This window comes from Micromonospora sp. C28SCA-DRY-2, from assembly GCF_030519475.1.
In the GTDB taxonomy this organism is placed as follows: Bacteria; Actinomycetota; Actinomycetes; order Mycobacteriales; family Micromonosporaceae; genus Micromonospora.
This window is the reverse complement of the sequence record NZ_JAUMKD010000002.1, coordinates 648,880-704,967: the sequence shown is the minus strand read 5'-3', so window position 1 is coordinate 704,967 and position 56,088 is coordinate 648,880. Positions and strand designations below refer to the sequence as shown.

Below are 56,088 nucleotides of genomic sequence, written 5' to 3'. Positions count from 1 at the left end.
CGGCGATCCGGTCGGTCTCGTGGCCGCGGATGTGGGCCACCCCGGTGAACCGGGACGGCGAGTCGGCCAGCATGGCCAGCGCGGCCAGCGCCGGGGTCAGCTCGCTGACGTCGGAGAGGTCGGCGTCCAGGCCGTGCACGACGCCGGTGCCGCGCACCGTCAGCCCGGCGGTGGAGAGCGTCACCTCGCCCCCCATCAGCTGGAGCAGCTCGCGCAGCCGCTCCACCGGCTGGGCGCTGCTGCGCGGCCAGCCCTGCAGCGTCACCTCACCGCCGGTGACCAGGGCGGCGGCGAAGAACGGCACAGCGCCGGAGAGATCCGGCTCGATCGTCCAGCCGCGCCCGGTGAGCGGGCCCGGCTCGACCGTCCAGACGTCGGGGGTGGTGTCGTCGACCGCCGCGCCGGCGGCGCGCAGCATCTGCACGGTCATCCGCAGGTGCGGCGCGGAGGGCACCGGCGGGCCGACGTGCCGGACCACCACGCCCCGGTCGAAGCGCGGCGCGGCCAGCAGCAGCCCGGAGACCAGCTGGCTGGAGGCGGAGGCGTCGATGACCACCTCGCCGCCGGCGACCCGGCCGGCGCCGAGCACGGTCAGCGGCAGGCTGCCGGTGGCCGGGGTGTCGATCCGTACGCCGAGCGAGCGCAGGGCGCCGATCAGCGGCCCGAGCGGGCGGATCCGGGCCTGCGGGTCGCCGTCGAAGGTGATCCGCCCGTCGGCCAGCCCGGCCACCGGCGGGACGAAGCGCATCACCGTGCCGGCCAGGCCGACGTCGACGTGGGCCGGGCCGACCAGCCGGTGCGGCCGGACCAGCCAGCGGTCGTCGTCGCTGATCGACATGTGCGCGCCCATCGCCCGCAGCCCGCCGGCCATCAGCTCGGTGTCGCGGGCCCGCAGCGGCCCGGCCAGCGTCGACGGGCCGCTGGCCAGCGCGCTGAGCACCAGGGCGCGGGCGGTCATCGACTTGGAGCCGGGCAGGCGCACGCTGGCCGCGACCGGGTCGGAGGCGGTCGGTGCGGTCCACGGCTGCGGCGGCCGGGTCGCGGTCAGGTTCCCCACGGTTACATTCTGCCGTGCCCGGCGGCCGGTGGCGCCGGCCGTCCCGGGAGCTCCCGGTTGGCGGGACAGCCGAGCGGCCGCCGGCGGGATAGCGTGTGCGGCATGTGCGGGAGGTACGCGACGACCCGGAGCGCGGGCGACCTGAGCGCGCTGTTCGAGTCGTACGACGACACCGACGGCCGGCTCGCACCCGACCACAACGTGGCGCCGACCGATCCGGTGCCGCTGGTCCGGGTCACCCCCGAGGGGCACCGCGCGCTGTCCGTGGGCCGGTGGGGGCTGGTGCCGGCGTGGTCCCGCTCGCCGGCCGGCGCGGCCCGCATGATCAACGCGCGGTCCGAGACCGTCGCCACCAGCCGGGCCTACGCCGGCGCGTTCGCCCGCCGCCGCTGCCTCGTCCCGGCCGACGGCTGGTACGAGTGGGTCCGCTCGGCGGGCGGTGGCAAGCAGGCCTACTACATGACCCCGCTGGACGGCTCGGTGCTCGCCTTCGCCGGCATCTGGTCGGTCTGGGACGGGCCGGCCGGGCCGTTGCTGACCTGCAGCGTGCTGACCACCGCCGCGCTCGGCGAGCTGGCCGAGGTGCACGACCGGATGCCGCTGCTGCTGCCGCGCGAGCGGTGGTCCGGCTGGCTGGCCCCGGGCGGCGAGCCGGACGCGCTGCTCAGTCCGCCGCCGCTGGACTGGCTCGGCGGGCTGGAGATCCGGCCGGTGGGCCCGGCGGTCGGCGACGTGCGCAACGACGGCCCGGAGCTGACCGCCCGGGTGCCGCTGGCGCGGGCGGCCGAGCCGGAGGAATTGACGCTGTTCTGACGGCGTCGGAGGTCGGTCCCGCCGCCCGGCGGCGCGTGCGCATTCGCGCGCATTGTCGCCGACTGATTTGCCAGTGTTGCGGGCGAATCGTCGCCCGAATATTCCGCCGACTTTACGGCAAAGTCTTGTCCCCGCCTCCGGAAGTGCGATACAACACAGCGCCGGTGGTGGGTGTCGATCCGCACGGGGTGGACGAAGCCCATCGATCTTGCCGGTCCCACGGGGGAGGTGGGTGGATGACACGGGCACGTATGCCCCGCCCGCACGAGGTGGCCGCCGCACGACGAGACCCGCGCCTGCTGCGCGCGTTGCGGGAGCGGCGCCAGGACGAGGCATGGCGGACCAGAGGAACCTGTCAGAGCGTCGACCCGGAAACGTTCTTTCCGGCGCCGAACGAGCCGGCGGACGCCGCGATCGCGCTCTGCCGCAGCTGTGACGTGCAGGGCTCCTGCCTGGCCTGGGCGCTGGAGGTGGGGGACTGCCACGGGGTGTGGGGCGGCACCACCCCGCGCGAGCGGCGGGCGATGCTGGTCGCCTGGCGCTCCGAGGTGCAGCCCGATCCGGACGCCGCCGACGAGGCCGGTCCGCCGGTGCGGGACCGCCTGCTCACCCTGGTGCCGCTGAGCTGACCGCCGACTGACCCGACCGCGACCGGCCCGTGCCGCACGGGTCGGTCGTTCGTCGTGCCGTCGAGCGGGTCGGGCGGGGAGCGTGGCGGGCACCATCGGGGTCGACCCGATCACCGCCACCGCCGCCGGGCGGACCGGGGCGCAGAATGAACCGGTGCCGACCAGCGACGACATCGCCACGCCCCGGGGTGCCGCCCGGGTGGGCACCGACCTGCCCGCCGGCCCGCCGGTCGCCCTGCTGGTGCTCGGGCACGGCGCCGGCGGCGGCGTCGACGCACCGGACCTGCTGGCGGTCCGGGACGCGGCGGTGGGCGCCGGGCTGGTGGTGTCCCGGGTGACCCAGCCCTACCGGGTCGCCGGCCGCCGCGCGCCCGCCCCGGCCGGGCACCTCGACGAGGCGTGGACGGCGGTGCTGACCGTGCTGCGGAGCCGGCATCCGGGCGTACCGCTGCTGGTGGGTGGCCGGTCCAGCGGCGCTCGGGTAGCCTGCCGCACCGCCCGGGCGGTGGCCGCCGCCGGCGTGCTGGCGCTGGCGTTTCCGCTGCACCCGCCCGGCCGGCCGGAGCGGTCCCGGGCGGCGGAGCTGGCGACCGGCCTGCCGACGCTGGTGGTCAACGGCGACCGCGACCCGTTCGGCGTGCCCGAGCCGGGGCCGGCGGTGCGCGTGGTGACCCGCCCCGGGGAGCGGCACGACCTGCGCGGCGATCCCGCCGGCACGGCGGCCGTGGTGCTCGCCTGGCTGCGCGAGCGGGGCTGGGCGCGGACCTGACCGGACCAGCCCGGCACGCCGGACGGGCCGTTTCCGTCGGCGGAGCCGGGTCGTTGCACCGGTTGGTGCCGTTCGCCCGGTTCGGGCGGCGGCACCGGTCCTCCCAGGCCCTTCCTGGTCCCAGCGCCGGTCCCGACCGGGGCCGGGACCAGGAACGGGGACCGGAGCCGGAATGATCGGGCCGGCGGTTCGCGTTGCACCCCCCGGACGACATTTCTGGCGAGGGGGGTGACCGGTGCCGACCGAGACACGGGCCCGGGAACGGGACGACCGGGAAGCACGGCGGGTGCGTCGACTGCTGGACGGTCCGGACTGGCCCGCGGCGGTGCCGCCGGCCGGTGCGGTGGTGAGCACCAGCACACCCGACGGAAGTGGATCTGCCACCTCCTCCGGACGCGTATCCTCGGCGGGAAAGCATCCGACGCGAGGGGATGTGCGGTTGACCACCGAGAAGACGGACGAGCGCAGGGCCCGCTTCGAGCGGGACGCGATGCCCTTCGTCGATCAGCTCTACGCTGCCGGGCTGCGGATGACCCGCAACCCGGCGGATGCCGAGGACCTGGTCCAGGAGACCTACCTGAAGGCGTACGCCGCCTTCCACCAGTTCGAGCAGGGCACCAACCTGAAGGCCTGGCTCTACCGGATCCTGACCAACACCTACATCAACTCCTACCGCAAGCGGCAGCGCCAGCCGATCCAGGCGCCGACCGAGGAGATCACCGACTGGCAGCTCGCCGAGGCCGAGTCGCACACCTCCAGCGGGCTGCGCTCGGCCGAGACCGAGGCGCTGGACCGGCTGCCGGACAGCGACGTCAAGGAGGCCCTCCAGCAGTTGCCCGAGGAGTTCCGCCTGGCGGTCTACCTCACCGACGTCGAGGGCTTCTCCTACAAGGAGGTCGCCGACATCATGGGCACGCCGATCGGCACGGTGATGTCGCGGCTGCACCGCGGCCGTCGTAACCTGCGCAAGCTGCTCGAGCAGTACGCGGCCGAGCGGGGCTTCAGCTCCGCCTCGTCGTCGAAGGGCTCGACCGCTGCCGCCGGCCGGGAGGTGTGACGTGAGCTGTGGGAAGCCGCACGAGACGGACTGCCGCGAGGTGCTCGAGGAGGTCTACCTCTACCTCGACCTCGAGTGCGCCGAGGAGCGGCGCACGCTGATCCGCTACCACCTCGACGAGTGTGGCCCCTGCCTGCGCGAGTACGGCATCGAGCAGGAGGTCAGGGCGCTGGTCGCCCGGTGCTGCGGCAACGAGACGGCACCCGAGCAGCTGCGCGAGCGGCTCCGGGTCCGGATCTCCGAGCTGGTGGTCTTCGAGAGCAGCGAGTCGCGGGAACTGACCGACTGAGCGCGGCGTGACGACGAAAACCGGTGGCCCGGGTCGAGACCGACCCGGGCCACCGGTGTCTCCGGCATCCGCCGGTGGGGTTCGTCGCCGGACGCCGTCCGGCGGGCGCCTCAGGAGTTGGGGCGCTTGCCGTGGTTGGCGTTGCTCTTCTTGCGGGCCTTCTTCTTCCGGGCCTTCTTCGCCATGGGTGACCTCCTCGTGATGGTCGGATCCGCCTGCGCACGACCTCGGCGCCGGTGCACGCACCGGTCCGCCCGGCGCCAGGTCCGACCTGCTGATGCTAGTGCGGCGGGCACCCGCCGTCGTCGCCCGGGGCGGCAGCGGTACGCCCCGCCGCCCGCCGCCCCGCCGTCTCCCGCCCGCCGCTCCCCGCCCGCCGGTGCCCCGGCTCATGATTGGATACGTCGGCAGGTAACCCGTGAGAGGGAGGGCCGGAGATGGCCGAGGAGATCCGCGCCGAGATGGTGGCGAACGTCTGGAAGGTCGTCGCGTCCGCCGGGGACACCGTGTCCGAGGGGGACACCCTGGTGATCCTGGAGTCGATGAAGATGGAGATCCCGGTCGTGGCGGAGTCCGACGGCGTGGTGCGTCAGCTCGCCGTGAACGAGGGTGACGTGGTGCAGGACGGCGACCTGATCGCGGTGATCGATTGAGCGGCCTGCTGGTCCGCCGGGCCACCCCGGCCGACTTCCCGGCGGTGGCCCGGCTGACGGTGGCCGCGTACGAGGCGGACGGGCAGCTCAAGGGGGAGCACGGCTACGCCGCGACGCTGGCCGACGTGGCGACCCGGGCGGAGCACGGCGAGGTGCTGGTCGCCGTGGACGAGGCCACCGGCGAGACGCTCGGTTCGGTGACCTTCGTGCTGCCCGGCACCCGGTACGCCGAGCTGTCCGCCGCGGGCGAGGCGGAGTTCCGGATGCTCGCCGTGGACCCGGCCGCCCAGGGGCGGGGCGTCGGGGCGGCCCTGGTCGACGCCTGCGTGGCGCGCGCCACCGAGCTGGGCTGCTCGGCCGTGGTGATCTGCGTCCGCAGCGGCTTCGCCGCCACCGCCCACCGCCTCTACCAGCGGCGCGGCTTCGTCCGGACGCCGGAGCTGGACTGGTCGCCGGTGCCCGGCGTGGAGCTGCTCGGGCTGCGGCTCGACCTCACCCCGGCCGGCTGATCCGGGCTGACCGAGCCGCCCACGGCCCACCCGCCCGAGGGGCTACCGGGCCGGTTCGGCCGGCCCGCCGATGGGGGCGAGCAGCTCGTCGGCCACCTCCAGGGCGATCCGCCGCCGCTCCTCGTCGGTGATGTGCGGGGTCCGGACGGCGAACCAGCTGGAGTGCACGGCGAAGAGCGACAGCGCCGCGCGCAGCTGCGCCGACGGTGAGTCGTCACCCCGGAAGAGCGCCTCGGCCAGCTTCAGCATCCGGCCGCGCATCTGCTGCCCGGCGGCGAGGCTCTTGAGCACCGTCTGGTTCTGCTCGAAGAACCGCATCACCGAGGGCTGCTCGCTGGCGAACATCGCGTCGGCGTAGCGGGCGATCAGGGCGCGCCGGGTCTCCTGGGTGGCGGGCTGCGCCTCGGCCCAGGCGACCAGCTCGTCCATCAGCTCCAGCCGGTCCTCGACGAAGCTGCTGACGATCTCGTCCTTGCTCTTGAAGTGGTAGTAGAGCGCCGCCTTGGTCACGTTGAGCCGCTCGGCGATCTCCCGCAGCGAGGTCTTCTCGTACCCCTGCTCGGTGAAGAGCTCCAGTGCGACGGCCTTGATCCGCTCCCGCGTGCCGCCTGTGCTCTCCCTCACCCACACACCCCAATCCGCTTGACCGCTTGCCGTACCCAACTTACCGTCCGGCTAGTAAGGTAGCTAGCCGGTCGGCAAGTAAGTGTGTCACTTCTCGGGGGGAGCTTACCCATGACTCAGGCCACCCAGGCCGTGCGACGACCCAACGTACGGGTCGTGCTCTTCGGCCTGATGATCGCCATGATGCTGGCGATGCTCGACAACATGATCGTCAGCACCGCGCTGCCGCGGATCGTGGGCGAGTTCGGCGGGCTGGACCACTTCACCTGGGTGGTCACCGCGTACGTGCTGGGCACCACCGTCTCCACCCCGATCTGGGGGAAGCTCGGTGACCTCTACGGCCGCAAGTCGGTCTTCCTCACCTCCGTGGTGATCTTCCTGGTCGGTTCGGCGCTCTGCGGCATGGCCGGCTCCGAGATGTTCGGCGGTCCGGGCGACGGCATGGTCGAGCTGATCGCCTTCCGGGCCGTCCAGGGCCTCGGCGCCGGCGGCCTGATGGTCGGCGTGATGGCGATCATCGGTGACCTGGTGCCGCCCCGGGAGCGGGGCCGCTACCAGGGCATGATCGCCGGCATCATGGCGATCGCCATGGTGGCCGGCCCGCTGGTCGGCGGCTTCATCACCGACCACCTCTCCTGGCGCTGGGCGTTCTACGTCAACCTGCCGCTGGGCGGCATCGCGCTGCTGGTCCTCGCCACCACCATGCACCTGCCGAAGTACCGCACCGAGCACCGGATCGACTGGCTCGGGGCGGCCCTGCTGTCGGTCGGCATCACCGCGATCGTGCTGATCACCACCTGGGGTGGCAACGAATACGACTGGACCTCGCCGCAGATCCTCGGCCTGGCCGTGCTCGCCGTCCTGGCGCTGGTGGTCTTCGGCCTGGTCGAGCGGCGGGCCGCCGAGCCGATCCTGCCGCTGGGTCTCTTCGCCAACCGCAACTTCGCGCTGATCTCGGTGATCGGCTTCCTGCTCGGCTTCGCGATGTTCGGCGCGATGAACTTCCTGCCGCTGTACCAGCAGACCGTGCAGGGCGCCTCGGCGACCAACTCCGGGTTGCTGCTGCTCCCGCTGATGTTCGGCATGCTGGTGGTCTCGTTGCTGATCGGCCGGGCGATCACCCGGACCGGGCGCTACCGCAGCTACCCGATCATCGGTGGTGCGGTGATGGCAGCGGGCATGGCGCTGCTGACCCTGCTCGACGTGCACACCAGCAAGCTGGAGTCGTCGCTCTACATGGTCGTGCTCGGCGTCGGCATGGGCTTCCTCATGCAGACCTCGATGCTGATCGCGCAGAACAGCGTGGAGCAGAAGGACCTCGGCGCGGCCAGCGGCGCGGCCACCTTCTTCCGCTCGATCGGCGGCTCGTTCGGCATCTCGCTGTTCGGCGCGATCTTCGCCAACCGGCTGGCCGACTCCCCGGCCGGCGGCGCCGTCACCGGCGGCGGTGGCGAGGCCGGGGTCGGTATGGACCTGGCCCAGCTCAAGCAGCTGCCGGCGGAGGCCCGCGAGCTGGTGCTCGGCGGCCTCGCCGACGCCATCTCGCACGTCTTCTGGTGGGCGGTGCTGTTCACCGTGGCGGTGCCGGTGCTGGCCTGGTTCATCAAGGAGATCCCACTGCGCACCGCCAACGACGCCCCGGCACGCCAGGGCGCCGGCGACGACCAGCCCGAAACCGCCCTCGGCAAAGCCCCCGTCGCCTAACCCCCCAGCCCCGCGGGGCGGGTGGGGTGGTGCCGGGTGGGGTTAGGGGTGGCGGAGGGGGGCGGTTAGGCGGCGCCAGAGGCGGCGGAGGGGGTTGCGGGGGCGGGGGAGGCCGGTGCGGGCGGTGAGCAGGGTGGTGGCGAGGGCCGCCGTGTCCCGGTCCAGCGCCGGGGTGGCCAGGGCCAGGTGGGCCAGGGAGGTGGCGATCGGCACCGGGCGCAGCCGGGCCACCGCCGCCACGTCGGCCAGCCGCTCGGCCACCACCGCTGCCACGTCCGGGCGTACCCGCGGGTCCACCCAGGCGGCGGTGACCAGGGCGAACAGCGCCGCCTCGGTGATCCAGTCCTCAACACCCCAGACCAGGTCGAGCAGCACCTGACGCCGGGTGGACTCCGGCCACGGCTCGTCGGTGCGGTGGTGCAGCAGGCCCAGGCAGGCCCACACCTGCACGCAGCGCACCCAGAGCGAAGGGTCCTGCCCGCCCAGCACCCGGCCGAGTGCGGTGGCCGGCGGCTCGGGCGGGTGCACCAGCAGACCGAGCAGGTCGGGCAGCTCCACGGTGGCCAGGCCGACCGCCGCGTCGTAGGCCGCTGGCGGGTGCGGCCAGGCCGGGTGGGCGAGCTGGCGGAGCCGGTCCGCCGCCTCCGTCGAGGGCGCCGGCACCGCGGGCGCGGCGGTCGTGCCGTCGTAGCGCCAGAGCTGCCGGGTCTCGGCCCGGCGGGGTTCGCGCGGGTCCGGCCCGGCCACGTCGGCCACCTCGACCCGCAGCCCGGGCGCGGCCGCCGCGGCGGTACGCATGGCGCTCGGCGGCGCCGGGGTGTCCAGCCGTACGGCGGCGCCGGGGGCGTCGTGGTCGCCGGCGGCGGCCAGCCGCAGCGCGTCCACCACCGCCCCGCCGGCCGGGGTGACCTGCCCCAGCCAGGGCCGGCTCCGGCAGCACTCGGCCAGGTCGGCGTGCTCGTGCGAGTCGTCCGGGTGCTCCCGGACGAAGTCGGCGAGCGCGACCAGGTGCGCCACGTCGCCGTCGCGCTGGAACCGCAGCCGGTGCGCGGTGTGCACCGCGCAGTCGAAGGTCGGGTCCCGGGCCAGCGCCCGGTCGATCCAGTCCAGCGCCTCGTCGAGCCGGCCGTGGTCGGCCAGCGTGCCGGCGATGTCCGCGTACACGGCGAGGTCGTCGGGATCGTGCTGGACCGCGCGGCCGAGCGCCGCCAGCGCCTCCCGGGTGCGCCCGGCGCTGCGGTACGCGTACCCGAGCCACACCTCGCCGATCTTCGACGGCTGCGCGCGTACCCCTCGGGCGGCCCAGCGGATCGCCAGCGCGACCTCGTCGAGGCGCCGGGCCAGCGCGGACGCCGCGCCCAGCAGCAGGGCGTGCTCGGGGTGGACGGTGACCGCGTTGCGGGCCAGCGTCAGGTACGGCGCCAGCGCCGCCCGGCCGGCCCGCGGCACCGAGTCGGGGGCGACGGCGCAGACCTGCATCAGGATCCGGGCGATCCGCTCCGGGTCCAGCCGCTCGGCCAGTTCCGGCGCGGTCACCCAGGGCACTCCGGCCCAGTCCGTGCCCGGCACGTGCCCGGTGGCGGCGACCAGCAGGTCCAGCCCCTCGGCCGGCTGCCCGGCGGCGGCGAGCAGGTGGGCGCGGGCGACCACGGCGCCGACGAACACGCGGTGACCGAGCGGGAAGAGCTCGACGCCGCCGTCCCCGCTGGCGGCGGCGAGCCGGGCCAGCAGCTCGTGCACCTCGGGCAGGGTCGGGGTTTGGGCGAGCGCGCCGGCGAGGTGGCCGGCGGCGTGCGGCAGGTCGCCGGCCTCCAGCGCCAGCCGGGCCAGGGCCAGCTCCTCCGCCGCGGGCAGCGGGCGGTCGTCCTCGGACACGGCGTCCTCTCGGTCGTTTCTGCTCGGTGAGGTCGGGCAAGCCTAGGTGATGTTGGACCGGGGTGGTGATCATCTGCGCACTACTGCTCGTTAGATTGCTCAGGCCAGATCAAACGTGCAAGACTGAGCAGGAAACGCGCGGCAATCGCGCAGTGGGAGGAGTTTCCGTGACGGGTGCAGGGGCCGGGATGGCCGCCGACATCGACGAGCAGCCGGCCGGCTACGACCGGTTGCTCTCCGCCGAACACGCCGGGGCCGTCGCCCGGGTGGCGGCCGTGATCGCCGAGCGCCGCCCTCGGCACGTGGTGTTCACCGCCCGGGGCACCTCCGACCACGCCGCGCTCTACGGTGCCTACCTGACCGAGATCCGGCTCGGCCTGCCGGCCGGGCTCGCCTCGCCCAGCGCGGTCACCGTCTACGGCGCCCGGCCCGACCTCTCCGACGCGCTGGTGGTCGGGGTCAGCCAGAGCGGCGGCTCGCCCGACCTCACCGAGGTGCTCCGCACGGCCCGCGCCTCCGGCGCGCTCACCCTGGCGGTCACCAACGCCCCGGACTCCCCGCTGGCCGGTGCCGCCGAGCTGAGCGTCGACATCGCCGCCGGGCACGAGCGGGCGGTGGCCGCCACCAAGACCTACACCGCCGAGCTGCTCGCCCTGCTGATGCTGGTGGAGGGGATCCGCGCCGGCGACGGGGCGCTGCCCGCCGCCGAGCGGGAGGCGCTCGCCGCCCTGCCCGAGCTGGCCGAGCGCACCCTGGCCGACCCCACCCCGGCCCAGCTCGCCCCGCGCTACCGGTTCGCCGCCCAACTGGTCACCACCGGCCGGGGGTACGCCTACCCGACCGCCCGGGAGGCGGCGCTGAAGCTGATGGAGACCTCCTACCTGCCGGCGCTCGCCTTCTCCGGCGCCGACCTGCTGCACGGTCCGCTGGCGATGACCGACCCCGACGTGCCGGTGCTGGCCGTGGTCGGCACCGGGCCGGGCGGGCGCTCGATGGGCGAGGTGCTGCCCCGGCTCGGCGAGCGCCGCGCCGACGTGGTGGTGGTCGGCTCGGCCGAGGTGGCCGGCGCGACCCGGATGGCGGTGCCCGAGGTCGACGAGCGGTACGCGCCGCTGCTGGACATCCTGCCGCTGCAACGGCTGGCGCTGGCGCTCGCGCTGGCCCGGGGCGAGGACCCGGACGCGCCCCGCGGGCTCAAGAAGGTCACCGCGACGATGTGAGGGGCGGCGTGGCACGCTGGTCAGCGTGTCCACGCTGCGCGACCTCGCCGAGGAGCACACCCGCCTCCGCCCGGCCGACATCGACCACCTGCACCGGATCGCCGGTGACTGGCAGTTGCTGTCCGACCTGTCCTTCGCCGACCTGCTGCTCTGGGTGCCGGTGGACGGCGACGGGACGTACCTCTGCGTGGCCCAGGTCCGCCCGACGACCGCGCCCACCGCGTACCTGGACGACCAGGTGGGGCGGATCGTCGGCGGGCCGGAGGTGGCGCACCTGGAGGTGGCCTACCGGCAGGGCCGGATCTGGCGGGAGGGCGACCCGGTCTGGTACGGCGACGTGCCCGCCCGGCACGAGGCGATCCCGGTCCGGCTGCGCAGCGCCGACGGCGAGACCGGCGAGGTGGTGGCAGTGGTCGGCCGGGACACCAACCTCTCCACCGCGCGTACCCCCAGCCAGCTGGAGCTGAACTACCTCACCACCGCCGACGACCTGGCCCAGATGATCGCCGACGGCACCTTCCCGCCGCCCCGGCATCCGGGCGAGACGACCTCCGCGCCCCGGGTCGGCGACGGGCTGGTCCGGCTGGACGCCAACGGCAAGGTCACCTACGCCAGCCCGAACGCGCAGTCGGCGTACCGGCGCCTGGGCTACGCCTCGCACCTGGTGGGGGAGGACCTGGCGGCGCTGCACCGCCGGCTGGCCGGGGACCCGCTGGAGGGCACCGACGCGGCGAACGGCATCCTGGCCGCGCTGCGCGGCGAGGCGCCGCCCCGCCGGGAGATCGACGCCCGGGGCGCGACAATGCTCACCCGGGCGCTGCCGCTGATGCCGGCCGGGGTGCCGATCGGCGCCCTGGTGCTGGTCCGCGACATCACCGAGGTACGCCGCCGGGACCGGGCCCTGATGACCAAGGACGCCACCATCCGGGAGATCCACCACCGGGTGAAGAACAACCTCCAGACGGTCGCCGCGCTGCTGCGGTTGCAGGCCCGCCGGGTGGCGATGCCCGAGGCCCGGGTCGCCCTGGAGGAGTCGGTACGCCGGGTCGCCTCGATCGCCCTGGTGCACGAGACGCTCTCCATGTCCAGCGACGAGGCGGTCGAGTTCGACGGCATCGTGGACCGGGTGGCCAGCGCGGCGACCGAGGTGGCGGCGACCGAGTCGACGGTCGGCATGCGGCGCCGGGGCAGTTTCGGGGTGCTGCCCGCGGAGATCGCCACCTCGCTGGTGATGGTCCTCAACGAGCTGCTGCTCAACGCCGTCGAGCACGGCTTCCCGCCGGCCGAGGCGGCGGAGCCGGGCGGGACGGCGGAGAAGGTCGAGCAGGCCGAGCAGGCCGAGGCGGCGGACGGGGCGGAGCCGCCGGGCCCGGTGGCCGCGCCGGAGGTGGTGGTCTCGGCGCACCGGTTCCGCAAGCAGCTGCACGTCTCGGTGACCGACAACGGGCGCGGGCTGCCGCCCGACTTCGACGCCGAGCAGAGTGGGCGGCTGGGGCTGCAGATCGTCCGCGCGCTGGTCACCGGCGAGCTGCGCGGCACCATCGAGCTGCGCCACGGCGCGGAGGGCGGCACCGAGGCGGTGCTGGTCGTCCCGCTGGCCCGCAGCGCCCCCCGTTCGCCGAGCTGAGCCCGGCGCTGTCCCCGAACTCAGCCGGCCGCCGTCCCCGAGGTCAGCCGGGTGCCCGCCCCGGGCGGTGCCGCGCGCCGGGACAACCGCCCCCGGTCAGCGGGTGAGCAGGGCCACGGTGAGGCCGGGGCGCGGCCAGACCCGCTCGACTGTGAAGCCGTCGCGCAGCGCCGCGCCCTTGGCGCCGGGCACGGCGGCCACCGGATCGGCCCGGCGGCCGGCGACCACCAGCCAGACCCGCTCGGCGCCGGCCAGGCACCGCGCCGGCCGGTCGCACTCGGCGGCCCAGAGGTCGCCCCGGTCGGCCTGGTCCCGCGTCACCAGCACGTCGTCGGGCCGCCGGTCGCCCAGGTGGTACGCCAGGCCGAGGTCGAGGAAGAGCCAGCTCTCCCGGGGCGAGTAGACGACCGCGTCGCCGGGGCGCTGGTGCGCCGCGACCACCCCGGCCGCCCCCCGGTAGTCCACCGGGGCGCTGCGCGGCCACTCGTGGGTGCGCCGCAGCGCTGCCTGGTCGGGCAGGCCGAGCAGCCCGGCGAGGGCCACCACGGCCAGCCCCGCGGGCAAGCGCACCCCGGCCAGCGCGGCCCCGGCCAGCAGGCCGGCGAACGGCACCACGAAGACCAGGTACCGGGGCACCCACAGCGGCACGGCGAGACCGGCGGCGAAGACCAGCAGCACCGGCAGCAGCACCGCGCAGCCGGGCAGCAGGGCACGCCGCCCCAGCCGGGCGGCCCCGAGCGCGGCGAGACCGACCAGCAGGCCACCCACGACACCGCTCTGCGCCACCCCGCCGGCCAGCGCCGGCAGGTCCTCGGGCCGGGCGGCGTCCACCCAGTCCAACTGCCGGGACCGCTGGCGAGCGGCGGCCAGCACCAGCGGGGTCACCAGCAGCGCGGCCGGCACCAGGGCGAGCAGCCAGCACAGTGGACGGCGCCAGGACCCGCCGCCGCCGACCGGCTCGGCGGTGGCGGCCGCCGCCGGCAGGCCGGCCCCCTCCGGGGTACGCCGGGCCGCGAGCACCACCACGGCGTGCGCGGCGAGCAGGGTGAGGGCGATCAGGTGGGTGAGGCCGAGCGCGGCGACCGCGGCCGCGTACCCGGCCCAGCGCGCCCACCCGGGCCGGCGCAGCGCCTCGACCAGCAGCAGCGTGGCGAGCACCGCGAGGAACGTGGCGAGCGCGTACGGGCGGGCCTCCTGGCCGTACCGGGAGGTGCCGGGGAGCACCGCGAAGAGCAGCCCGCCGAGCAGCCCGGCGCGGGCGTCGCCGAGACGCTGCCCGAGGAGCGCGACGAGCCCGGCCGCCGCCGCCATGGCCAGTACGGCGGGCAGCCGCAGCGCGGTCACCGAGTCGCCGAAGACCGTCACCCAGCCGTGCATGAGCAGGTAGTACGGTCCGGTCGCGGCGTCGATGGTGCCGGTCAGCCGGACCAGGTCGCCCACCGACCGGGTGGCCGCGCTCCAGGTCGCCAGCTCGTCGCGCCACAGTTGGGCACTGTCGAGCCCGGCCCCGGTCACCAGCAGCGTCAGCAGCGCCGGCCACGGCCAGACCGGCAGGGACCGAGCGGTCCGCGCCGGCCCCTGGTCGCCGCGCTCCGCGCCGGCCCCGCGGGATCGCCACTTTTCGGACAACCTGCCCACGCGCCGAGCCTTCCACACCCCGACCCGGCCCGTCCGTTCCCGCCGGGGATCGTGCGGCGGCGTCTCGGTGACGGTCCGCCCGGCTCGGGTACTGGCGGTCACCGCCGGGGGTGCCGGCCGGCGGCCACCACGTCCAGCGGGGTCGGCTCGGCCCCGGGCCGCGACGGTCGCCCGTGATGTGGGATCCGGCACGCGGTCATTGGTCGGCCCGCCCGGGGTGTGGCAGCATGAGCCCCATGACCGCCGCTGTCGTCCGCCGCTTCGTGGCCCGCCGCCACGTCGACTACGGCCGCGTGCGCAGCGCGATCTGTCCGGCCCACTGACGACGCCCGACCCATCCGTCTCGGGCGCGCTTCCGCGCCGGCCTCCACGACAACGCCGTCCACGGCCCGTATGCCACGGGCCGGCCGTCGCGTCCCGCGCTCCCCACCCTCGCAGACAACGGAGGACGCCGCGATGGCGGTCAGCAGCATCCCGGCCCGGCCGGGGGACCCGACGGCGCGACCCGCCCGGGCCCCGCGCCGCCAGCGGGGCGAGGGCCAGTGGGCGCTCGGCCACCGCGAACCGCTCAACGCCAACGAGCGGATCAAGAAGGACGACGACCCGCTGAACGTGCGGGCCCGGATCGAGAACATCTACGCCCACCGGGGCTTCGCCTCCATCGACCCGGCCGATTTGCGCGGCCGGTTCCGCTGGTGGGGGCTCTACACCCAGCGCAAGGCCGGCATCGACGGCGGGCGCACCGCCGTGCTGGAGCCGCACGAGCTGGAGGACGAGTACTTCATGCTCCGGGTCCGGGTCGACGGCGGCCAGCTCGACCTGGCCCAGCTGCGCACCGTCGCCGGGATCTCCCGGGAGTTCGCCCGGGACACCGCCGACATCACCGACCGGCAGAACATCCAGTTCCACTGGATCCGGGTCGAGGACGTGCCGGAGATCTGGCGCCGGCTGGAGGCGGTCGGCCTGCAGACCACCGAGGCGTGCGGGGACTGCCCGCGGATCGTGCTCGGCAGCCCGGTCGCCGGCGTGGCCGAGACCGAGCTGGTCGACCCCACCCCGGCGATCGACGAGATCGTCCGCCGGTACGTGGGCAACCCGGAGTTCTCCAACCTGCCGCGCAAGTTCAAGACCTCGATCTCCTGGCTGGTGGACACCCCGTACGAGGCGAACGACGTCGCCTTCCTCGGCGTCGACCACCCGGACCACGGCCCCGGCTTCGACGTCTGGGTCGGCGGCGGCCTCTCCACCAACCCGATGCTGGCCAAGCGGCTCGGGGTGTGGGTGCCGCTGGCCGAGGTGGCGGACGTCTGGGCCGGCGTGGTGGGCATCTTCCGCGACTACGGCTACCGCCGGCTGCGCAACCGGGCCCGGCTGAAGTTCCTGGTCGCCGACTGGGGCGTGGAGAAGTTCCGCGAGGTGCTGGAGAAGGAGTACCTGGGGCGCGCCCTGCTCGACGGTCCCGCCCCGGAGCTGCCGGAGAAGCCGGTCGACCACATCGGTGTGCACCGCCAGCGCGACGGCCGCCACTACGTCGGGGCCACCCCGGTGGTGGGGCGGGTCTCCGGCGGGCAGTTGGCCCGGCTCGCCGACGTGGTCGAGGCGCACGGCAGCGGCCGGATCCGGCTCACCCCGTACCAGAAGCTGCTGGTGCTGGACGTGCCGGCGGAGCGGACGGAGTCGCTGGTCGGCGCGCTGCGGGAGATCGGCCTGGAGGCCCGGCCGTCGGCCTGGCGGCGCGGCACCATGGCCTGCACCGGCATCGAGTACTGCAAGCTCGCCATCGTGGAGACCAAGGCCCGCGGCGAGGAGCTGGTGGCCCGGCTGGAGGAGCGGCTGCGCGACTTCGACGCGGACATCTCCATCCACCTCAACGGCTGCCCGAACGCCTGCGCCCGCACCCAGGTCGCCGACATCGGGCTGAAGGGGCAGCTGGTGGTCGGCCCGGACGGCCGGCAGGTGGAGGGCTTCCAGGTGCACCTCGGCGGCGGCCTGGGCATGGCCGAGGGGCAGACCGCCGGCTTCGGCCGCAAGCTGCGCGGCCTCAAGACCACCGCCGACGAGCTTCCGGCGTACGTGGAACGGCTGGCCCGCCGCTACCTGGCCGGCCGGCACGCGGGCGAGGCGTTCGCCCAGTGGGTGATCAGAGTCGACGAGGAGGAACTGCGATGAGCGAGCGGAGCGAGCGAATCATCAGGCTCAGCGCCAAGGTGCCTCATGGCGACACGGAGCGAAGCGGAGTGCCGGCATGAGCAGCGAGTACCGAGCGGCACCCCTGTACTGCCCGTACTGCGGCGAGGAGGACCTGCGGCCGAGCGAGGAGGGCCACGGCGCCTGGGAGTGCCACGGCTGCGCCCGGGTGTTCACGGTCCGGTTCACCGGCCTGCTGTCCCGGGCGGTGAACCGATGAGCCTGGTGTCCGCGGCGAACCTCGGACTGGTCGGCGTCGGCGGGCCCCGCCCGGCCGACCCGGCCCGGCGCGACCCCGACGAACTGCGCGCGCTGGCCGAGCGGGCCGGCCGGGAGCTGGAGGGCGCGCCCGCCCAGGAGATCGCCCGGTGGGCGGCGGAGACCTTCGGCGACCGGTTCTGCGTGACCAGTTCGATGGCCGACGCCGTGCTGGCCCACCTGGTGTCCCGGGTGGCGCCCGGGGTGGACGTGGTCTTCCTCGACACCGGGCTGCACTTCCCCGAGACGCTGCGGGTCCGCGACGAGGTGGCCCGGACGCTGCCGGTGAACGTGCGGTCGATCCGCCCCCGGCTGACCGTCGGCCAGCAGGACGGCGAGTACGGCCCGCGGCTGTTCAACCGGTCCCCGGACGAGTGCTGCCAGCTGCGCAAGGTGGAGCCGCTGGAGCGGGCCCTGGCCGGCTACGACGCCTGGGCCGCCGGCCTGCGCCGGGACGAGTCGCCGACCCGGGCGAACACGCCGGTGGTGGCCTTCGACGCGCGGCGCGGCAAGGTCAAGGTGAACCCGATCGCGGCCTGGACCCAGGCCGACGTGGACTCCTACATCGCCCGCTGGAACATCCCGGTCAACGAGCTGTTCAAGCAGGGCTACGGCTCGATCGGCTGCTGGCCCTGCACCCGGCGGACCAAGGCGGGGGAGGACCCGCGGGCCGGCCGCTGGGCGATGTTCGAGAAGACCGAGTGCGGGCTGCACGTCTGACCGGGTCGGGCGCCGACCCGGTGGTCCTGGTCGCGCACGGCAGCCGTGATCCGCGGGCTGCCGCGGCGACCCGGGCGCTGGTCCGGGCGGTGTCGGCCGCCCGGCCGGGCACCCCGGTGCTGGCCAGTTGGCTGGACCACACCCGGCCCGGGCCGGCCGAGGTGCTCCGGGCGCTCGCGTCCGCCGGGCATCCCCGGGCGGTGCTGGTGCCGCTGCTGCTCACCGCCGCGTACCACCGGCGGGTGGACATCCCGGCGGCGGTCGCCGCGGCCCGGCGGGCCGGCCCACCGATGGCGGTACGCGTCACCGACGTGCTCGGGCCGACCGGCGGCACGGTGGACGGCGGTCTGCTGGCCGCCCTGGACCGCCGGTTGGGCGAGGCCGGGCCGGGACACTACGACGCGCTGGTGCTGGCGGCGGCGGGCACCCGGGACCCGGCAGCCCGCTGCTCGGTGGGCCGGGTGGCCGCCGCGCTCGGCGACCGGCTCGGCCTGCCGATCCGGGTCTCGTACGCCTCGGCGGCCCCGCCGGACACCGCGGCGGCGGTGGCCCGGCTGCGGGCCGGGGGCGCCCACCGGGTAGGGGTGTCGGCGTACTTCCTGGCGCCCGGGCTGTTCCACGACGCGGTCGCGGCGGCGGCCCGGGACGCCGGGGCGGTGGCGGTGGCCGATCCGCTGACCGACGCCCCGGAACTGGCCGACCTGGTGCTGCGGCGGGTCGACGCCGCCACGGCGACGGTCACCTGGCGTGACGATGCCGGCGGCCACGCGGCGTGACCGCTCCGGGGACGATCCGGTCCTGCCGTGCGTCCTGATCGCGGCGTGGTGGAATTCGACGGCCGACAATGCCCCGGACAGCAGAACGCCCCGGCGGGTCGACCCGGCCGGGGCGTGAAGCTTGGTGCGTGGATCAGGCGGAGTGAGCGCGCAGCACCCGGAGGCCACCGCGACGCTTGACGGCGCGCCGCTCCTCCTCGCTCATCCCGCCCCAGACGCCGGCGTCCTGACCGGACTCGAGCGCCCACTGCAGGCACTGGTCGGTCACGGAGCAGCGCCGGCAGACGGCCTTGGCCTGCTCGACCTGCAGGAGAGCCGGGCCGGACGTCCCGATCGGGAAGAACAGCTCCGGGTCCTCGTCGCGGCAGACAGCATGGTGACGCCAGTCCATGGCGGCAACACTCCTCATTCTGGATGGGTGGCAGATATTGCTGTGGTGCTTTTCCTATATGCATCCGCAGTGCCGACGGTGACGGTTCGCGTCCGGCTATTCGGCACTGCGTGAGCAGGCTGCTGGCCCCGAGGACCTGCTGGAACCGCTCAAACCCGCCGAGCATATCCAGGCAATGTCCCGGTAACTCAAGTTCGCTTGTGAATACTTTCACGAACTCTCGCGATGTCAAGGGTGCCACTCGGAAAAACTCCGCGCGGTGAGCAAGCCCACAACCCATTTGTCCGGGTTCCAGAGGGCTCTGGTTACCCGGCGTACCACAGTCGAGGATCAATATAGTACAGTCCGCGTGACATTGCTGACATTTCCGGCACCAGCCTCCCGGTGTGGCGGCGCCGCTCGATGCGGTGCCGCGACCGCGTCGACCTAGGGCAGTACCCGAGACCTAGCAGATTACTCTCAGTGCCGCGGGAATGGATGTGAATCTGACTTTCTCCCGCTCGCCGAGGTAGTCGCCGTCCAGCTGGAACGCCTGCGGACGCTCGGCGAGCAGGGTGAACTCGGCCAGGTCGTGCAGCCGGAGCACCTGCCTGCCGCGCGGGTCCGGGTGCCGGGAGAAGAACTGCGTCACCGTCCGTGTGGTGCTGGCGACCCGCAGCCGCCGCAGGGCCAGCACGTCCAGCCCCAGGTCGAACGACGCCTCCGGGTTGGGGTTGATCTCCCGGTCGCCGAGGTAGGTCCACGGGGCGGTGTTCTGGATGATGACCGTGGCCAGTTCGCTCTCGGCCGGCTCGCCGGGGCGCTCCAGGCTGATCGCCGGATGCCGCCGGTCCGAGGCCAGGAAGTACTGGCTCACCGTGGACCGCAGGTAGAGCCCGGGTGTGGAGACCCGGCCCCGCCGCCGGGCCCGCTCCACCCGATGGATCACGGCGGCGTCGATGCCGAACCCCGCGCAGAAGGTGAAGTAGCGGTCGTCGGCCCGGCCCAGCCCGATCGTGCGGTGCCGGCCCAGCCGGAGCCCCTCCAGGATCATGCTGGTGCCCTCCGGCCACTCCCGGGGCAGGCCCAGCGCCCGGGCGAACACGTTGGTCGACCCGCCCGGGACGGTGGCCAGCGCCGGCAGCCGCTCGGCCGGCGTGGCGGCCGGGTCGACGGTCGGCGGGTTCGCCGTCATCAGGCCGTTGACCACCTCGTTGACGGTGCCGTCGCCACCGAGGGTGACCACCACGTCGACGCCCTCCTCGGCGGCCTCCCGGGCGAGCGCGGTCGCGTGCCCCCGCCGCCGGGTGTACCGAACGGAGAGGTCGACTTCGCTGCGCAGCGCCCGGACCAGCACGTCCCGGCTGCGCTCGCTGGTGGTGGTGGCCTTCGGATTGACCACCAGGACGGCCCGCATGGGCGGCACTGTACCCCGGAGTAGCACAGGTATCGTGGCGCGCGTGACGCTCGACTCCGACCCGATTCCCGTCACGCTCCGCTGGGCGGTCCGGCTGCTCCGGGGCGAGGCGGTAGCGGTCGGCCTGATCGCCGTGTGGCTGGTCTGGGCCGACCTCACCGCCGACAGCACCGACCGGTTGTCGGCGTGGCTGGTGACCGCGTTCGCTGTCGGCGCCGCCGCCGCGCTCTGGGCACTGGGCGGCGCGCTGGAGCGGCGCCGGGCCGGCGCGCGGGCGCCGGCGATCGTGCTCCAGTTGATGCTGCTGCCGATCGGGTGGTTCATGGTCCAGGGCGGGATGGGCTGGCTCGGCGTGCCACTGATGGCCCTCGGGATCGGGGTCAGCTGGCTGCTGGTCAGCCCGCCGACCAGCCGGGCGCTCGGCTTCGGGGCGCCCGAGGGCGGTCAGTAGCCCGAGGCGCGCCGGGTCAGCAGCGAGATGGTGGCCCGGCCGTCGGCCACGTTCGCCGAGGCCGAGGTGGTCAGCGCGGTGAGCACCTTCCAGGCGAAGGAGGACTCGGCGGGCAGCCCGGCGCCGCGGACGGTGGGCACTGTCACCTCGACGGTCAACGCGTCCTCGGTCACCGCGAACCGGCAGTCGAGTTCGGCGTCGCGGGTGGCGATGGCGAGCAGCATGGCGCAGGCCTCGTCGACCGCGATGCGCAGGTCCTCGATCTCGTCGAGGGCGAACTGGAGCCGCGCCGCGAGCCCCGCCGTGGCGGTGCGCAGCACGCCGAGGTAGCCGCCGTCGGCGGGCACGGTGAGGTGCACGACGTCGTCGTCGGTCGTCGGCTGGCCGGTCAGTTGAGTCACCACTCATCCCCCCGGCCGGGACTCTACCCGTTCAGGAGGCCGGCCGTGTGGGGGTGGTCACCTGCGCCGCGAGACCGGCGAGGGCGGCGCCGTCGAGCCGGTAGGGGATCCACTCGGTCAACTGCTCGGCGCCGATGGCGGCGTAGAAGCCGGCGGCCGGGTTCCAGTCGAGCATCGCCCACTCCAGCCGTTGGTAGCCGCGCCGTACGCAGATGTCGGCGAGGGTGGCCAGCAGCAGCCGCCCGGCCCCGGTGCCCCGGGCGGCCGGCCGGACGTAGAGGTCCTCCAGGTGGATGCCGTGCACGCCGGCCCAGGTGGAGAAGGTGAGGAACCAGAGCGCGAAGCCGACCGGGGCGTCCCGGTCGTCCACCGCGACGTGGCCGTACAGCGCCGGATCGGGGCCGAAGAGCGCGGCGTGCAGCTGCTCCGAGGTGAGGTGGCACTGGTCGGCCGCGCGCTCGTACTCGGCCAGTTCGTGCACCATGGCGACGACGGCCGGCACGTCCGCGGGACGTGCCGGCCGGATCGTCGGCGGGACCGCGCGGGTCACGCCTTCTTGGTCTCCCAGAAGATCTTGGCGATCTCGTCGATCTTCTGCAGCAGCTGGTCGGCGGTGGCCGGGTCGAGGCTGCCCTTCACGCCGCCCGAGCCGGCGAGCTTGGTGGCCTCGTTGAACAGCTGGTGCAGCTGGGGGTACTTCTCGAAGTGGGTCGCCTTGAAGTAGTCGGTCCAGAGCACCCACAGGTGGTGCTTGACCAACTCGGCGCGCTGCTCCTTGATGATGACGGCCCGCGTGCGGAACTCCGGGTCGGTGTTCGCCTGGTACTTCTCGCAGATCATTTTGACCGACTCGGCCTCGATCCGGGCCTGCGCCGGGTCGTACACGCCGCAGGGCAGGTCGCAGTGGGCGCTGGCGGTCACGCGGGGCGTAAGGATGCGTGGAAGTCGCATCGGGTTCCTCCATGGGAAGTTTGCGATGATCCAAGCCGACATTACTCCTGGAGGGGCTCCCCCAAGCCGGTGGAGGTGAAACCGATGACCGCCGACCGTCCGGCCGCCGCGCGGCGGCTGCGCTGGCCACTGACGGCCGTGCTGGTCAGCGGTCCGTCCATGGCACCCACGCTGCGTCACGGGGACGCCGTGCTGGTCCGCCGGGGCGGTCGGCCGGTCCGCCCCGGCGACGTCGTGGTGGCGGTCTTCCGCAGCCGCCCTGACCTGCTGGTCGTCAAGCGCGCGGTGCGCGCCCAGGACGGCGGCTGGTGGCTGTACGGGGACAACGAGTTCGTCGCCGACGACTCCCGGGCGTACGGGGTGGCCGACGTGCACGGCCGGGTGGTGGCCCGCTACTGGCCCCGGCCCGGGCGGGTGCCCCCGCGTCCGTTATGACCCTGCTCACATCGGCCGGGCCCCCACGACACTATGCTCGGAAAGTGCCCGGGTGACCCCCCGCACCGCGCGCCGCCGCTCGTCGCCTCACCACGCGTACCGACCGGCTGGTCCAGCTGCTAACAGATCCTGGAGTCACCATGTCACCGTCCACCGTGGACCCCGCTGATCCCGTCTTCCGACTGCACCGGGGCGGCAAGATGGCCGTCACCTCGACGGTCCCGCTGACCAGCCGGGAAGACCTCTCCCTCGCGTACACCCCCGGCGTGGCCCGGGTGTGCGAGGCGATCGCCGCCGACGAGACCCTGGCCGACGACTACACCTGGGTGTCGCACACCGTCGCGGTGGTCACCGACGGCTCGGCCGTACTCGGCCTCGGCAACATCGGCCCGCGCGCGGCGCTGCCGGTGATGGAGGGCAAGGCGGTGCTGTTCAAGCAGTTCGCCGGCGTGGACGCGGTACCGGTCTGCCTGGACACCCAGGACGTGGACGAGATCGTGGCGGTGGTGCGGGCGCTGGCGCCGTCGTTCGGTGGCATCAACCTGGAGGACATCAGCGCGCCGCGTTGCTTCGAGGTCGAACGCCGGCTGGACGAGGCCCTGGACATCCCGGTCTTCCACGACGACCAGCACGGCACCGCGATCGTCGTGCTGGCCGCCCTGCGCAACGCCGCCACGCTGCTCAACCGCAAGCTGGGCGACCTGCGGGTGGCGGTCAGCGGAGCCGGCGCGGCCGGCGTGGCGGTGACGAAGATGCTGCTCGCCGGGGGAGTGGACCCGGCCCGGGTGGTGGTCTGCGACTCGAAGGGGATCCTCGGCCGGCACCGCACCGGGCTCACCGACACCAAGGCGGAATTGGCCGCCGTCACCAACCCCGACGGCCGGCAGGGCGACATCACCGAGGCGCTGCGCGACGCGGACGTGCTGATCGGCGTCTCCGGCGGGCAGATCCCGGAGGCCGCGGTGGCCGGGATGGCTCCGGGCGGGATCGTCTTCGCGCTGGCCAACCCGAACCCGGAGGTGCACCCCGAGGTGGCCGCCCGGCACGTCGCGGTGGTCGCCACCGGGCGCAGCGACCACCCCAACCAGATCAACAACGTGCTGGCCTTCCCCGGCGTGTTCCGGGGCGCGCTGGACGCCCGGGCCACCCGGATCACCGAGGGCATGAAGGTCGCCGCCGCCGACGCCATCGCGCAGGTGGTGGCCGAGACGCTCACCCCGGAGGCGATCGTCCCGTCCCCGCTCGACCCGCGGGTCGCCCCCGCGGTGGCCGAGGCGGTGGCCGAGGCGGCCCGCCGCGACGGCGTCGCCCGGGCCTGACCCGGGGGCGCCGAGGGCCCCGTCCTGTCGTACGTCGCACAGCGCGGGGCCCTTCTTCCGGCCCGTCCCGCTTGTTACCGTGCCGACCATGCGTGCCGCCTTCGCCTCCCGCTTCGACGACGCCGACCCGCTCGCCGCGCTCACCGTCGGCGAGCGGCCCGAGCCGACCCACCCGGACGACGACTGGGTCACCGTGCAGGTCCGGGCCAGTTCGCTCAACCACCACGACCTGTGGTCGCTGCGCGGGGTGGGGCTCACCGGCGACCAACTGCCGATGATCCTCGGCTGCGACGCGGTCGGCGTCGACCCGGACGGCACCGAGGTGGTCGTCTACCCGGTGGTCGCCACCCCGGGTGACCCGCGCGGCGTCTCCATCCTCTCCGAGCACTTCCCGGGCACCCTCGCCGAGCGGGTGGCCGTACCCCGGTCGAACCTGGTGCCGCTGCCGGCCGGGCTGGCCGTCACCGACGCGGCGTGCCTGCCGACCGCGTGGCTCACCGCCTGGCGGATGCTCACCACCAAGGGCCGGGTCGCCGACGCCGACGCCGTGCTGGTCCAGGGCGCCGGGGGCGGCGTCGCCACGGCCGCCGTCGCGCTCGCCGCCGCGATGGGCAAGCGGGTCTACGCGACCAGCCGGGACGCCGCCAAGCGGGAACGGATCGCCGAGCTGGGCGCGACCGCCGTCAAGCCGGGCGCCCGGCTGCCGGAACGGGTCGACGTGGTGATCGAGACGGTCGGCGCGGCCACCTTCGACCACTCGCTGAAGTCCGCCGCGCCGATGGCCCGGATCGTCGTCTCCGGCGCCACGGCCGGGCACGAGCCCAAGGTCAACCTGCGCCGGGTCTTCGCCATGCAGCTGGAGATCCTGGGCACCTCGATGGGCACCCCGGACGAGCTGGCGGACCTGCTCGCGTTCTGCGCCGAGCACCAGGTGCGGCCGGTGGTGGACAGCGTGGTCCCGTTCAGCCGGGTGGAGGAGGCGTTCGCCCGCCTGCACTCCGGTGACGTCTTCGGCAAGGTGGTCGTCGACCACACCGCCTGACCCGGCGCCCGGGCGGGCGGGTCAGAGGCGGTTGTCGAGGGTGGCGATGTCGCCGCGGGCGGCGCCGGTCGGGATGCGCCGCTTGGCGGCCTCGTCGCCGTAGAGGGTCCAGCGCAGGAACTCGACGGTCGTGTCCGAGACCACCCGCAGCGCGGCCCCGTCGCTGAGCAGCGCCCGCCCGTGGTCGCCGTTCGTCAGGCTCAGCATCGCCTTCGGCCAGGGCACCCGGTCGTACGCCTCCTTGCCGGCGGCGTACTGGACCACCTCGTCGGCCTCGCCGTGCACGAACAACTGCGGCGCGGCGGCGCCGGCGAACGCGGTGCCCACCCCGAGTGCGGTGCCGGCGAACACCACCCCGGCGTCGAGGCGCTCGTCCCGGCCGGCGGTGAACAGGCCGATGGTGGTCACCCCGCCGGCCGAGTGCCCGGCCGCGGCCACCCGGTCGGCGGCCAGCCGGCCGCGCAGCGGATCACCGGCCCGGCCGTCCAGGGCGAGCACCTGGGTCAGCGCGTACGACACGTCGGCGGGCTGGTTGAGCACGTCCAGCACGTTGCCGTCGGCGCCCCGGGAGGTGTGCGGGAAGGTCGGCGCGGCCACCACGAAGCCGGCCGCCGCCCACCGGGTGAGCAGCGTCGCGTAGTCGGCCGGGCGCCCGCCCAGCCCGTGGCTGAACATCACCACCGGGAACCGGCCGTCGGCGGCCCGCGCGGACCGCTCGGGCTCGCCCCCGGCCTTCCCGGCCGCCGGGTACCAGACGGTCACCGGCAGCGGGCGGTCGCCGTCGCGGTTCAGCTTCAGCTGCCGTACGCCGACGGCGAAGGCCCGCTCCGGCGCGGTGCCGGCGGGCACCCGCGGCGCGGGGGTGGTCGCGGCCGGGGCCGGCGTCGGGACGGTCCGCGGGCCGGCCGGCCGGGTGTCCCCGGAGCAGCCGGCCAGGCCGGCCGTGAGCAGGGCGCAGGCGAGCAGGGCAGGGGTGCGGCGACGCGGCATGGCTCCGATTGTGCCTCGCGCGCCGGGGCCGCCCGCCGGACATCGACGCACCGTGCCGGGCCGACCGCCGGAGCGTGGTGCCCGGCGCCGGCGCTGGTGCTGGTGCCGGCGGTGGCAGTGCCGGCGGTGGCGGTGGTGCCCGGTCGACGGTGGGTGGCGGTGGCGGTGGTGCCGGTCGACGGTGCCGGCGGTGGCCGTGCTGCCCGTTGCGGTCGCGTCCGCGCTACGCCCCGGGCGAGGTCGCCTCCCGATGCTCCGGCGGGGCGGCGCCGAGCCGGGCCAGGTCGGCGGCGTCCTTGGCGCGGCGGGGGCGCTCCGGCATCCAGACCGGGTACATCCGCTTGAACTCGACCTGCGCGGCGACCGCGATGACCGGGACGGTCAGCGGGCCGATCCGCCCGGGTGGGCCGTCCAGCATCCCCGCCGGCAGCGGCGTGCCGGCCCACGGCCCGCCGCCGACCGTGATCCGCCCCGCGGCGTCCCGCGCCAGGTACGCGAAGCTCACCTCGACGTCGCCGCGGAACAGGTCGAGCTGCACCTCGACCGGCAGCCGCGGGTCGGGCCGCCAGCCGCGCCCGTGCAGCAGGGCGGCCAGCCGCCGCGCGTCGGCGCGCCAGCAGTACCAGTCGACGTCCACGTGCGGCCGGGTGACCTCGCCGAGGTGGAAGTCGACCGCCCAGCCGCCGCGCAGCCACACCTGGACGCCGGCGGCGCCGGCCACCTCGACCACCTCGGCGATGCTGGCCAACTGCCGCCCCGCGAGCCCCTCCACGCCCACCACCCGCCGACCGTAACGGCGGACCCGGCTCCCCGCACCGCCGTTTCCGGCCCACGCCGCGCCCCGGCGGTTGCTCCTGGCCCGGACGTCGCTCGTGTCGCGCTCGTCGTTGGTGTCGTGCTGGCCGCTCCTGTCGCGCCCGCCGCTCCTGCCCGGCCGCTCACGTCCGGCAGTTCGTGTCCGGCACCGCGTGTGCCCGGCCTCTCGTGCTCGGCCCGGCCGCGGTCAGGGGGCGGGGCGGGTCTCGTAGCGGGTGAGGGCGGGGGCGCTGGCCCCGGCGGGCAGGCGGCGGGCGGCGTCCGGGTCGCCGTAGAGCGTCCAGCGGAGGAAGTCGGTGGTGGTGGCCAGGACCTGGGCGAAGCCGGGCCGGCCCGGGGTGAGGTACTCGCCGTGGCCCTGCCCGAGCACGCTCAGGAAGGCGGCCGGGCCGCCGGCGCGCCGGTAGGCCGCCCGGCCGACCGCCAGCGGCACCACCGGGTCGGCGGTGCCGTGCACGAAGAGCACCGGCGCGGCCGGCGCGGCGAAGCTCCCGGCCATCCCGCCGCCGGCGATCACGATGCCCGCCCGCAGGCGCGGCGACCGTCCCGAGGCGAACATGCCGGCGGTGGTGAAGCCGCCCGCCGAGTGGCCGGCGGCGGCGAACCGGGTGACGTCGAGGTGCCCGGCGAGCGGGTCACCGGGCCGGGCGTCGAGCCGGACCAGGTGCCGGATCACCCGCCAGGCGTCGGCCGGCTGGTGCCGCACGTCGGCCCGGTCGAACCGGCGCGCGCCACGCCGGGTGTGCGGGTACGCCGGCGCGGCCACCACGAAGCCGGCGGCGGCCCACCGGGTGGTCAACCCGGCGTGCAGGTGGGGCAGGCTGTCCAGCCCGTGGCTGTAGACCACCACCGGGAACCGCCCCGCGGCCACCGCGTTCCCGTCCGCCGGATACCAGAGGGTGACCGGCAGCGGACGCGCGGAGGCCGCGTCGACGGTGAGCGTACGCACGCCGACGGCGTACGCCCCCGCGGGCGCCCGGCGGGCCGGTTGCGGCGTGCCGGGCGCGGCGGTGGCCGTCCCGCAGCCGGCCAGCAGCGCCGTCAGCAGCGCGGCGACCAGCCGCTTGACCCCCACGGTTCCACGGTAGGTGCCGGGTGCCCCGAGCGGTCCCGCCGTCCGGACCGGCTCCGTTCACCACCCGGCCGGAGCCGCTCCACCGGCCGGCCCGACCTGGCCCGGGCCGGCGCGCGCGGGGCGGTGCGCCGGGACTGGCTTGGCTAGGGTCACCGGCATGGCTGAGAACTACACCGACCCGAGCGGCAACACCGAGGCGTTCCGCGCCTTCGCCAACACCCCCGAGGCCGAGGCGCCGGCCGCGGCGTCCCGGGTCCCGCTGCTGGCCGGCGCGGCCGTGGTGGTGGTCGTCCTGGTCGCCGTGGTCGCCTGGCTGGCGCTGAGCTGAGCGGATCCCCGCCCGCCCCGCCGGGGATCCGGTCCCGGCTGCGCGGTGCCCGGCCGGTGCCGGCCGTGCTCGGCCTGCTCGTGCTCCTCGCCGGCCTCGGGTACGCGTCCGGGGTGGCCGGCTACAAGTGGCACCTGCACGCCAAGGCGGAGCGGCTGCACGCCGAGGGCGTGCCGGTGCGGGCCACCGTCACCGGCCGGCGGGACACCGTCGGGCGCGGTGGCGGAACCGACACCGTCCGGGTGTCGTACGAGTACGCCGGCGTGCCGTACACCGAGCGGATCCTGTGCGGCTCGGCCGGCGGGTGCGCCGAGGAGCCGCCGGCCGAGATGACGCTCTGGGTGGATCCGGAACGCCCGGCGGAGTTCGTGGCCGAGAACGGCAACACCGACGACTCGGTGTTCGTGCTGAACGCCTGGGGCGGGCTGCCGTTCGGCCTGGTGGTCGCCGCCTTCGGCGGGTTGTTGCTGGTGACGGCCGTGCTGCCGGACCGGGCACCGGCGCCGCGGCGGGATACCCGCCGTCCCGGCCGGGACCGGATCCGGCGCAGCGGCAGCGCCCGGCGCCGCCGGGGCCGCACCGCCCGCCGCTGAGCCGGCGGCAGCGGCGCCGGCACGAGCGGTCAGCGCGCCGCGGCGGCCAGGTCGCGGGCGGTACGGGCGATCTCGCGCTCCTCGTCGGTGCCGATCACGCAGACGGCCACCTCGGCGCCCGGCGGCGAGATGACCCGGTCCCCGCTGCCGGCGTTGCGCTCCGGGTCCACCGCGATGCCGAGCCGGTCCAGGCCGGCCAGCGCCGCCGCGCGGACCGGGGCGGCGTGCTCGCCCACCCCGGCGGTGAAGGTGACCGCGTCCACCCGGCCGAGCAGCGCGTAGTACGCGCCGACGTACCCGGTGATCCGGCGGCAGTAGACGTCGAAGGCGAGCGCCGCGGCCGGATCGCCGTCCGCCCGCCGCCGGAGCACCTCGCGCATGTCGTTCGCGCCGGCCAGGCCGAGCAGCCCGCTGCGGTGGTTGAGCAGGTCGTCGATCTGGTCGACGGAGAGCCCACCCTCGCGGCGCAGGTGGAAGATCACCGCCGGGTCCAGGTCGCCGCTGCGGGTGCCCATCACCAGCCCCTGCAACGGCGACATCCCCATCGAGGTGGCCACGCTGCGCCCGCCGGCCACCGCGCAGGCGCTGGCCCCGTTGCCCAGGTGCAGGGTGATCGTGTTCAGCTCGTGGTACGGGCGGTCCAGCAGCTCGGCGGTGCGCCGGGAGACGTACGCGTGCGAGGTGCCGTGGAAGCCGTAGCGCCGGATGCCGTACCGCTGCGCGGTGTCCCGGTCGATCGCGTAGACCTCGGCGGACTCCGGCATGGTGTGGTGGAAAGCGGTGTCGAAGACGGCGACCTGCGGGACGTCCGGCAGCGCGGCCCGGGCGACCTCGATGCCGGCCAGGTTCGCCGGGTTGTGCAGCGGGGCGAGCGGGACCAGCTCGCGGATGGCGGCCAGCACCGCGTCGTCGATCAGGACCGGCTCGGTGAACCGCCGGCCGCCGTGCACCACCCGGTGCCCCACGGCCACCAGCCCGGCCAGGTCGAGCCGGCCGAGGATGTCGCGCACGGCCGTCTCGTGGTCGGCCGGCCCGCCGCCGGGCTCGCCGATCCGCTCCACGGTGCCCTTGTCGCGCACCTCGTCACCGTCGTAGAGCCGGTACTTGACCGACGACGACCCGCAGTTGAGGACGAGGACCCGGCTCATGCCGGCACCCCACCGGGTCGGGTGCCGTCCCGGGGCGCCGTCGCGCCCAGTCCGATGATCCGCTCGCTCACGCGACCTCCGCGCTGGCCTGGATGGCGGTGATCGCCACCGTGTTGACGATGTCCGGCACGGTCGCGCCGCGGGACAGGTCGTTGACCGGCCGGCGCAGGCCCTGCATCACCGGCCCGACGGCCACCGCGCCGGCCGAGCGCTGCACCGCCTTGTACGTGTTGTTGCCGGTGTTCAGGTCCGGGAAGATGAAGACCGTGGCCCGGCCGGCGACCTCGCTGCCCGGCAGCTTCGTCGCGGCCACCGCCGGGTCGATCGCCGCGTCGTACTGGATCGGCCCCTCCACCAGCAGCTCCGGCCGGCGTTCGCGGACCAGCTTGGTGGCCGCCGCGACCTTCTCCACGTCCTCACCCGCGCCGGAGGTGCCGGTGGAGTAGGAGAGCATGGCGACCCGGGGCTCGATGCCGAACCGGGCCGCGGTGTCGGCCGACGAGATCGCGATGTCGGCGAGCTGGCCGGCGTCCGGGTCGCGGTTGACCGCGCAGTCGCCGTAGACCAGCACCCGGTCGGCGAGCAGCATGAAGAAGACACTGGACGCGACCGAGACGCCCGGCACGGTCCGGATGATCTCGAACGCCGGTCGGATGGTGGCGGCGGTGGTGTGCGTCGCCCCGGAGACCATGCCGTCGGCGTGCCCGGTCTGCACCATCAGCGTGCCGAAGTAGTTCGGCTGGGCCACGATGTCGTGCGCCAGCTCGGCGGTGACCCCCCGGTGGGCGCGCAGCTTCGCGTACTCGGCGGCGAACTCGTCGCGCCACTCGCTGGTCACCGGGTCGACCACCCGCGCCCCGCCGATGTCGATGCCCAGCTCCCGGGTGCGCCGGGCGATGTCGTCCGGGCGGCCGAGCAGGGTCAGGTCGGCGACGTTGCGGCGCAGCAGGATCTCCGCGGCGCGCAGGATGCGCTCCTCCGCCCCCTCCGGCAGCACCACGTGCCGGCGCTGCGTCCGGGCCCGGTCGATCAGGTCGTACTCGAACATCAGCGGGGTGACCCGGGCGGACCGGCTGACCCGCAGCCGGCGGGACAGGTCGTCGGTGTCCACGTAGCGCTCGAAGGCGCCGAGCGCGGCCTCCACCTTGCGCGGGTTGCCGGCGCTGGGCCGGCCCTCGATCCGGCTGGACGCGGACACCGTGTCGTAGCTGTCACTGGTCACCGAGAGCACGGCGAGCCCGGTGTTCAGCCCCTCGAACAGCCGCATGGCCCGCGGGTCGGGCTGCTCGCCGAGGGTGAGCACCAGCCCGGCCACCGACACCTGCCCGGCCACGTGCGCGGCGCTGGCGGCGACCAGCAGGTCGTCCCGGTCCCCGGGGGTGATCACCAGGGCGCCGTCGGTCAGGTGGTCCAGCAGGGTCGGCACGTGCGCCGCGCCCACCACGTAGTCGAGCACGTCCCGGCCGAGGGCGGCGTCGTCCCCGGCGAGCAGGGTGGCGCCGAGCGCCGCCGCCACCTCGGCCACCGTCGGCGCCGACACGCTCGGCACCTCCGGGATGGCGTACGCGGGAACCGGCAGCTCGGGCAGGGGCATCGGCTCGGGCACCCGGTTGGCGATCACCGCCAGCACGGTGGCGCCCAGGTCCGCCAGGTCGTGGTACGCCCCGCGCACGGCGGCCGCGATGGCCGCCGGCTCCTGCCCGAAGCCGTCCACCACCGGCACCACGACGCTGCCGAACTCGGTGGCCAGCCGGGCGTTGAAGGCCAGCTCGCGGGGGCCGGCGGCGTCGCCGCCGTCGGCGAAGTCGCTGCCCACCACGACCACCGCCGGGCACCGCCGCTCCACCGACCGGTAGCGCTCGACGATCCGGGAGATCAGTTCCTCCCGCCGCCCGTCGGCGACCAGCGCGGTCGCCTCGGCGTAGGTGGCGCCGGCCAGGTCGGGCAGCGGCGGCTCGATCCGGTAGCGCTCGCTGAGCAGCGCGAGGATCGGATCCGGGCCGGTGCCGCCGACCAGCGGCCGGAACGCGCCGATCCGCTCGACCTGCCGGGACAACAGCTCCGCCAGTCCGAGGGCGATGGTCGACTTGCCTCCGCCGGAACCCACGCTGGTGACGTACACACTCCGGGCCACGCCCACCACCCTAGAAGATCACGCCACCGCCCACCCGGGTCCTTCGTCCCACCCACCCCCACCCAGCCGTCCCAGCGCGTTGATCATGGAGTTGTTGTCGGCCGCACCGGCGTGTCGCGGCAACAACTTCATGCTCGACCGGGTGGGTGGGGTGCGAGGTGGGGTCTACTCGTCGTCGGGGTCGTCGAGGCGGGCCAGGTAGGTGGCGAGGCGCTCGATCGGGGTCTCGAACTCCGGGTTCAGGTCGACGAAGTCGCGCAGCCGCTCGCCGAGCCACTCCATGCTGACCTGCTCGTCACCCCGGCGCTCGACCAGTTCCTCGATGCCGCGGTCGGTGAAGTACATGTTCGTCCTCGGATGTCGTCCGGCCGGCGGCCGGTGGGGTTCGGGAGGCCGACGCGAGGCGGGGCAGAGCCGTCGTGGTGACGGGCTCTGCCCCGGTGCTCGGCGGTGCGGTCAGGTCACGGGCGAGGCAGCGCCGCCTCGAGCAGGGCGTTCTGCTCCACCTCGTGCATCTTGGCGGAGCCGACGGCCGGCGCGGCGGCGGCCGGGCGGGAGATCCGGCGCAGCCGGACGTCCGCCAGGTGCTCCAGCAGGTTGAGCGCGACGAACGACCAGGCGCCCTGGTTGGCCGGCTCCTCCTGCACCCAGGCGAAGTCCTCCGCGTTCGGGTACTCCGCCAGGGCGGCGCGGATCTCCTCCACCGGCATCGGGTAGAGCTGCTCCAACCGGATGATCGCGGTGTCGGTGATGCCGCGCTCCTGCCGGGCCTGGAGCAGGTCGTAGTAGACCTTGCCGGAGCAGAGCAGCACCCGCTTCACGCCCTGCGGCGCCGGGGCGGCCGAGTCCCGCAGCACCGGCTGGAAGGTGCCGGTGGTGAAGTCCTCGACCGAGGAGACGCAGAGCTTGTGCCGCAGCAGCGACTTCGGCGTGAACACCACCAGCGGCTTCCGCTTCGGCGAGAGGGCCTGGCGTCGCAGCAGGTGGAAGTAGTTCGCCGGGGTGGTCGGGATGGCCACCCGCATGTTGTCCTCGGCGCACATCTGCAGGAACCGCTCCGGCCGGCCGGAGGTGTGGTCCGGGCCCTGGCCCTCGTGGCCGTGCGGCAGCAGCAGGGTGACCGCGGAGCGCTGGCCCCACTTCACCTCGCCGGAGGAGACGAACTCGTCGATCACCGACTGGGCGCCGTTGACGAAGTCGCCGAACTGGGCCTCCCAGCAGACCAGCGCGTTGACGTTCTCCACCGAGTAGCCGTACTCGAAGCCCATCGCGGCGTACTCGCTGAGCAGCGAGTCGTGCACGAAGAACCGGGAGCGCTCGCCGTCGCCGGTCAGCGACTGGAGCGGGAGGTAGTCCTGGCCGGTCCGCGCGTCCACGATCGAGGCGTGCCGCTGGACGAAGGTGCCCCGGCGGGAGTCCTGCCCGGCGAGCCGGACGGTGACCCCGTCGTGCAGCAGCGCGCCGAACGCGATGATCTCGCCGAAGCCCCAGTCGATGTTGCCCTCGACGGACATCTTGGCCCGCCGGTCGAGCAGCTGCTGGATCCGCTTGTGCGGGGTGAAGCCCTCCGGCAGGTTGACGTGCGCCTCGCCGATCGCCTTGACCACGGCCGCGTCGGTGGCGGTGTCCACCTGCGGCTCCGGCTCCTCCTCGCGCTTGGGGCGGCCGAGCTGGCGGGGCGTGGTGGCCGCGTCGCGGGTGGCCTTGAAGACCCGCTCCAGCTGCGCCTGGTAGTCGCGCAGCAGCTCCTCCGCGTCCTCGACGGTGATGTCGCCGCGGCCGATCAGCTCCTCGGTGTAGAGCTTGCGGACCGAGCGCTTCGAGTCGATGATCTTGTACATCTGCGGGTTGGACATCGACGGGTCGTCGCCCTCGTTGTGCCCGCGCCGCCGGTAGCAGACCATGTCGATCACGACGTCCTTGTTGAACGCCTGGCGGTACTCGAAGGCCAGCCGGGCCACCCGGACCACGGCCTCCGGGTCGTCGCCGTTGACGTGGAAGATCGGCGCCTGGATCATCCGGGCCACGTCGGTGCTGTAGAGGCTGGACCGGCTGTACTCCGGGGCGGTGGTGAAGCCGACCTGGTTGTTGACCACCACGTGCACGGTGCCGCCGGTGCGGTAGCCGCGCAGCTGGGACAGGTTGAGCGTCTCGGCCACCACGCCCTGGCCGGCGAAGGCGGCGTCACCGTGCACCGCCAGCGGCAGCACGGTGTAGCCCTCCAGCTTGAGGTCTATCCGGTCCTGCTTGGCCCGGACGATGCCCTCCAGCACCGGGTCGACGGCCTCCAGGTGCGACGGGTTCGCCACCACCGAGACCTTGACCGAGTGCTCGCCGTCCGGGGTGGTGAACTTGCCGTTCTGGCCGAGGTGGTACTTCACGTCGCCCGAGCCCTGGGTGGAGCGCGGGTCGAGGTGCCCCTCGAACTCGGAGAAGATCTTCTCGTACGGCTTGCCGACGATGTTGGCCAGCACGTTGAGCCGGCCGCGGTGGGCCATGCCGATGACGACCTCGTCCAGCCCGTCCTCGGCGGACGCCTCCAGCACCTCGCCCAGCAGCGGGATCAGCGACTCGCCGCCCTCCAGCGAGAAGCGCTTCTGGCCGACGTACTTGGTCTGCAGGAAGGTCTCGAACGCCTCGGCGGCGTTGAGCCGGTTGAGCACGTGCTTCTGCTCGTCCGGGGACGGCTTCTCGTACTTGCGCTCGACCCGCTCCTGGATCCAGCGCCGCTCCTCCGGGTCCTGGATGTGCATGTACTCGATGCCGACCCGGCGGCAGTACGAGTCGCGCAGCACGCCGAGGATCTCCCGCAGCTTCATCCGCTGCTTGCCGGCGAAGCCGTTGACCGGGAAGGTCCGGTCCAGGTCCCACAGGGTCAGCCCGTGCTGGAGCACGTCCAGGTCGGGGTGCTTGCGGATCTTGAACTCGAGCGGGTCCGTGTCGGCCATCAGGTGGCCGCGCACCCGGTAGGCGTGGATCAGCTCGTGCACCCGGGCGGTCTTGTTGATCTGGCCCTCGCTGTCGACCGCGACGTCGCGCATCCAGCGCACCGGCTCGTACGGGATGCGCAGCGAGGTGAAGATCTCGTCGTAGAAGCCGTGCTCGCCCAGGATCAGCTCGTGCATGGCCTTGAGGAACTCGCCGGACTGCGCGCCCTGGATGATCCGGTGGTCGTACGTGCTGGTCAGCGTGATGACCTTGCTGACCGCCAGCTCGGCCAGGGTGGCCTCGCTCATGCCCTGGTACGGCGCCGGGTACTCCATCGCGCCGACGCCGATGATCGCGCTCTGCCCCTGCATCAGCCGCGGCATCGAGTGCACGGTGCCGATGCCGCCCGGGTTGGTCAGCGAGATCGTGGTGCCGGCGTAGTCCTCCATGGTCAGCTCGTTGCGGCGGGCCCGCCGGACCACGTCCTCGTACGCCTGCCAGAACTGCCGGAAGTCCATCTGCTCGCAGGCCTTGATGGACGGCACCACCAGGTTGCGGCTGCCGTCCGGCTTGACCAGGTCGATGGCGATACCGAGGTTGACGTGCTCGGGCCGGACCATCGCCGGCTTGCCGTCGGCCTCGGCGAAGGAGTTGTTCATCTCCGGGTGCTGGGCCAGCGCCCGGACCAGCGCGTAGCCGATCAGGTGGGTGAAGCTGACCTTGCCACCGCGCCCCCGGGCGAGGTGGTTGTTGATCACGATGCGGTTGTCGACCAGGAGCTTGGCCGGGACGGCGCGCACGCTGGTGGCGGTGGGGACGGTCAGCGAGGCGTCCATGTTCTGCACGATCCGCGCCGCGACGCCCCGCAGCGGGGTGGTCTGCGCGCCGGTGGCGGCCGGCTGGGCCGCCTTGGCCGGCGCCGCCTTGGGCTGGGCCGGCTTGGCCGGGGCGGCCTTGGCCGCGGCCGGCTTCGGTGCGGCCGGCTTGGCGGCCGGCTTCGGCTCCGCCGGCTTGGTCGGCGCCTGGGCGACCTCGGCCGTCGCCTCCGGCTGGCCGTCGGGCTCGGGACGGGCGGCGGGGGCGGTCGGCTGGCCCTCACGGGGGGTGGCGGCGCCCGGCCCGGGCCGGTAGTCGGCGAAGAAGTCGTGCCAGGCCGAGTCGACGCTCTTGGGGTCCGCGAGGTACCGCTGGTACATCTCCTCGACGATCCACTCGTTCGGGCCGAAACCCGCCAGTGGGTTCTCCTGCGAAGTCTGCTGGGTCGACACGGCCGGTAATCGCCTCTTTCACGCGGGTTTGTGTGTCACGCGGTGCCCGGCGACGCCCACCCTTCGGGGCGCGCACGAGACGGCTCCCAGGCTACGCCGTACGGATGCCGCAGGCATTTCCGCCTCCGCTGCGTGGTCCGTTTCACAGAAGATGCCAGAAGTTCGGTAAACGCTGCGTGTTCCGACAACTGCTGGTAAGGCGCGGGGTGTCGGAGACGCCCACTTTCCGCGTCCGCCACGTGGTGGCCGCACCCGGACGCGGAGCGGGGGTGGCGCCGACCGGCACCACCCCCGCCCGGACCGCTCGCGGTCAGGAGATGTCCCGCCGCCGGGTCATCAGGACGCCGAAGGTTCCGGTGACCACCGCGTAGCCGATCAGCACCAGGGCGCCGACCCACCACGCGGGGGTGAACTCCGACTGGCCCTCGGAGATCATCACCGTGGACGCCACCGCCGGCCAGATCACCTGCCACTTCACCACCGCCGGGTTGTCCAGCGCGTTGGACAGCAGCAGGAACAGCAGACCGATCACCTGGGTGCCGACCAGGTAGAGCACCGCGGAGGTGATCACCGCGCCCAGCTGGTTGGTGATCAGCGTGCCGATGCCGACCCCGAGGATCGTCCAGATCGCGTACGCCAGCAGGTTGAACAGCAGCGCCCGCTGCACCGCCCACTCGCCGAGCTGGGTGCCCTGGTCCTGGGCGGTCAGGAAGATCGCGCCGGCGGCCAGGTCGATCAGCGTGGTGACCAGCCAGAACAGGAAGCCCAGCAGGCTGGCCGCGACCAGCTTGCTGGCGATCACCGAGGTGCGCCGCGGGGTGGCCAGGAAGGTGGTGGTCGCCGTCTGGTGGAAGAACTCGTTGGTGACCATCAGGATGCCGATCAGCATCACGAACATCAGGCCGAGGTACTGGCCGGAGGTGTAGATGTTCGCCGCCTGCGCCGGGACGGTCGCCTGGTCCCCGCTGAAGCCCAGGGTCTCGCCGTTGCCCTTGAACACCTCGCTGGCGGCCCAGGCGTTGAAGGCGAAGGCCATCGCGATGGCCAGGAACGCCCCGATCGCCAGCCACCACCAGGTGCTGGTGGTACGGATCTTGAGCAGCTCGGATCGGACGAGGTTCATCGGATGTCCGCCTTTCCGGCCGTCAGCTCCAGGAACACCCGTTCCAGGTCGGGTCGTTCCGTGGTGAGTTCGTGCAGCTCCACGCCGGCGGCCAGGGCGACCCGGCCGACCGTCGGGGCGTCCACCCCGCCGACCAGCAGGGCGCCGTGCTCGTCGAGGTCGACCGTGGCCGCCTCCGCCTTCAACGCCGCGGTCAGCGCGTCGGCCTGCGGGGTGCGGACCCGCACCCGGACGCCCTGCGCCATCGAGCCGATCACCTGGTCCACCGGGCCCTGCCGGACCAGCTGGCCGGCGGCGATGATCACCACGTCGTCGGCGAGCAGCTGCATCTCCGACAGCAGGTGGCTGGAGACCAGCACGGTGCGGCCCTGCTGGGCCAGGCCCTTGAGGAACCCGCGCATCCAGCGGATGCCCTCCGGGTCCAGACCGTTGGCCGGCTCGTCGAGGATCAGCACCCGCGGGTCACCGAGCATCGCGGCGGCGATGCCCAGGCGCTGCTTCATGCCGAGCGAGTAGCCCTTGAACTTGCGCTTCGCCGCCGGGGTCAGCCCGACCAGGGCCAGCGCCTCGTCGGCCCGCTGCTTCGGCAGCCCGGCCGCCGCGCAGATCACCCGGAGGTGGTTGATGCCGGTCCGGCCCTTGTGCGCGCTGGACGCCTCCAGCACCGCCCCGACGTGCCGCAGCGGGTCGGTCAGGTCGGCGTACCGCCGGCCGCCGATGGTCGCCACGCCGGCGGTGGGGGTGACCAGGTTCAGCAGCATGCGCAGGGTGGTGGTCTTGCCGGCCCCGTTCGGGCCGAGGAAGCCGGTCACCCGCCCCGGCTCGACGGTGAACGACAGGTCGTTGACCGCCCTCACGTTCTTGTACTGCTTCGTCAGGCCGGACACCACGATCTGACCGTCGGTGGGGCTTCGCTGCCCGTCAGTCATTACTCTCCCTCCGTGCGATGGCGTCGGGGTACGCCGTTGCACAGCGTGACGGCCGCGCGCAACAAGGTCAATCAGGCGCGGTCCGTAGTTTCCTCTCCACCCCGGGCAGGAGGGGGGTCATCCTCGGGACGGACCTCAGCCGGCGGGCAACGCCACCCAGGTCGCCCGGGCGGTGCCGAGCAGCTGCCCGGTCGGGCCGTACAGGCTGGTGTGCACGAGCGCCTTGCGGCCCTCGCCGCCCACGGTCGCGCCGGTCACCACGCACTCGTCGCCCGGCGCCGGCAGCGCGTGCACGGTCGCGGCGATCCGGCCCAGCACGTACGGGCGGCCGGGCGCGATCACCGACCAGCCGCCGGGACAGTCCAGGGCCGCCCAGACGGTCGGCACCTCGACCTTCGCCGGCACCCGGAACGGGGCGGCGGTCCGCCCGTCCGGCAGCCGACCCGGGAAGATCCGCAGCCCGTCCGCCCGCCGCGGCCCGCAGACGTAGCAGCCGGGGAAGGGGTGGTCGACCAGACCGGGGTACCCGGCCGCGGCGGCCCGGGCGGTCGGCAGGTCCACCGGCGGCACCACCGCCGCGATCTCCCCGGTCGGGCGGACCTCGGCGACCAGGTGCCCGTCCGGGTCGTGGACCTCGCCGTCGGCGAGCGTCAGCGGGGTCTCCAGCGGCGGCGGCCGGCGCAGCGTCACCTCGACCGGCCCCGGCCCGCCGGACGCGGCCGCGAAGAGCCCGGCGCTCCAGCCGCCGTTGCCCGAGCCGGGCGGCCCGTTGAAGCGGGACTCGATGATCATCAGACACCTCCGACGGTCGCGGCTCCGGCGTCGTCGCCGGCCGCTCCGGCAGCCTCGCACGCCGGGTGCCGGTGGCGGCGCACCCCTCCCGCCCCGGTGGACCCGGCACCCGCCACCGGTGTCGCGCCGCCGCGCTCACCCGGCCGCGCCGCCGCGCTCACCCCCCGACTGGGCCGCTGCCCCCGCCCGTGCCGCGCCGCTGGCCGTCGCCCGGGCGGTCTCGTGCCCGCGCGCCGCCACCCGTCACGGGTCGCCGGCCGGCGTTCACCGGATCGACACTCCTGGTCACCGCGACCGGCACCCGGGCCGCCTACACAGTTCCCATGGCTGTCCTGCCCGCCGCTGGCGCACCCCTGACGACCAGCGGATACACCCTGCTGATCGCCGACGACCCGACCCGGGTCGCGGCCGCGCAACGCCTCCGGCACGAGGTGTTCGCCACCGAACTCGGGGCCACCCTCCCGGGCTCCGCCGGCCTGGACGCCGACGACCTCGACCCGTACTGCGACCACCTGGTCGTGCTGGAGGAACGCACCGGCGAGGTGGTCGGCACGTACCGGCTGCTGCCGCCCGGCCGGACCGCCCGCCGGTACGCCGAGGGCGAGTTCGACCTGACCCCGCTCGCCCCGCTGCGGGACGTCCTGGTCGAGACCGGCCGCTCCTGCGTGCACCCGGACCACCGGACCGGCGCGGTGATCAACCTGATGTGGGCCGGCATCACCCGCTACCTGCACCTGCGCGGCTCCCGCTGGCTCGGCGGCTGCGCCTCGGTGCCGGTCGCGGACGGCGGGCTCGCCGCCGCCGAGGTCTGGGCCCGGGCGCGCGCCCGGCACCTGGCGCCGCCGCCGCTGCGGGTCCGCCCGTTGCGGCCCTGGTTCGCCGAACCGGGCGCCCGGGCGGCGGTCCCGGATCCCGGCCCGGCCGGCCCGACCCGGGTGCCGCCACTGCTGCGCGGCTACCTCCGGCTGGGCGCGTGGATCTGTGGCGAGCCGGCGTACGACCCGGACTTCGGGGTCGCCGACTTCTACGTGCTGTTCTCGCTGGACCGGATGAACCCGCGCTACCTGCGGCACTTCCTGGCCGGGGCGGACCGGCCGGCGGGAGCGGACCGGTGAGCGGGCACGACCTCTGGCGGCCGGCCTCCGGCTGCGGCCCGGACTGCCTGCCGGCGCCCGGCCGGACCCCGGTCGTGCCGGCGGTTCGCCGGGCCGCGCGGCTGGCCGCCCTGCTCGGGATGCTGGTGCTCGGCACCGGCCTGGCGGTGCTGCTGCCGCTGCTGCCGGCGGCGGAGCGGCGGGTGGCGCTGGGCGGCTGGGCCCGGGCCACCGCCCGGGCGCTCGGGGTGCGCCTGGTGGTCCGCGGCCGGCTGCCCCGGCGGCGCGCGCTGCTGGTCGCCAACCACCTGTCCTGGCTGGACGTGCTGGCCGTGCTCGCCGTCGCGCCGGCCCGGCCGGTGGCCAAGCGCGAGGTACGCGGCTGGCCCCTGCTGGGCTGGCTGGCCCGGGCCGCCGGCACCCTCTTCGTGGACCGGACCCGACCCCGCGACCTGCCGGCCACCGTCGGCCGGGTGGCGGACGCGCTGCGGGCGGGTCGGTCCGTGGCGGTGTTCCCGGAGGGCACCACCTGGTGCGGCGCGGCGACGGGTTGCCGGCCACCGGGCGGGTTCCGGCCGGCGGTGTTCCAGGCGGCCGTCGACACCGGCGCTCCGGTGGTGCCGTTGCGGATCGGCTACCGGGACGCGGCGACCGGGGAGGCGACCACGGCGCCGGCCTTCCTCGGCGACGAGCACCTGTGGCGGTCGCTGCGGCGGGTGCTGGCCAGCCCCGGCCTGGTGCTCACGGTGACCGTGACGACCGCGCTGCACCCCGCCCCGGGGGCGGACCGGCGGATGCTGGCCCGGGCCGCCGAGTCGGCCGTACACCTCCGCCCGGCGGCCGCCCGACCGGCGCCGCGGCCACGGGCGGCGTTCGAGGTCGACCTGGCCGCCTGACCCCGAGCCTCCCCGCCCGCGCCCGCGACACCGTCTTGCCATATCGCGATGTATCGCGTTAGTCTCCTCGGCGTCGGCGCGCCCCGCCGCGCCCGCCGAGGGAGGAACCATGACCGAGTGGATCGTCGACAGTCCGCAGCGGCTCACCCTGGACGGGCCGGTCACCCGGCTCGACGTCCGCCTGGTCAGCGGTCGGCTCAACGTGGTGGCCGCCGACGGCCCGCCCCGGGTGGACGTCACCCGGGTCGGCCGCCGGCCGGTGCGGATCGAGCACCGCGACGGGCGGTTGTCCGTCCGGCAGCCGCGCGGCAACCGCTGGTGGGACGCGCTGTTCTGGGTCGGGCCGCTGGCCCGGTTGCCCCGGGTCGACGTCTCGGTCGCGGTCCCCGCCGACGTGCTCGCCGACCTGCACCTGACCGAGGGCTCGCTGGTCGCCTCCGGGCTGCGCCGGCAGACCCGGGCGGACGTGACCGCCGGCCAGATCACCCTGATGGGGCTGCGCGGGCGGACCGCCGCGAAGATCACCTCGGGCCCGGTGGAGGCGCTCGGGGTGACCGGCGACCTCGAGGTGGAGACCGTCTCGGGCGAGGTCATCCTCGCCGACAGCGCGCCCGGCCAGGTCCGCGCGCAGACCGTCTCCGGCGCCATCACCTGCGACTTCGACAATCCCCGGCGCAGCGACATCCGGCTGAGCACGATCTCCGGCAGCATCACCGTCCGGGTCCGGGAGGACAGCGACCTCGCCGTCCGGTTGCACACCTCGTCCGGGCGGATCACCAGCGGCTTCCCGGCGGTACGCGGCAACGCCGCGCTGGGCGCGGTGGTCGACAGCGAGGGGGTGCTCGGCGCCGGCGAGGGTAGGCTCTGGGCGTCCGCCACCTCCGGCAGCATCGCGCTGCTCGCCCGTCCGGTGGACGACGACGAGGAGGAGTTGCCGTGACCGCCGTGTTCAGTCACGGGCGGCTCCGGCTCTACCTGCTCAAGCTCCTCGACGGCGGCCCCAAGCACGGATACGAGCTGATCCGCCTGCTGGAGGAGCGGTTCCTCGGCCTGTACGCCCCCAGCGCCGGCACCATCTACCCGCGGTTGCAGCGGCTGGAGGCCGACGGGCTGGTCAGCCACACCGCGGCCGGGGGCCGGAAGGTCTACGAGATCACCGACGCCGGGCGGGCCGAGCTGAACCAGCGGGCCGGCGAACTGGCCGCCCTGGAATCGGACATCGCGGCCTCGGTGGCCGATCTCTCCACCCTGGCCGGGGAGATCCGCAGCGAGGTACGCGGCTCCGTCCGCGACCTCAAGCGGGAACTGCGCGAGGCGACCCGGCAGACCCGGCGCGGCCGGTGGGTCCCGCCCGCACCCGCCCCCGCTCCGTCTCCCGCTCCCGCCACCGCACCTCCGCCGCCCGGGCCGGAACCGGCCGCCCAGGCGGAGTTCGACGAGCGACTGGCCGCGTTCACCGGCGAGGTGGCCGCGCTGGTCCGGGCCCGGCGGCTCAGCGACGCGCAGCTGCGGACGGCGATCCGGCTGCTCGACGGCGCCCTGGACGGGCTGCGCCGGCTGCTGCGCTGACCTCCGCCGCCGTGCGGGCCGCGCCCGCCCCGGCGGACGCGCGCCCAGCATGCCGGGCGGGCCGTCCAGCGGCTGGCGGGGCGGCTCACAGGGTTTTTCCAGGGACCACCCAGGCCGGACGCAGCGACGGCGCGGATGATGGGCACATGCCCGCTACCCAGACCGAGGCGCGACTGCTCGTCGTCGAGGACGATCCCAACATCCTCGAACTGCTCTCCGCGAGCCTACGGTTCGCGGGCTTCGACGTGGCCACCGCGACCAGCGGCAGTTCCGCGCTGAGCGCCGCCAAGGACCACCGGCCCGATCTGGTGGTGCTCGACGTGATGCTGCCCGACCTGGACGGCTTCGAGGTGATCCGGATGCTGCGCGAGGGGGGCACCCGTACCCCGGTGGTCTTCCTGACCGCCCGGGACGCCACCGACGACAAGATCCGCGGGCTCACCCTGGGCGGCGACGACTACGTCACCAAGCCGTTCAGCCTGGAGGAGCTGACCGCCCGGATCCGGGCGGTGCTGCGACGCACCAGCACCGGCGAGCAGGCCCCGTCCCGGCTCACCTTCGCCGACCTGGAACTGGACGAGGAGACCCACGAGGTGCACCGGGCCGGCCAGCGGGTGCAGCTCTCGCCGACCGAGTTCAAGCTGCTGCGCTACCTGATGCTGAACGCCAACCGGGTGCTGTCCAAGGCGCAGATCCTCGACCACGTCTGGAACTACGACTTCCGCGGTGACGACAACATCGTCGAGTCCTACATCTCCTACCTGCGGCGCAAGGTGGACAACGTCGAGCCCCGGCTGATCCACACCCTCCGGGGCGTCGGTTACGTGCTGCGCAAGCCGGCGGCGTGAACACGGTCCACCAGGCGAAGCTCCGACTCCGGAGCGTCCCGCTCCGGGTCAAGCTGGTCACCTCGGTTCTCGCCCTGGTGGCGCTGGCGCTGCTGGTGATCAGCTCGCTCACCGCCGTCTTCCTGCGCAGCTACCTGATCGACCAGGTCGACAACGAACTGCGGGGCGGCACGAACGGGGTGGCGCAGGCGCTCGAACGCGCGCAGGTCGAGGGGAACAAGATCTTCGTCGGTATCCCCAGCGACTACGTGGCCGCGCAGGCCTTTCCATCGGGCAGGGTCGATCCGACCGCTTACTACTCCGGGCTGCGCTCGGGCGAGCTACCCCGGACGCCGACCAGCTACCAGGGGTTCGCCGAGGAGGTCGGCGAGCCGTTCACCGTCCGGTCGGTGGACGGGCACACCCGCTGGCGGATGCTCTACACCGAGCTGGACAACGGTCGGATCCTGGCCTTCGGCCAGCACCTCACCGACGTCGACCGGGCGGTCGCCCGGCTGGTCTGGATCGACGTCCTGGTCGGCGGGTCGGTGCTGATCCTGCTCGCCTCGATCGGTGCGGCGATCGTCCGGACCAGCCTGAAACCGCTGGTGGAGATCGAGCGGACGGCCGCCGCCATCGCCGGCGGCGACCTGACCCGCCGGGTGCCCGACCCGGAGGAGGGGCAGGAGTGCCCCACCTCGGAGCTGGGCCGGCTCTCCCGGGCGCTGAACGCGATGCTCACCCAGATCGAGGCGGCCTTCACCGCCCGGGCGGCCTCGGAGACGGCGGCCCGCTCGGCCGAGGCGAGCGCCCGGGACGCGGCCGTCGCCGCGCAGGCGTCCGAGGCCCGGGCCCGGCGCTCGGAGGAGCGGATGCGGCAGTTCGTCGCGGACGCCTCGCACGAGCTGCGTACCCCGCTGACCACCATCCGCGGTTTCGCCGAGCTGTACCGGCAGGGCGCGGCCCGCGCCCCGGAGCAGACCGCCGACCTGCTGCGCCGGATCGAGGACGAGGCGGCCCGGATGGGCCTGCTGGTGGAGGACCTGCTGCTGCTCGCCCGGCTGGACCGGGAGCGGCCGCTCTCCCTCGCCCCGGTTGAGCTACCGGTGCTGGCCAGCGACGCGGTGGAGGCCGCCCGGGTGATGGCGCCGGAACGCCGGATCGAGCTGGAGATCGAGCCCGGCTCCGGGCCCCTGGTGGTCTACGGCGACGACGGCCGGCTCCGGCAGATCATCGGCAACCTGATGACGAACGCCCTGACGCACACCCCGGCGGAGGCGTCGGTGACCCTGCGGCTGCGCGCCGAGCCCGGCAACCTGGCAGTCGTGGAGGTGGCCGACACCGGCCCCGGACTCGCCCCCGAACAGGCGGAACGCGTCTTCGAGCGGTTCTACCGGGTGGACGCCGCCCGTACCCGGCGGGCCGGTGGCAACACCGGCACCGGGCTCGGCCTGGCCATCGTCGCCGCGCTGGTGGCCGCCCACCACGGCACCGTCGAGGTGGCCGAGACCCCGGGCGGGGGAGCGACCTTCCGGGTCCGGCTGCCGCTGGTGCCGGACGTGGACATCGACGGCGAGTGATTTTCAGCCAACCTTCAGGCCGATTCCAGGCTGATCGCAGAGCGCAGGGGCAAGGTGGAGACATGACCGAGTACGAGTCCGACCCGCAGCGCCGGCCGGCCCCCACCGACGCCGAGCCGTCGCACCCCACCGCCGAGCTGCCGCACGTCGAGCGCGCGCAGTCCGACTCCCCGACCACCGAGGCGGGCCCGGCCGCCGATCCCGCCGCCCGGTCCGCCGAGGCCGCCGAGCCGACCGCCGAGGTCGCCACGCCGCCCGCCGGGCCGACCGTCGGCCAGCCCGCCACCGGGCCCGCCGAGCACCCCACCGCCGAGCACCCCGGTGCCGGCCGGCCGGCCGACGGCACGTCGCCTGCCCCGGTCCGGCTGCCGGAGCAGGCCCCGGCCGGCAACGAGCCCACCGTCCCGGTCGCGGCCGTCGCGGCCCAGCCCACCTCGGCCGCGCCGTCCGCCGCCCCGTACCCGACCTCCGGCCAGCCGGGCCACGCCCCGGCCGGCGGGCACCCGTACCCGGCCGGCGGGCCCGGCCACCCGGGCGCCGGCGGCTACCCGGGCGGCCCCTGGTACTCCGGGCAGCACTCCGGCTGGACCGGCGGGGGTCAGCCGGGCCACCCCGGAGGCGCCTTCCCGCAGCAGCACCCGGGCCAGCCGACCCCGCCCTGGGCGCCGGCGCAGCCCGCGCCGCGACCCGGCCGGATCGCCAAGTTCGCCGGTGCGGGCGTCGCGGTGCTGGCGCTGATGCTCGGCTCCGGCGTCGCCGGCGGCGCGCTGGCGCTCGCCGTGGACGGCGACTCCGGCGGGATCACCCGCACCTACTCCGCCGCACCCGTGATCAACGGTGCGGACCTGCCGCGGATCGCCGCCTCGGTGCAGGACAGCGTCGTGTCGATCACCACCGACAGCGGCGAGGGATCGGGCGTGATCCTCAGCGACGACGGCTACGTGCTGACCAACAACCACGTGGTCGCCGCGGCCGGCGGGAACAGCGTCCGGGTGGTCTTCGCCGACGGCAAGAGCGCCCAGGCGCGGGTCGTCGGCACCGACCCGAAGACCGACCTGGCCGTGGTGAAGGCCTCCGGGGTCAGCGGCCTGAAGCCGGCCACCTTCGGCGACAGCGACGCCATGCAGGTCGGCGACCAGGTGCTCGCCCTGGGCAGCCCGCTGGGCCTGCAGGGCTCGGTGACCGCCGGCATCCTCAGCGCCCGGGACCGCACCATCCAGGCCGGCAGCGGGGAGCAGCGGCAGGCCCCGGGCCAGGGCGCCAGCTCGATCTCCGGGCTACTGCAGACCGACGCGCCGATCAACCCGGGCAACTCCGGCGGCGCGCTGGTCAACACCCGCGGCGAGGTGATCGGCATCAACACCGCCATCGCCACGGCCGGCCAGGGCAGCGGCAACATCGGGGTGGGCTTCGCCATCCCGAGCAACAAGGCCAAGGACGTGGCCGGCAAGCTCCAGCGCGGTGAGAAGGTCAGCCACCCGTCGCTGGGCGTGAGCGTCAACGCCGCCCCGGACGGCGGGGCGCTGGTCGCCGCCGTCACCCCGGGCAGCGCCGCCGAGAAGGCCGGCCTGCGCCAGGGCGACGTGATCACCCGCTTCGGCGACAAGGTGATCAACGACTCCAACGACCTGGTCGGTGCCGTGCAGGCCGGCAAGGTCGGCGACCGGGTCGAGGTGACCTACCAGCGAAACGGATCCGAGTCGACGGCAACCGTGACGCTCGCCGAAGCGTCCTAATCCGTACCGAAGCCTGCCTCCTCCCACGGGCGGCGGGTGACGGGGCCAAGGGGGTTGGTCCCGTCACCCGCCGCCCACTCCTTTCCCGGGCGGTTCACCCGGTCCGGGTGAACCGCCCTCACCCGGCGCGCCGGCACCGTCGGCAGGAGACCCGGCAGGCGTACGGGAGGGTGCGATGACCACGGCAACGAGCGTCCGGACCGACGCGCAGATCCAGCGGGACGTGCTCGAGGAACTGGCCTGGGACGTGCGGGTGCAACCGAACGACATCGGCGTCACCGTGCGGGACGGCGTGGTGACGCTGACCGGCTGGGTCGACAGCACCGCGGCGAAGTGGGCGGCCGAGCGCTGCGCGCAGCGGGTCCGCGGCGTACGGGTGGTGGCCGACGACGTCGAGGTCCGGTTGCCCGGTTCGGCCGAGCGCACCGACGAGGACATCGCCATCGCCGTCAGCCGGGCGCTGGAGTGGGACAGCTTCGTCCCCGCCGAGCGGCTCGACGTCACGGTGGCCAACGGCTGGGTGATGCTCCGCGGTGCGGTGGAGTTCGGCTGGCAGCGGCGTACCGCCGAGCGCGAGATCCGCCGGCTGCGCGGCGTCCGCGGGGTGACCAACCTGGTCGAGGTGCGGCCGGCGACCCGCCCGGACGGCGAGCGCACCCGGCGGGACATCCAGCGGGCGCTGGCCCGGGGCATCGGCACCGAGCGGGTGACCGTGACGGTGGACGGCGACACCGTCGTCCTCGACGGCGTGGTCCGCTCCTGGTGGGAACGGGACCAGGCGGAACGGACGGCGTGGTCCGCCGAGGGCGTGGCGGCGGTACGCGACAACCTGCTGGTGGGTGGGTGAGCGCCCCGGGATGTCCGGTTTAGCGGGATCGCCACCGGGAATGCGCCGCCGATCCGGATGACCCGGCCGGTCGAGGCGGGCGGGCAGACCGGCGGACGGCCCGCGCACCGAGGGGACGGACGGGGGAGGATCCGTGGCTTTGAACCACCTGTCGGCCGACCGTTCGCGCGAGCGGCCCCTGCGGATCGCGATGGTGGTCCCGCCGTGGCTGTCGGTGCCCCCGCCCGGCTACGGCGGGCTGGAACAGGTGGTCGCGGTGCTGGTGGACGCGCTGGCCGCGCGGGGGCACGCGGTCACCCTGTTCGGCGCCGGGCGGGAGCACCGAACCAGCGCCGACGTCGTCTCCACCGTGCCGGACCTGCAGTTCGAACGGCTCGGCGAGGCGCTGCCCGAGCTGGCCCACCTGGCCCGGGTGAACCAACTGGTGACCGCCGCCGACTTCGACGTCATCCACGACCACACCACCATCGGCCCGCTGGTCGCCGGCCGGCGGCAGGTTCCCACGGTGGCCACCGTGCACGGCAACCCGGTGGGCGAGTACGGCACCGTGCTCAGCGACACCGACCACGGCGTCGGACTGGTGGCCATCTCGCACGCCCAGCGGCGGCTGAACCCCCGGCTGCCCTGGATGGGCACGGTGCACAACGCGATGGACCTGCGGGGCGTGCCGAGCAAGCGCGCGCCCAGTGACGGGCCGGTGCTCTGGCTGGCCCGGTTCAGCCCGGACAAGGGGCCGGACGCGGCCATCCGGGCCTGCCGCGCGGCCGGCCTGCCGCTGGTGCTGGCCGGCAAGTGCAACGAGCCGCCCGAACGCCGCTACTACCAGGAGGTGGTCCGCCCGCTGCTCGGCGAGGACGTGACGGTGGTGCTCGACGCCGACCGGGACGCCGCGCTGCGCCTGCTGGTCGACGCCCGCTGCCTGATCATGCCGATCCAGTGGGAGGAGCCGTTCGGCATGGTGATGGTGGAGGCGATGGCGACCGGCACCCCGGTGGTGGCGTTGAACCGCGGGGCGGTGCCCGAGCTGATCCGGCCCGGGGTGACCGGGCTGATCTGCGACCGGGAGGACCAGCTGCCCGAGGCGGTCCGCGCGGCGAACCGCCTCGACCCGGCCGACTGCGTGGCGCACGTCGCGGAGTGCTTCTCCCGGGACCGGATCGCGAGCGGCTACGAGGAGGTCTACCGGCGGTTCATCGCCGGGACCGTGCCGCACCCCGGCACCCGCGAGCCGGTCCCCGCCGGCCCGGGCTGAGCATCCCATGGATCGGGCGCCGCGGGTCGACCGCACCGGCGGGTGTCCGGTGGCCGGTCGGGGGTCAGACCCGGGCGGCGGCCAGCTCAGCGATCGCGGTGTCCAGCCGGCGGGCGTACCCCGGGGTGATGCCGCCCTCGCGCACCCGGGTGGCCACCTTCTCCCGCAGCCGGCTCACCGGCCCGGCCAGGTCGGCCGGCCCGGACCCCACCGCGGCGGTCAGGTTCCGCAGCTCGTTGCGCAGGTCCAGGCCGACGTCGGCACGGATCTCGCCGCCGTCGAGCCCCGCGCCGATCAGCCCGTCCAGCCGGTTGGCCACGGTCAGCAGGCTGTCCGGCCCGGGCAGGTCGCCGGTCGGTTCGGCGCGCCCCGGGGCGTCCGGTGCCGACGAGGTGGGCGGCGCGGCGTCCGGTACGGCCGGGGAGGGCTGTCCGGTCGGCGACGTGGTGGGCAGCGCCGCCGGTGGCCGGTCGCCGTCCGGCCACAGCGCCGGCACGGCCAGGCCCGTCGCGGCCAGCAGCACCACCGCCGCCGCGACCAGGGCCGGGCGCGGCACCCGGCGGGCCGCGGCGGCCGGGGCGCGCCGCGGACGTTCCGGCCGGGCCGGGTCGGGGGCCGGACCCGCCGTGGCCGGATCGGCGGCGGCCAGCGCGGGCAGTGTCACGGTCGGCGCGAGCATGGTGGCGGCCTGCGGATCGGCCGGCAGCAGTTGGTCGCGCAGCACGGTGGCGACCTGGCGCGCGGTGGGCCGCGCGGCCGGGTCCCGGGTCAGGCAACTCAGGCAGATCCGGCCCACCTCGGCCGGTAGGCCGGGCACGCCGGCCAGCGAGGGGGGCTTGCCCGTGGCCAGGGCGGCGCTGAGCTGGTCCCAGGTGTCGGCCGGGTACGGCACCCGGCCGGTCAACGCCTGGTAGAGCAGCACGCCGAGGGAGTAGACGTCGGTGGCCGGCTGCGCGGGCGCGCCGTCGAGGCGTTCCGGCGCCACGTACGCCGGAGTGCCGAAGGTGCCACCGTCCTCGTCCTCGTCCGGGGCGCCGACCCGGGTGGCGATGCCGAAGTCGAGCACCTTGGCCCCGACCCGGGTCATCATCACGTTGGCCGGGGTGATGTCCCGGTGCACGATGCCCAGCCGGTGCGCGGTGGCGAGCGCGTCGGCGATCTGCGCGCCCAGCTCCACCGCCTCGGGCCACGGCAGCGGGCCCTCGGTCAGCCGCAGCTCCAGCTCCTCGCCGGTCAGCAGCTCCATCACCACGAACGAGGTGATCGAGCCGTCGGGCGCGACCGTCTCGCCGTAGTCGTGCACCGCTGTGACGTGCGGGTGCACCAGCTGGGCGGCGGAGCGCGCCTCGGTGCGCACCATGTCCCGGAACCGGGCGTCGGCGGCGAGCGACGGGGCGAGCACCTTCAACGCGACGATCCGGTCCAGGACCTCGTCGTGGGCACGCCAGATCACCGACATCCCGCCGGCGCCGATCTGGTCGAGCAACCGGTACCGGCGGGCCAGCAGCCGGCCGGGGTGCAGCGCTGGCTTCACGGTTCGCACCTGCCTCGGGGTGGGAGCGGTATCAGGTTGCGTGAATGTGTCCGGCCTGTCAACGGCAGCCGCCCGGGGGCCCGCGGCGCCGCCGCGACGGGGCACCGGCGCGGCCGTGCCAGGATGAACCACATGGCGCGGGGACCGGTGGCGTTCGTGCTCGGGGGCGGGGGCGTCCTCGGCGCGGTCGAGGTGGGCATGCTGCGGGCGCTGTTCCGGGCCGGGATCCGGCCGGACCTGGTGCTCGGCACCTCGATCGGCGCGGTGAACGGCGCGCTGGTCGCCGCCGACCCGTCCGAGGCGGTCACCGACCGGCTGGTCCGGCTCTGGGCCTCCCCGGAGGCCAGCGAGGTGTACGGCGACTCGGTGGCCCGGCAGCTGCGCCGGTTCGCCGCCCGGACCCACCTGCACTCGCCCCGCCCGCTGCGCAAGCTGCTCGAGAGCGAGCTGGGCGCGGAGACCACCTTCGCCGACCTGCGGGTGCCGTTCCGGTGCTGTGCGGCGAACATCGAACGGGCCGCCGAGCACTGGTTCGACAGCGGCCCGCTGGTGCCGGCGGTGCTCGCCTCCGCCTCCGTACCGGGGCTGCTGCCGCCGGCCCGGATCGGCGACGAGCACTTCATCGACGGCGGGATCGTCAACTCGATCCCGATCGGCGAGGCGGTCGCCGCCGGGGCGGGGCAGATCTTCGTCCTCCAGGTGGGCCGGATCGAGCGAGGGCTGAGCCCACCCCGCCGGCCGTGGGAGATCGCGCAGGTCGCGTTCGAGATCGCCCGCCGGCACCGGTTCGCCCGGGAGATGGCCGCGCTGCCCGACGGGGTGGAGGTGCACGTGCTGCCCACCGGTGGGCTGAACCCGCGCGACGACACGCCCTGGGCGTACCGGGACATGGCGGCGGTGGGCCGGCGGATCAGCCGCGCGTACACCGCCTCCCGCCGCTACCTGGCCACCCAGCTGGAGCGCTGATGCCGCTGCCGCCGCGGTGGGTCCGCCGGGTGCTGCTGGCGCCCGGGGTGGTGCTGCTCGCCTTCCTGGTGGTGACCACGCTGCCGGTCTGGGCGCTGCTCGCGGCGGCCGCGTCGCCGCTGGTCCCGGGGCGGCTGCGTCCGCTGCGGCTGCTCTGGCTCGGCTGCGTCTACCTGGTCTGGGACGCCGCCGCGCTGCTCGCGCTCTTCGTGCTGTGGGTGGCCTCGGGCTTCGGCTGGCGGGTCCGCACCCCGGGTTTCCAGCGGGCGCACTACCTGCTCGCCGGGTGGTTCCTGCGGTTGCTGTTCTGGCAGGCCCGGTGGACGCTGCGGCTGCGCATCGAGGTGGTCGGCACCGACCCGGACACCGCCCTGCCCGGCCGCCCCGAGCTGGTGCTCTGCCGGCACGCCGGGCCGGGCGACTCGTTCATCCTGATCCACGCCCTGGTGAACTGGTTCCGCCGCGAGCCGCGGATCGTGCTCAAGGACACCCTGCAGTGGGACCCGGCGATCGACGTGCTGCTCAACCGGCTGCCCAACCGGTTCATCGCGCCGGGGCCGGACGGGCGCGGGTCGGTCACCGAGCAGATCGGGCACCTGGCCACCGACCTGGACGACGACGACGCGTTCGTGATCTTCCCGGAGGGCGGCAACTTCACCCCGAAACGCCGGCTGCGGGCCATCGCCCGGCTGCGCTCGCGGGGGCTGGAGCGGATGGCGCTGCGCGCGGAGCGGATGCGGCACGTGCTCGCGCCGCAACCCGGCGGGCTGCTGGCCGCGCTGGACGCCGCCCCGGACGCCGGGGTGATCTTCGTGGCGCACACCGGACTCGACCGGATGCTCACCGTCGCCGACGTCTGGCGGGAGCTGCCGATGGACAAGCGGATCGTGATGCGCTTCTGGTCGGTGCCGCCCGAGGAGGTGCCGGCCGACCGGCAGCAGCGCATCGACTGGCTCTTCGACTGGTGGCACCGGATCGACGAGTGGATCGCCGTCAACCGGGACGGGCCCGCGTAGGGTGCGCTCGTGGAACAGATCTGCGTGGTGACGACGGTGGTGGACGCGCGCTCGGCCGCCGACGCGCTGGCGGGCGCGGCGGTGGACGCGCGGCTGGCGGCCTGCGCGCAGGTGGGCGGCCAGGTGGACAGCACCTACTGGTGGCGGGCCGCGGTGGAGACCAACGCCGAGTGGTCGGTGCAGTTCAAGACCACCGAGGACCGGGTGTCCGCGCTGGTCGACCAGATCCGCGCCGGGCACCCGTACGAGGTGCCGGAGATCCTGGTGGCCCGGGTGGAGAGCGACCCGCCGTACGCCGCGTGGGTGCGCGAGCAGACCCGACCCTGAGTACGCGCACTCTGGGCGGCTGGGCTCCGGCCGCCGAGGATGGCCGGGTGGAGAACACCGGCTACCCCTGCCCGGCCTGCGGCGCGCCCGCCGACCTGCGCTCCGGCTGCTCCGGCTGCGGCCGGCCGCCGTACCCGTCAGCGGCCGAGGTGATCCGGCTCGACCGGGAGATCGTCGCGCTCGGCGCCGAGGCGGAGCGGGCCCGGCAGACGTACCAGCAGCTGGTCGACCGGCTGGCGACGACCCGGCAGCGCCGGGACCGGCTGGCCGCGGCGATCCGGGCGCAGTTCCCGCTCCCGGTGGCCCGCCCGGCCGCCGCGGCCGGCGCGCCGCCACGACCGGGCCCGGCCACCGTGCCCGCCGTGGCCGCCCCGCCCGCCGTGGTCGGTCCGCCGGCCGTGGCGCACCGGCCTGCCGTGGCCGGCGCGGCGGAGACCTCCACCCGCACGGTGCAGGGCCTGCTCTTCGTCCTCGGTGGACTGCTGCTCGGCACCGCCGCGGTGGTCTTCACGGCGGTGGCCTGGGCCGCCGTCGGGGTGGCCGGCCGGGCGCTGATCCTGGCCGCGGTCACCGCGCTGGCCCTGGCCGGCCCGTTGCTGGCGGTGCGGCGCGGGCTGCGGGGCACCGCGGAGACGTTCGCGGCGGTGGGGCTGCTGCTGGTGGTGCTGGACGGCTACGCCGCCTGGTCGGTGAACCTGTTCGGGGTGGCCGGCTGGCCGGGGACCCGGTACGCCGCGCTGGTCGGGGGGGCCAGCGCGGCGGCCGCCCTCGGGTACGCCCGGCTCAGCCGGCTCACCGTGCCGTGGTTCGCGGCGCTGCTGGCCGCCCAGCCGGTGCTGCCGCTGGTGGCCGTGGAGGCGCGGCCGGGGCCGGCCGGCTGGTCGCTGGCCTTCGTCGGGGTGGCGCTGCTGGATCTCGCCGTGCTGGTGGCGTTGCGCGGTCGGGCCGCCGGTGCGGCGCCCGCCGGTCGGGTGACGGCCTGGGTCGCGTACGCGGCCGCGCTGGTCGTGGCGGCCGGCTGCGCCCTGGTGCCGCTCGCGGTCGGCCGGGCCGCCGGCACGCCGCTGCTGGCCGGGCTGCCGCTGCTGCTGGTGGCGGCGACCCTGCTGGGGGCGGCGCTGCTGGCCGGCGGGGCGGTCTTCCGCGCGGTGGCCGCCGGGCTGCTGGTGCCGGTGCTGGCCGGTGCGCTGCTGCGGCCGGTGGCCGAGCTGCGGGAGTCGCTGCTGCTGGTGGCGGCGGCGCTGGTCGCGGTCGGGCTGGCCGCCGCGGTGCGGCTGCTGCCGGCGGGGGCGCGCAGCGGCCCGCGGACCGGCGCCCTCCTGGTGTCCGGCGGTCTGCTCCAGCTGACCGTGCTGATGACCGTCGTGTTCGCCGGGGACGGGGTCGCCCGGTCGTTGCCGCCGTGGCGGGGTGCCGCAGAGGGGCCGGACTTCGCCTGGGGCTGGCAGCTTCCGGTGGCGGTGGCGATCACCGTGGCCGCGCTGGCGATGCTGCTGCCGGTGGCGGCGCGCGCGGCGCTGGCCGCGGCCGGCGTGGCGGCGGTCGCGCTCGCCCTGCCCGTCGCCGGGCCGACGCCCTGGCCGGTCGCGCTCACCGTCGACCTGGTGGTCGGGGCGGTGCTGCTGGTCGTCGCGGTGGCTCGCCCGGCCCGGCCGTGGACCGTGCTGACCGCGGCGGCGGCCGGGGCCGTGCTGCTCGGGCACGGCCTGCTGGTGGGGTTGGCCGCCCCCGGCGGGGCCGGCGCGGCGCTCGCGGTGATCCTGGTCGCCGGGCTGGCCACGGCCGCCGCCGGCCGGCGCGGAACGCCGGTGCGGCGCGCGGTGGGCGGGTCCGCGCTGGTGGCCGCGCTGCTCGCGGTGCCCGGGGGCGGCGCTGTCGCGCTGATCGGCGCGGGGGCGCCGGCCTGGTGGCAGGCGCGGGCCGCGCTCGGCGCCGCCGCGCTGCTGCCGGTCGCGCTGCTCGCCGTCCGTCGACACTGGCCCGAGGTGTCCGGGTACGCCTCGGCGGGGCTGGCCGGGGCGGCCGCGCTGGTCGGGCTCGGGCCGCTGGTCGTACCGGCCGACGAGCCGGTGGCGCTCTACGCGGCTGTGGCGACGCTGCTGGTCGCCCTCGGCGGGTTCCGGACCCGGTTCCGGCAGCCACTGCCGGCCGGCGATACGGCCGGACTGATCGCCGGGGCGGTGCTGCTGACCGTGGCCGTGCTGACCGCCGTCCCGGTGGTGGTGACCATGCTGGTCGCCCCGTACGGCGGCCCGCCGGCGCCCTGGTCGGGGCGGCCCGACGCGGCGCCCGATCCGGCGGCCCTGCCGGCCGGCCTGGCGCTGGCCGTGCTGGCGCTCGCCGCCGTGCTGGCCGCCTGGCCGCGTCGGGCCGGCGGGGCCGGCGACAGCTCGACCGGCGCCGCTCCGGTCGCCCCGGGCGGTGCCACCGTCCCGGCCGCCGACGGTGCGGGTGTTCCGAGCGGTGGCGCGGCCCCGGCTGGTGGCAGCCCGGGGGTGTCCGGCGGACCGGTGGGCTGGTGGCCGGCCGCGCTCGCCGCTCTGCCGTTCGCCGCGGCCGCCGCGCCGGTGCTGCTGGTGGCCGCGGGCGCGCCCTGGCCGGTGGTGCCGGCCGTCGTCCTGGCCCTCGGCGTGGCCGCGCTGTTGCTCGCCGCGCTGACCGCGCCGCGCCCGCTGCTCGTCCCGGTCACCGTGCCGGTGGGGCTGGTGCTGACCGGCTCCGGGTTCCTCGGCCTGCTGGCCACCCGGGCCGGCACGCTCGCCGGTCTCGGCGTGCTGGCGGTGACCGCGACAGTGGTCGGCGTGGCCGGCCGTCGGGCCGAGGTACGCCTCGCCGCGAGCCTGGTCGCGGTGGCCGCCGCGACCGGGCTCGCGGTCACCGCGCCGCTGGCCGGCGGCCTGCCGCTGCGCACTGCCGCGTTCACCGTGCTGGCGGTGGCGGCGCTGACCCTGGCCGTCGCCGCCGTCCTGGCCGGCCGGCGGCACCCGGCGGCCGCCGCGCTGGACGCCGCCGCCCAGGCCGTGGCGCTGGTCGGGCTGCTGCTCACCGGGGGCGCGCTCCGGCACGCCGCGGCGGTGTGCGTGCTCTGGGGGGCCGCCGTCGCACTGCGGGTGCTGCGCCCGGGCGAGTCCGCCGGTCGGCGGTGGGCGTTCGCCGGCATCGCCGGCGGCACCGAGCTGCTCGGCGCCTGGCTGCTGCTGGCCGCCGGGGGTGTGGTCGTGCTGGAGGCGTACACGCTGCCGGCCGCGGCGCTCGCCCTCGGCGCGGGCACGCTGGCGCTGCGCACCCGACCCGGGCTGAACAGCTGGCTCGCGCTCGGCCCCGGGCTGGCCGCCGGGCTGCTGCCCAGCCTGGTGTCGGTGCTGGTCGCGCCGGAGCCGCAGCCGTGGCGCCGGTTGCTGCTCGGCGCCGCCGCGCTCGCCGTGGTGCTGTCCGGAGCGACCCGGCGCTGGCAGGCCCCGGTGCTGCTCGGCGGGGGCACCCTCGCCGTGCTCGCGCTGCACGAGCTGGGCCGCGGCTGGGACGTGCT

At 75.1% G+C, this 56,088-nt stretch carries 54 protein-coding genes (2 of these 54 cut by a window edge); 33 read left to right on the top strand and 21 right to left on the bottom strand.

What is annotated here, in order from left to right; all coding sequences use genetic code 11:
- Positions 1-1,057, bottom strand: the 5' portion of a protein-coding gene (aroA, locus tag Q3W71_RS11720; RefSeq protein ID WP_302919316.1) for a 3-phosphoshikimate 1-carboxyvinyltransferase. The gene continues 245 nt to the left of window position 1, outside the view; 1,057 of the gene's 1,302 nt are visible here — the first part of the coding sequence; it begins with the start codon at positions 1,055-1,057; its stop codon lies beyond the left edge, outside the window.
- A 102-nt stretch (positions 1,058-1,159) separates the two neighbouring features.
- On the opposite strand from aroA, the gene Q3W71_RS11715 reads away from it, so the two are divergent.
- From Q3W71_RS11715 to rsrA, 5 genes are all read left to right on the top strand, one after another.
- A complete protein-coding gene (locus Q3W71_RS11715; protein ID WP_302919315.1) occupies positions 1,160-1,870 on the top strand; it encodes an SOS response-associated peptidase in 711 nt (236 codons plus the stop codon).
- 236 nt (positions 1,871-2,106) lie between these two features.
- Positions 2,107-2,499 (top strand): WhiB family transcriptional regulator, encoded by a 393-nt coding sequence (locus tag Q3W71_RS11710; RefSeq protein WP_088992097.1) that lies wholly within the window; start codon positions 2,107-2,109, stop codon positions 2,497-2,499.
- Between the two features lie 154 nt (positions 2,500-2,653).
- Complete coding sequence (locus Q3W71_RS11705) at positions 2,654-3,268, top strand: alpha/beta family hydrolase (RefSeq protein WP_302919680.1); 615 nt, start codon at positions 2,654-2,656, stop codon at positions 3,266-3,268.
- 235 nt (positions 3,269-3,503) lie between these two features.
- Positions 3,504-4,325 (top strand): sigma-70 family RNA polymerase sigma factor, encoded by an 822-nt coding sequence (locus tag Q3W71_RS11700; protein WP_302919314.1) that lies wholly within the window; start codon positions 3,504-3,506, stop codon positions 4,323-4,325.
- Position 4,326: 1 nt separating this feature from the next.
- Complete coding sequence (gene rsrA, locus Q3W71_RS11695; protein WP_088992100.1) at positions 4,327-4,614, top strand: mycothiol system anti-sigma-R factor; 288 nt, start codon at positions 4,327-4,329, stop codon at positions 4,612-4,614.
- Between the two features lie 110 nt (positions 4,615-4,724).
- Here the strand turns inward: rsrA and Q3W71_RS11690 are convergent, their stop codons facing one another.
- Positions 4,725-4,856 (bottom strand): hypothetical protein, encoded by a 132-nt coding sequence (locus tag Q3W71_RS11690; RefSeq protein WP_302919313.1) that lies wholly within the window; start codon positions 4,854-4,856, stop codon positions 4,725-4,727.
- 195 nt (positions 4,857-5,051) lie between these two features.
- Between Q3W71_RS11690 and Q3W71_RS11685 the strand changes: the two genes are divergently transcribed.
- Both Q3W71_RS11685 and Q3W71_RS11680 read left to right on the top strand, forming a co-directional pair.
- A complete protein-coding gene (locus Q3W71_RS11685; RefSeq protein ID WP_088992101.1) occupies positions 5,052-5,267 on the top strand; it encodes a biotin/lipoyl-binding carrier protein in 216 nt (71 codons plus the stop codon).
- Positions 5,264-5,776, top strand: coding sequence for a GNAT family N-acetyltransferase (locus Q3W71_RS11680; RefSeq protein ID WP_302919312.1), 513 nt, complete (start codon positions 5,264-5,266; stop codon positions 5,774-5,776). The genes Q3W71_RS11685 and Q3W71_RS11680 overlap by 4 nt, the downstream gene beginning before the upstream one ends.
- A gap of 42 nt (positions 5,777-5,818) precedes the next feature.
- Here the strand turns inward: Q3W71_RS11680 and Q3W71_RS11675 are convergent, their stop codons facing one another.
- Complete coding sequence (locus Q3W71_RS11675) at positions 5,819-6,406, bottom strand: TetR/AcrR family transcriptional regulator (protein ID WP_302919311.1); 588 nt, start codon at positions 6,404-6,406, stop codon at positions 5,819-5,821.
- Between the two features lie 105 nt (positions 6,407-6,511).
- Between Q3W71_RS11675 and Q3W71_RS11670 the strand changes: the two genes are divergently transcribed.
- On the top strand, positions 6,512-8,104 hold the full coding sequence (locus Q3W71_RS11670; RefSeq protein WP_302919310.1) for an MDR family MFS transporter: 1,593 nt from the start codon (positions 6,512-6,514) through the stop codon (positions 8,102-8,104).
- A gap of 42 nt (positions 8,105-8,146) precedes the next feature.
- On the opposite strand, the gene Q3W71_RS11665 is transcribed toward Q3W71_RS11670, so the two are convergent.
- Positions 8,147-9,979: a tetratricopeptide repeat protein gene (locus Q3W71_RS11665; RefSeq protein WP_302919309.1), complete on the bottom strand. Its 1,833-nt coding sequence runs from the start codon at positions 9,977-9,979 to the stop codon at positions 8,147-8,149.
- 188 nt (positions 9,980-10,167) lie between these two features.
- Between Q3W71_RS11665 and Q3W71_RS11660 the strand changes: the two genes are divergently transcribed.
- Positions 10,168-11,199 carry an SIS domain-containing protein gene (locus tag Q3W71_RS11660; protein ID WP_302919679.1) on the top strand — a complete coding sequence of 344 codons (1,032 nt, stop codon included), beginning with the start codon at positions 10,168-10,170 and terminating at the stop codon, positions 11,197-11,199.
- A gap of 25 nt (positions 11,200-11,224) precedes the next feature.
- Complete coding sequence (locus Q3W71_RS11655) at positions 11,225-12,826, top strand: PAS domain-containing sensor histidine kinase (protein ID WP_302919308.1); 1,602 nt, start codon at positions 11,225-11,227, stop codon at positions 12,824-12,826.
- Positions 12,827-12,922: 96 nt separating this feature from the next.
- Here the strand turns inward: Q3W71_RS11655 and Q3W71_RS11650 are convergent, their stop codons facing one another.
- Positions 12,923-14,380: a glycosyltransferase family 39 protein gene (locus Q3W71_RS11650; protein WP_302919678.1), complete on the bottom strand. Its 1,458-nt coding sequence runs from the start codon at positions 14,378-14,380 to the stop codon at positions 12,923-12,925.
- A gap of 540 nt (positions 14,381-14,920) precedes the next feature.
- On the opposite strand from Q3W71_RS11650, the gene Q3W71_RS11645 reads away from it, so the two are divergent.
- From Q3W71_RS11645 to Q3W71_RS11630, 4 genes are all read left to right on the top strand, one after another.
- Complete coding sequence (locus tag Q3W71_RS11645; protein ID WP_302919307.1) at positions 14,921-16,633, top strand: nitrite/sulfite reductase; 1,713 nt, start codon at positions 14,921-14,923, stop codon at positions 16,631-16,633.
- A 76-nt stretch (positions 16,634-16,709) separates the two neighbouring features.
- Entirely contained in the window at positions 16,710-16,871 is a 162-nt protein-coding gene (locus Q3W71_RS11640; RefSeq protein WP_302919306.1) for a hypothetical protein, read from the top strand.
- Positions 16,868-17,629 carry a phosphoadenylyl-sulfate reductase gene (locus Q3W71_RS11635; RefSeq protein WP_302919305.1) on the top strand — a complete coding sequence of 254 codons (762 nt, stop codon included), beginning with the start codon at positions 16,868-16,870 and terminating at the stop codon, positions 17,627-17,629. Before Q3W71_RS11640 ends, Q3W71_RS11635 begins: the two co-directional genes overlap by 4 nt.
- On the top strand, positions 17,611-18,405 hold the full coding sequence (locus Q3W71_RS11630) for a sirohydrochlorin chelatase (RefSeq protein WP_302919304.1): 795 nt from the start codon (positions 17,611-17,613) through the stop codon (positions 18,403-18,405). Before Q3W71_RS11635 ends, Q3W71_RS11630 begins: the two co-directional genes overlap by 19 nt.
- Positions 18,406-18,538: 133 nt before the next feature.
- On the opposite strand, the gene Q3W71_RS11625 is transcribed toward Q3W71_RS11630, so the two are convergent.
- Positions 18,539-18,796: a WhiB family transcriptional regulator gene (locus Q3W71_RS11625; protein ID WP_007072794.1), complete on the bottom strand. Its 258-nt coding sequence runs from the start codon at positions 18,794-18,796 to the stop codon at positions 18,539-18,541.
- A 445-nt stretch (positions 18,797-19,241) separates the two neighbouring features.
- Entirely contained in the window at positions 19,242-20,192 is a 951-nt protein-coding gene (locus Q3W71_RS11620) for a diacylglycerol kinase family protein (protein ID WP_302919303.1), read from the bottom strand.
- Between the two features lie 43 nt (positions 20,193-20,235).
- Here Q3W71_RS11620 and Q3W71_RS11615 point away from each other — a divergent pair, with 43 nt between their 5' ends.
- A complete protein-coding gene (locus Q3W71_RS11615) occupies positions 20,236-20,643 on the top strand; it encodes a hypothetical protein (RefSeq protein WP_302919302.1) in 408 nt (135 codons plus the stop codon).
- Here the strand turns inward: Q3W71_RS11615 and Q3W71_RS11610 are convergent.
- The 3 genes from Q3W71_RS11610 to sodN all read right to left on the bottom strand — a co-directional run bounded on the left by Q3W71_RS11610 (position 20,637) and on the right by sodN (position 21,995).
- Positions 20,637-21,044: an ATP-binding protein gene (locus Q3W71_RS11610; protein ID WP_302919301.1), complete on the bottom strand. Its 408-nt coding sequence runs from the start codon at positions 21,042-21,044 to the stop codon at positions 20,637-20,639. The two genes, Q3W71_RS11615 and Q3W71_RS11610, sit on opposite strands and share 7 nt — an antisense overlap.
- Positions 21,045-21,075: 31 nt before the next feature.
- Entirely contained in the window at positions 21,076-21,528 is a 453-nt protein-coding gene (locus Q3W71_RS11605; RefSeq protein ID WP_302919677.1) for a GNAT family N-acetyltransferase, read from the bottom strand.
- A gap of 62 nt (positions 21,529-21,590) precedes the next feature.
- Complete coding sequence (gene sodN, locus Q3W71_RS11600; protein ID WP_076472083.1) at positions 21,591-21,995, bottom strand: superoxide dismutase, Ni; 405 nt, start codon at positions 21,993-21,995, stop codon at positions 21,591-21,593.
- Between the two features lie 84 nt (positions 21,996-22,079).
- Here sodN and Q3W71_RS11595 point away from each other — a divergent pair, with 84 nt between their 5' ends.
- The 3 genes from Q3W71_RS11595 (at position 22,080) to Q3W71_RS11585 (ending at position 24,791) form a co-directional block, all read left to right on the top strand.
- On the top strand, positions 22,080-22,430 hold the full coding sequence (locus Q3W71_RS11595; protein ID WP_302919300.1) for a S26 family signal peptidase: 351 nt from the start codon (positions 22,080-22,082) through the stop codon (positions 22,428-22,430).
- A 140-nt stretch (positions 22,431-22,570) separates the two neighbouring features.
- Entirely contained in the window at positions 22,571-23,749 is a 1,179-nt protein-coding gene (locus tag Q3W71_RS11590) for an NADP-dependent malic enzyme (RefSeq protein WP_302919299.1), read from the top strand.
- Between the two features lie 79 nt (positions 23,750-23,828).
- Positions 23,829-24,791, top strand: a complete 963-nt coding sequence (locus Q3W71_RS11585) for a zinc-binding dehydrogenase (protein ID WP_302919298.1) — start codon at positions 23,829-23,831, stop codon at positions 24,789-24,791.
- A 21-nt stretch (positions 24,792-24,812) separates the two neighbouring features.
- Here Q3W71_RS11585 and Q3W71_RS11580 read toward each other — a convergent pair whose 3' ends face one another.
- From Q3W71_RS11580 to Q3W71_RS11570, 3 genes are all read right to left on the bottom strand, one after another.
- Positions 24,813-25,781: a chlorophyllase gene (locus tag Q3W71_RS11580; protein WP_302919297.1), complete on the bottom strand. Its 969-nt coding sequence runs from the start codon at positions 25,779-25,781 to the stop codon at positions 24,813-24,815.
- A 223-nt stretch (positions 25,782-26,004) separates the two neighbouring features.
- Positions 26,005-26,562 (bottom strand): nucleotidyltransferase domain-containing protein, encoded by a 558-nt coding sequence (locus Q3W71_RS11575; RefSeq protein ID WP_302919296.1) that lies wholly within the window; start codon positions 26,560-26,562, stop codon positions 26,005-26,007.
- Between the two features lie 222 nt (positions 26,563-26,784).
- Positions 26,785-27,672: an alpha/beta hydrolase gene (locus Q3W71_RS11570; protein WP_302919295.1), complete on the bottom strand. Its 888-nt coding sequence runs from the start codon at positions 27,670-27,672 to the stop codon at positions 26,785-26,787.
- Between the two features lie 157 nt (positions 27,673-27,829).
- Here Q3W71_RS11570 and Q3W71_RS11565 point away from each other — a divergent pair, with 157 nt between their 5' ends.
- Complete coding sequence (locus Q3W71_RS11565) at positions 27,830-28,000, top strand: hypothetical protein (RefSeq protein ID WP_302919294.1); 171 nt, start codon at positions 27,830-27,832, stop codon at positions 27,998-28,000.
- Between the two features lie 56 nt (positions 28,001-28,056).
- The gene (locus tag Q3W71_RS11560) at positions 28,057-28,593 is read left to right on the top strand and encodes a DUF3592 domain-containing protein (protein ID WP_302919293.1); all 537 of its coding nucleotides are present in this window, start codon (positions 28,057-28,059) and stop codon (positions 28,591-28,593) included.
- A 29-nt stretch (positions 28,594-28,622) separates the two neighbouring features.
- On the opposite strand, the gene Q3W71_RS11555 is transcribed toward Q3W71_RS11560, so the two are convergent.
- From Q3W71_RS11555 to Q3W71_RS11525, 7 genes are all read right to left on the bottom strand, one after another.
- On the bottom strand, positions 28,623-29,741 hold the full coding sequence (locus tag Q3W71_RS11555; protein ID WP_302919292.1) for an acetate/propionate family kinase: 1,119 nt from the start codon (positions 29,739-29,741) through the stop codon (positions 28,623-28,625).
- 67 nt (positions 29,742-29,808) lie between these two features.
- Positions 29,809-31,884: a phosphate acetyltransferase gene (gene pta, locus Q3W71_RS11550; protein ID WP_302919291.1), complete on the bottom strand. Its 2,076-nt coding sequence runs from the start codon at positions 31,882-31,884 to the stop codon at positions 29,809-29,811.
- Positions 31,885-32,040: 156 nt separating this feature from the next.
- A complete protein-coding gene (locus Q3W71_RS11545) occupies positions 32,041-32,220 on the bottom strand; it encodes a DUF6104 family protein (RefSeq protein WP_088992124.1) in 180 nt (59 codons plus the stop codon).
- 116 nt (positions 32,221-32,336) lie between these two features.
- Positions 32,337-36,071: a multifunctional oxoglutarate decarboxylase/oxoglutarate dehydrogenase thiamine pyrophosphate-binding subunit/dihydrolipoyllysine-residue succinyltransferase subunit gene (locus tag Q3W71_RS11540; RefSeq protein WP_302919290.1), complete on the bottom strand. Its 3,735-nt coding sequence runs from the start codon at positions 36,069-36,071 to the stop codon at positions 32,337-32,339.
- Between the two features lie 310 nt (positions 36,072-36,381).
- Positions 36,382-37,194 (bottom strand): ABC transporter permease, encoded by an 813-nt coding sequence (locus tag Q3W71_RS11535; RefSeq protein ID WP_302919289.1) that lies wholly within the window; start codon positions 37,192-37,194, stop codon positions 36,382-36,384.
- The gene (locus tag Q3W71_RS11530; protein WP_302919288.1) at positions 37,191-38,123 is read right to left on the bottom strand and encodes an ABC transporter ATP-binding protein; all 933 of its coding nucleotides are present in this window, start codon (positions 38,121-38,123) and stop codon (positions 37,191-37,193) included. The genes Q3W71_RS11535 and Q3W71_RS11530 overlap by 4 nt, the downstream gene beginning before the upstream one ends.
- A gap of 135 nt (positions 38,124-38,258) precedes the next feature.
- A complete protein-coding gene (locus Q3W71_RS11525; RefSeq protein ID WP_302919287.1) occupies positions 38,259-38,915 on the bottom strand; it encodes a hypothetical protein in 657 nt (218 codons plus the stop codon).
- A 323-nt stretch (positions 38,916-39,238) separates the two neighbouring features.
- Here Q3W71_RS11525 and Q3W71_RS11520 point away from each other — a divergent pair, with 323 nt between their 5' ends.
- From Q3W71_RS11520 to Q3W71_RS11480, 9 genes are all read left to right on the top strand, one after another.
- Complete coding sequence (locus tag Q3W71_RS11520; RefSeq protein WP_302919286.1) at positions 39,239-40,030, top strand: GNAT family N-acetyltransferase; 792 nt, start codon at positions 39,239-39,241, stop codon at positions 40,028-40,030.
- The gene (locus tag Q3W71_RS11515) at positions 40,027-40,905 is read left to right on the top strand and encodes a lysophospholipid acyltransferase family protein (protein WP_302919285.1); all 879 of its coding nucleotides are present in this window, start codon (positions 40,027-40,029) and stop codon (positions 40,903-40,905) included. The genes Q3W71_RS11520 and Q3W71_RS11515 overlap by 4 nt, the downstream gene beginning before the upstream one ends.
- 109 nt (positions 40,906-41,014) lie before the next feature.
- Positions 41,015-41,845: a DUF4097 family beta strand repeat-containing protein gene (locus tag Q3W71_RS11510; RefSeq protein WP_302919284.1), complete on the top strand. Its 831-nt coding sequence runs from the start codon at positions 41,015-41,017 to the stop codon at positions 41,843-41,845.
- Positions 41,842-42,474, top strand: a complete 633-nt coding sequence (locus tag Q3W71_RS11505) for a PadR family transcriptional regulator (RefSeq protein WP_302919283.1) — start codon at positions 41,842-41,844, stop codon at positions 42,472-42,474. The genes Q3W71_RS11510 and Q3W71_RS11505 overlap by 4 nt, the downstream gene beginning before the upstream one ends.
- Before the next feature lie 146 nt (positions 42,475-42,620).
- Positions 42,621-43,322: a response regulator transcription factor gene (locus tag Q3W71_RS11500; protein WP_088992133.1), complete on the top strand. Its 702-nt coding sequence runs from the start codon at positions 42,621-42,623 to the stop codon at positions 43,320-43,322.
- Entirely contained in the window at positions 43,319-44,881 is a 1,563-nt protein-coding gene (locus Q3W71_RS11495) for a cell wall metabolism sensor histidine kinase WalK (RefSeq protein WP_302919282.1), read from the top strand. Before Q3W71_RS11500 ends, Q3W71_RS11495 begins: the two co-directional genes overlap by 4 nt.
- A 62-nt stretch (positions 44,882-44,943) precedes the next feature.
- Positions 44,944-46,617: a S1C family serine protease gene (locus Q3W71_RS11490; RefSeq protein WP_302919281.1), complete on the top strand. Its 1,674-nt coding sequence runs from the start codon at positions 44,944-44,946 to the stop codon at positions 46,615-46,617.
- 175 nt (positions 46,618-46,792) lie between these two features.
- A complete protein-coding gene (locus Q3W71_RS11485; protein WP_302919280.1) occupies positions 46,793-47,464 on the top strand; it encodes a BON domain-containing protein in 672 nt (223 codons plus the stop codon).
- A gap of 190 nt (positions 47,465-47,654) precedes the next feature.
- Positions 47,655-48,716 (top strand): glycosyltransferase family 4 protein, encoded by a 1,062-nt coding sequence (locus Q3W71_RS11480; RefSeq protein WP_302919676.1) that lies wholly within the window; start codon positions 47,655-47,657, stop codon positions 48,714-48,716.
- 64 nt (positions 48,717-48,780) lie between these two features.
- Here the strand turns inward: Q3W71_RS11480 and Q3W71_RS11475 are convergent, their stop codons facing one another.
- Entirely contained in the window at positions 48,781-50,250 is a 1,470-nt protein-coding gene (locus Q3W71_RS11475) for a serine/threonine-protein kinase (RefSeq protein WP_302919279.1), read from the bottom strand.
- A 132-nt stretch (positions 50,251-50,382) separates the two neighbouring features.
- On the opposite strand from Q3W71_RS11475, the gene Q3W71_RS11470 reads away from it, so the two are divergent.
- The 4 genes in view from Q3W71_RS11470 to Q3W71_RS11455 are tightly spaced (at most 47 nt apart) and all read left to right on the top strand, a layout consistent with a single transcriptional unit that may run on beyond the window.
- Positions 50,383-51,216 (top strand): patatin-like phospholipase family protein, encoded by an 834-nt coding sequence (locus tag Q3W71_RS11470; protein WP_302919278.1) that lies wholly within the window; start codon positions 50,383-50,385, stop codon positions 51,214-51,216.
- Positions 51,216-52,232, top strand: coding sequence for a 1-acyl-sn-glycerol-3-phosphate acyltransferase (locus Q3W71_RS11465; protein ID WP_302919277.1), 1,017 nt, complete (start codon positions 51,216-51,218; stop codon positions 52,230-52,232). Before Q3W71_RS11470 ends, Q3W71_RS11465 begins: the two co-directional genes overlap by 1 nt.
- Before the next feature lie 9 nt (positions 52,233-52,241).
- Positions 52,242-52,559, top strand: a complete 318-nt coding sequence (cutA, locus tag Q3W71_RS11460) for a divalent-cation tolerance protein CutA (protein ID WP_302919276.1) — start codon at positions 52,242-52,244, stop codon at positions 52,557-52,559.
- 47 nt (positions 52,560-52,606) lie between these two features.
- A protein-coding gene (locus Q3W71_RS11455; protein WP_302919275.1) for an SCO7613 C-terminal domain-containing membrane protein crosses the window boundary here: on the top strand, positions 52,607-56,088 show its 5' portion. The gene runs 118 nt beyond the window's last position; the window shows 3,482 of its 3,600 coding nt (coding positions 1-3,482); its start codon is at positions 52,607-52,609; its stop codon lies beyond the right edge, outside the window.

What these genes read in the sequence shown, in the direction of transcription:
- Q3W71_RS11685 (WP_088992101.1), top strand. Translation starts at nt 5,052, where the DNA reads ATGGCCGAGGAGATCCGCGCCGAGATGGTGGCGAACGTCTGGAAGGTC.
- Q3W71_RS11710 (WP_088992097.1), top strand. Translation starts at nt 2,107, where the DNA reads ATGACACGGGCACGTATGCCCCGCCCGCACGAGGTGGCCGCCGCACGA.
- Q3W71_RS11470 (WP_302919278.1), top strand. Translation starts at nt 50,383, where the DNA reads ATGGCGCGGGGACCGGTGGCGTTCGTGCTCGGGGGCGGGGGCGTCCTC.
- Q3W71_RS11595 (WP_302919300.1), top strand. Translation starts at nt 22,080, where the DNA reads ATGACCGCCGACCGTCCGGCCGCCGCGCGGCGGCTGCGCTGGCCACTG.
- Q3W71_RS11490 (WP_302919281.1), top strand. Translation starts at nt 44,944, where the DNA reads ATGACCGAGTACGAGTCCGACCCGCAGCGCCGGCCGGCCCCCACCGAC.
- Q3W71_RS11635 (WP_302919305.1), top strand. Translation starts at nt 16,868, where the DNA reads ATGAGCCTGGTGTCCGCGGCGAACCTCGGACTGGTCGGCGTCGGCGGG.
- Q3W71_RS11465 (WP_302919277.1), top strand. Translation starts at nt 51,216, where the DNA reads ATGCCGCTGCCGCCGCGGTGGGTCCGCCGGGTGCTGCTGGCGCCCGGG.
- Q3W71_RS11530 (WP_302919288.1), bottom strand. Translation starts at nt 38,123, where the DNA reads ATGACTGACGGGCAGCGAAGCCCCACCGACGGTCAGATCGTGGTGTCC.
- Q3W71_RS11715 (WP_302919315.1), top strand. Translation starts at nt 1,160, where the DNA reads ATGTGCGGGAGGTACGCGACGACCCGGAGCGCGGGCGACCTGAGCGCG.
- Q3W71_RS11480 (WP_302919676.1), top strand. Translation starts at nt 47,655, where the DNA reads ATGGTGGTCCCGCCGTGGCTGTCGGTGCCCCCGCCCGGCTACGGCGGG.
- Q3W71_RS11500 (WP_088992133.1), top strand. Translation starts at nt 42,621, where the DNA reads ATGCCCGCTACCCAGACCGAGGCGCGACTGCTCGTCGTCGAGGACGAT.
- Q3W71_RS11510 (WP_302919284.1), top strand. Translation starts at nt 41,015, where the DNA reads ATGACCGAGTGGATCGTCGACAGTCCGCAGCGGCTCACCCTGGACGGG.
- Q3W71_RS11580 (WP_302919297.1), bottom strand. Translation starts at nt 25,781, where the DNA reads ATGCCGCGTCGCCGCACCCCTGCCCTGCTCGCCTGCGCCCTGCTCACG.
- Q3W71_RS11565 (WP_302919294.1), top strand. Translation starts at nt 27,830, where the DNA reads ATGGCTGAGAACTACACCGACCCGAGCGGCAACACCGAGGCGTTCCGC.
- Q3W71_RS11485 (WP_302919280.1), top strand. Translation starts at nt 46,793, where the DNA reads ATGACCACGGCAACGAGCGTCCGGACCGACGCGCAGATCCAGCGGGAC.
- Q3W71_RS11625 (WP_007072794.1), bottom strand. Translation starts at nt 18,796, where the DNA reads ATGGACTGGCGTCACCATGCTGTCTGCCGCGACGAGGACCCGGAGCTG.
- Q3W71_RS11620 (WP_302919303.1), bottom strand. Translation starts at nt 20,192, where the DNA reads ATGCGGGCCGTCCTGGTGGTCAATCCGAAGGCCACCACCACCAGCGAG.
- Q3W71_RS11645 (WP_302919307.1), top strand. Translation starts at nt 14,921, where the DNA reads ATGGCGGTCAGCAGCATCCCGGCCCGGCCGGGGGACCCGACGGCGCGA.
- Q3W71_RS11535 (WP_302919289.1), bottom strand. Translation starts at nt 37,194, where the DNA reads ATGAACCTCGTCCGATCCGAGCTGCTCAAGATCCGTACCACCAGCACC.
- Q3W71_RS11555 (WP_302919292.1), bottom strand. Translation starts at nt 29,741, where the DNA reads ATGAGCCGGGTCCTCGTCCTCAACTGCGGGTCGTCGTCGGTCAAGTAC.
- Q3W71_RS11525 (WP_302919287.1), bottom strand. Translation starts at nt 38,915, where the DNA reads ATGATCATCGAGTCCCGCTTCAACGGGCCGCCCGGCTCGGGCAACGGC.
- sodN (WP_076472083.1), bottom strand. Translation starts at nt 21,995, where the DNA reads ATGCGACTTCCACGCATCCTTACGCCCCGCGTGACCGCCAGCGCCCAC.
- Q3W71_RS11670 (WP_302919310.1), top strand. Translation starts at nt 6,512, where the DNA reads ATGACTCAGGCCACCCAGGCCGTGCGACGACCCAACGTACGGGTCGTG.
- Q3W71_RS11545 (WP_088992124.1), bottom strand. Translation starts at nt 32,220, where the DNA reads ATGTACTTCACCGACCGCGGCATCGAGGAACTGGTCGAGCGCCGGGGT.
- Q3W71_RS11660 (WP_302919679.1), top strand. Translation starts at nt 10,168, where the DNA reads ATGGCCGCCGACATCGACGAGCAGCCGGCCGGCTACGACCGGTTGCTC.
- Q3W71_RS11590 (WP_302919299.1), top strand. Translation starts at nt 22,571, where the DNA reads ATGTCACCGTCCACCGTGGACCCCGCTGATCCCGTCTTCCGACTGCAC.
- Q3W71_RS11520 (WP_302919286.1), top strand. Translation starts at nt 39,239, where the DNA reads ATGGCTGTCCTGCCCGCCGCTGGCGCACCCCTGACGACCAGCGGATAC.
- Q3W71_RS11640 (WP_302919306.1), top strand. Translation starts at nt 16,710, where the DNA reads ATGAGCAGCGAGTACCGAGCGGCACCCCTGTACTGCCCGTACTGCGGC.
- Q3W71_RS11605 (WP_302919677.1), bottom strand. Translation starts at nt 21,528, where the DNA reads ATGGTGCACGAACTGGCCGAGTACGAGCGCGCGGCCGACCAGTGCCAC.